The organism is uncultured Stenotrophomonas sp. (assembly GCF_913778665.1).
GTDB lineage: Bacteria > Pseudomonadota > Gammaproteobacteria > Xanthomonadales > Xanthomonadaceae > Stenotrophomonas.
On the sequence record NZ_CAJYVQ010000008.1, the window covers coordinates 454,431 to 511,104 of the forward strand.

Below are 56,674 nucleotides of genomic sequence, written 5' to 3' on the forward strand. Positions count from 1 at the left end.
GCGGTGTAGTGGCGCACCTGCATCAGCGCATGCAGTCCGGGGCTGCCCGGATCGATGTAACGCTGCTGCACCAGCGCCACGCGGCGCTCGGGATCGGGTTCGGCGCGGACCGCATCGTAGGTGGCCCAGAAGCGGGCGATGTCGTCGGTAACGACCTGGGATGGGGCGGCCAGGGCGGTGCAGGGCAGCAGGGCGGCAAGCAGGCTGACGATCAGGCGCATCCGTGGCTCCGGGAAAGGATCACAGATGGGATGCGCCGATGGCCCGAATGGTTTAGGCCCACAGCCCAGATCGGGCTAGTGCCGGCCGCTGGCCGGCAACCTCGGCACACCAGGGTTTCACGCGACCGGCCAAAGTAGGGTAGAATGCCCACCCCGCCGAAAGGCTGGGGCAGTGCAATGGGCCGTTAGCTCAGTCGGTAGAGCAGAAGACTTTTAATCTTTTGGTCGAAGGTTCGAATCCTTCACGGCCCACCATTGCGATCAATGACTTAAAGCGCCCTTGTGGCGCTTTTTTCGTCGGCTCCGCAATTGCGTCTGCAATACTCGTCTACAGCCTGCGGAAATTTGGCCACTCGTTAGGTATTCTTCGGCTGCTGATCGAGTAGGACGCTATCGGCTAGCGCGGTTGCGAGCCAGTGTCGAAATTGCCTTTGGAGGGGTAAAGGCACTCGTTGGCGGGGCTTCTAAGTCCCGCTCTGAAGATCAATCTTTGTCATCGCGGGATCTCGCTTGCCCTCTCTTGGAGCGACTGGGACGAGCTGTTGAAAGAAGCTCTCGAGCCAGGATGGCTCAGATAATCGTCGTATTGACGATCTAGAACGGCCGATGAGTCTCATCACGAAGACGATGGGGCTTGAAGATTTCTAGCTATCGCACGAGTAATGGGGTAAGGCATGGAATCCAAGTGGATCTCGCTCGCGGGTGTGGTAGGAACAGCAATCACTGTGATCCTTGCTGTTGCAGTACCGTTGTGGCAACGGGAGACCTCGGAGCTTTCAGTAACCGTTGTGTCAAAGGCAAATCTGAATCCAGCAGTGCCAGACGGGTTTGCTCCCCAGGTCAGTTTATCGATTGACGGTAAGCAGGTGCAGCAGCCTCATTACTCTGTGATAGAGGTGGAAAATTCGGGGTCGCGCGCGATATTGGCTGAGTCGGTCGAAGAACCCTTGCAGATCAGATTAAAAAAGGGCGTTATCGTGAGCGCAGAGGTGATTAGCGCTGAGCCCGATGCACTGAAGCCGCGGACGCGACTCCACTCCGACAGCATCGAAATTGTTCCGGCCCTTTTGAACTCCGGAGATAGATTTCAGGTCGGAGTAATCTCAGCAGGCGGATCGCCGTCTTTCATAGCCGAGGGGCGCATAGCGGACTTGCGATCGATCAGCGTTGCCGAAAAGTCGTCTTCAGATGCCAAGATTCCCGGTATGCGATATCTTCTTGGCATAGGGCTAATTCTCTGTTCAGGCATGCTGACGGCGCTGGGAGTTAACGGAACGTTTTTTCGCGATAGTGAGATGCGTGCAGCTCCTAGGCCGGCCGCCGCACTTGTGCTCTCCTTCGTTACAGCCATAGCGTTTGCGTTCCTGGTTCAAGAAGCATTCCTCGAAGCCATGGCGGCGTATCCAAGATGGCTCGTCGTTTCTCTTTTCGTGGGCGGGGCAACTGGCATGCAGGTTCTTGGTCAGGCCATATTTATCACGCGTGAAAGGCGGATTGCTACTTAGGGTCTTCAGTTCTTTGGTTGAATCAAGAGACGAAGGATTTACCTGCTGAAAGTTCTGTCATAAGTTTTCATCATGGCATTGCTAACCCCAAGTGCATCTTGGCGATCCGCTCGATTACCCGCTGTATCGGTAAGGCCCTTGCGTTTGAGGTCGTGCAGGCTGAAGCGCTCCTAGGCCGTAATGATCGCCGCGCTTATTGAAAGTTGGATGAATCGCTGCAAAGTGCTGTCCAAGCTGGTTTTCTGCGGAGGTTCGCCGTGCTAAGCAAGGAACGGGTGGCGCTCTTCGGCGCGCAGATGGACTGGCATGCTGTGGAGTTCAATGATGACCTCACGGCGCGCGATTGCAGCATCCCATTCGCTTCGTAGTCGCGAGAGCCACTCCACCAGATTGTCGCGGCTGCGTTTACGGCGGTTGGTGTGCAGCCCTTCAGTCGTGCCTTGCGCCTCGTTCAGCGTGAGCGTCTCAATTTCGCGCAGTCTGCAGAGAGCACCATGACCATCCAAAGATGGGGTGGTGCCGAGCCCTCAGTCCTCGCCGTTCGCATGGAGCGCTCCTAGGCGATGCATAGGCTGCATTGGTAAGAAGGCGCCGGCGCTTATGCACTTTTGCCTGTTCGAGTCCCTGGACGGGATCGTGATTAATGATTCCCCGGTCAAGCGTCAAACGGAACACCAAGCGCCAGTAGCGCAGCACCATACTCGCTTTCGTAGGCGTGCTTGCGGATTCGATCTTGTCGATCAGATCATGGAAATTGTAGTTGCGCAGCTTTGCCGCCTGAAGCTTGCCGAATGGCACGCCAAGGTTGGCGGGATAGTTGATCAGCACGCTCCGCGCTGACTCGTAATCGTCACGGGTGCCTGCGGCCATGCGTCCCTCCCGACGTTACCAAGGATTCTGCACCGCGCCCATTTTCCTTCTGTCTGGGTCCAGACGGATGAGCGCTGGTTGCTTCGGTACAACAGCCGGGAGACGACCAGCGTCACTCCTGACGGCGGCCCCCCTGGGGCGGCGCCTGAGGATGGAAGGCCGGAAGATGTGGCAGGTGAAGGAAGTGCGCGCTGCGAACGCCCGGCAGGCGAAGCGGTATGGCGAGTGGTCGTGCGCGGCCAGGCTCTATCCCCTTCTGCCTCTGCGTGAGGCTGTCGCCAAGCTGACATACAGCACCTCGATCCTGCCAGAACCGCCGTTGCCCGGCCTGTCGCCCACCCGGGAGCAGTAGCAACAAGCGCGTCGTCTGGCCGAAGCTGACAACGAGGACGAGGAGTGGATCAAGGCGGCGTTGGAGATTCGTAGGCTTCAGGTCGACTCGAAGCCCAGGGTGAAGAACCCGGTTAAGAGAGGATTAGGGCATGCGCAGTCGTTCTCGTTGAACGTCATTGAGTCTCGGGACAGGGCTAGCGGCTTCTCCGACGTCCCCCCGAGATTGAGTAGCGCGACGGTTTGGAGTCCAATCCTCAACGACAAGGAGATTGGACGTGAAGAAGCGCTTTTCCGAAGAACAGATCATCGGCTTCCTGCGCGAGGCCGAGGCGGGCATGCCGATCAAGGACCTATGCCGCCAGCATGGCTTCAGTGAGGCCTCGTACAACCTGTGGCGCAGCAAGTTCGGTGGGATGAGCGTGCCCGACGCCAAGCGGCTCAAGGACCTGGAAGCGGAGAACTTACGCCTGAAGAAGCTGCTGGCCGAGCAGGTTTTCGAGAACGACGTAATCAAGGATGCGTTGCGAAAAAAGTGGTGACCGCACCGGCACGCAGGTTGCTGGTGCGGAGCATGGTCGAGAAAGGGCTGAGCGAGCGGCGCGCGTTGGTGGTTGCACGCATGAGCGCCAGCGCGCTGCGTTACGAGCCCAGGCCGGACCACAACGTTGAACTGCGCGAGCAGATCGCTGCACTGGCACACAGGCATCGACGTTACGGCATGGGCATGATCCATCTGAAATTGCGACAGAAGGGGCATGTCGTGAATTACAAGCGCGTGGAGCGCCTTTATCAGCAAGCAGGTCTGCAGGTGCGTCGCAGGAAGCGCAAGAAGGTACCTGTCGGTGAGCGTCAGCCTTTGCTGCGCCCGTCCGCCGCCAATCAGGTGTGGTCGATAGATTTCGTGTTCGACCGCACCGCGGAAGGCCGAGTAATCAAGTGCCTGACCATCGTGGACGACGCCACCCACGAGGCCGTGGCCATCGAGGTGGAACGGGCTATTTCCGGGCAGGGCGTTGCCAGGGTGCTGGACAGATTGGCCGTTCAACGCGGTCTGCCGCAGGTGATCAGGACAGACAACGGCAAGGAGTTCTGTGGAAAAGCGATGGTGGGGTGGGCTCACGAGAAGAGAATTGCCCTGCGCCTGATCGAGCCGGGCAAGCCGAACCAAAACGCTTACGTTGAGTCCTTCAACGGGCGGCTACGCGATGAATGTCTGAACGAGCACTGGTTCCCGACGTTGCTCCATGCCAGAACCAGTATCGAAAGCTGGCGGCGCGACTACAACGAGGAAAGGCCTAAACGAGCACTTGGCGGACTGACGCCCGCCCAATACCCCGCGCAGTTGGCTGGCAAGAGGGATAAGATCAGCACCGGACTCTAAACCCGACCGCTACTGAGGACGGGGGGACGTCGGAGGATGCCCAAACAGGAGCGCATTCTGCCGGCGCGAAGCTGCTGCTGATCCCTCAGCACAACCTGGTGCTGGCCACTCGCGGTTCCACCCAGTTCTTCCTTCGCATCTACGAGCTGGCTCTGCAGGCCAGTTTCCGCGCGGACTTCACAATGGAGCAGCTGTCCGCTGAGCTGGGCTTGGTGGTGGACCAGCTCTGGCCAAACTACGAGAAGGCAGCGGCCGAAGCCGGCCTGCCGCTCGAACAGCTCGGGACCGAGCTGGTGCTGGGTGGTTGGTCGCCAAAGAACGGGCGAATGATGGCAACCGGATATGCCAAGAGCGACAGTCGGCGCCCGACCCGGGTTCAACCGATCGGGGGCCAGCTCGCGTCGCCAAGCGAACCGCTACAGGCGGTGACGCCGAGCATGGCTCAGGCTGATCTCATGGCCCACGCGCGTCTGCAGGCCAGCCACCTCAATGAGCAGATGGGCCGGCGGGTCGCCGGCGGCCGTCTACTGATCGGAGTCCTCCAGCAGGGGCAGGCGGTGGTGAAGGACCTTGGCACCATCTGAGTGCATTGGCCTATCAAGGTCGAGCTGTGCGCTGCGGCCTAGCCAAGGACCGCAGCGCACATCAGTCAATCTGTTACTTGGTTCTTACGGGCGTCCATCCGTAGTTCCATAGGAGTTCTGGCGCCATGGATTGACACGGGGAAGAGCCGATCAGGGTACATGCCTCTTGTCGTGTGAAGGGCGGGTTGCCTGCCAGGATGATGGATAGAGTGTTGTCTACGCCCACGTGACACTGATCGTCTTCAGGCGGGCAGAATTCGGTGGCTCCGCATCCCGTAGTGATCTTTAGGAAAATGGAAGACGTCGTGTTGCCTCCCGACCATTGCACACCATTGCAGTATGAGGCTGTCTGCCCTATTGGCGAGCCGTTGGCGTCAAAGTAGATGTAGTTGCTCGCTTTGTAGCGGGCAGCGCTTGCGCTGGTGCTGATGGCTGTGAGCGATAAAGCCAGTAGAAACAAATTCACTGCTTTCACTGATACACCTCCATATGTAGAAATTGCGCGCATCGCCTGGGCTGCATGTAAGGTTCACTCGCGCGTGTTTGGCACATCGTCCCCGTTCTGGAACTTCCAAGCCGGATTTGCCAGATGCGGTTAACCACTGTCAAATAGAGTTCTGTGACATTGTCCCAGCTCTGATGCAGCACTTCGTTGAGGAGCGCAGCGGCAAATGCGTCTGCGCATGCACGTCACTGGAACTCGATGACTTCGCGCATCGGTTGCGTCCAGGTGTCAGTTACTACGCACGCTCCTTCATGACAGAAGGTCTGAGTGCAGCGAGCCATGCCGCCGCCGGTGGGGACGCACGAAGTGTGGAAGGAAGCGGCATTGGCGACGGGCGCAATGCCTACAGTTCCGGCCGCTCCAGCGGCAGCAACGATCAAACCAAGCAAGACACTTTGGATCTTCATGATCACTCCATTGTCAAGTTGATGAATGCCCGGTGGGCAACCGGAAAGTCTCAACGGACTTGGAAGTTAGCAATAGGAAAATTGCTCATGCCTCTGTAGGGAATTACCGACGGAGCCGCTTGGAGGGGCATTTCGAGGGAGGTCTGAGCGGTTAAGGCGGACTATTGGGCGAATCGCAGCGATTGAGACGGCCAACCGTATCCCTCCGGCCATGCTTCACTCGCACGGCTACCAAGGTTTCCGCTCAGCACCGCCACCCTCTGGCTGGGTCCAGACGGGTGAGCGCTGGGCGCTCTGGTACAACGGCCGCGAGACGGCCAGCGTCACGCCCGACGGCGGCCCCGGGGTGCGCCTTTGGATGGAAGGCCAGAAGATGTGGCAGGTGAAGGAGGCGCGCGCCGCCAACGTCCGGCAGGCGAAGCGGTACGCTGAGCGCTGGTGCGCGGCCAAGCTCTATCCTGATCTGCCCCTGCGTCAGGCGGTCGCCCGGCTGACCGACAGCACCCCGATCCAGCCTCAGCCCGCGCTGCCTGGCTTGCCGCCAACCCGCGAGCAGCAGCAACAGGCTCGGCGCCTAGCCGAAGCCGGAGCGAAGGAGGTCGAGCGAATCAAGACGGCACTCGAACCGCGCAAGCCGCCAGCAGAGACGAAACCCCGAGCGAGGAACGCCCGCACTAAGGCGTGGGTGAGGGCAGGGCTGCAGCAGATGCGGCGGGGTGTTTAAGCGGACCAAGATCGTTCCGCAAAATTCCCTAACCCCTTGTGCCGCAAGACTTTGAAGTGCTCGTTTTGATCTTCTATGCGGAACAGATAGACGCGTAAGGCGTTGAAGGATCTATGGTTGTCCCGTGACTTTTAATCTTTTGGTCGAAGGTTCGAATCCTTCACGGCCCACCATTGCATCAATGATCCAAGTCATTCAAAAAGGCACCGCCAAGCGGTGCCTTTTTTGTTGCTTGTGCCAACTCCTACTTGGCCTTGGCACCCTGCGCTCGCGCCGTGTCGCGCTCCGCCGCTGCCTGTGCGGCAGAGGCTGCGGCGTTGGCGGCCCGCTCCGCCGCGGCACGATCCGCATCGAACCGCGCCTGCCGCTGGACGCTGTAGGTGCGCTCCAGTTCCAGCGACGCCAGGAAACTGTCGGGGTGCTTCGCGGCACAGGCCTGCTGTACGAGCTGCACAGCATGATCGGACAGCCCGGGCTGGATATTGCCCAGCAGGCAATCGGCATACGGTACGGATGCAGCGGGGCCGCCAGCCAGCGCGGCAACGATCACGACATTCAACATACAAACCTCCTTGTAGGTTTCGATGGGACCCGGTACCGGCCGGTCCGGCCCCAGTATGGCCCGGTTTGCGGTACAGGGTGATGCTACTCCGGCCGCACGTCCCGACACACCAGCTCGGCCAGACTGCGGCAGGCAAAGAACAGCCCTTCAACCACGCCGGCATCCAGATGCCGGTCCGGCGTGGCCATGGCCCGGCAGCGGTCGGCGGCGTGCAGCATTTCCGCTACGGTCAGCATGCCGATGGCGGCCCGTTCCACCCGCGACAGGGCAACCCCGCGCCCTGTGGAAACGTTCGTTTCAGGCCAGGGCAAGCCATCGGCGCCTTCGCCCGCGCGGATGCGTTTGAGGCAGCCCAGAAACGTGCTCAGTTCGGGCGAAGGGTTGTCGTCGTCATCGTTGATGCTGGCGGCGTATGAAGCATAGGGCGGACGGTCGGTCATCTCGGCTTCCTCGGCTCTGGAGTGGGCGTGCCACCGCGCAGGACGGGTGGCGGGCGATGCGTGGCTGCAAGCCGGAATGACATCACGCAGTAACCGGCGGGCCCGAAGACCCCCACGCACCGCCCGCCATGAAGGCCGACGGATCACCCGCCGGCACGGTCCAGAGACAGCGTCGGCGGGTGAGCGCAAACAACAGCGTGAATGTCATTGCGGGCTTGCAGGCCCGGTGCCACCCGTTGTCGGTGGCGCTGCATGGTGTTTACGCATGCGCTTGGATTTCAATGAGGATTCTCCGAAGAGAAATGCGGAACCAAGGCGCGCGGCGATGGTGGCGCAGACACATCTGATGCAGCAAGCGACAGCACGCGACGTGTTCGTTCTAGTGCTCAGTCAATCGCGTTGGAAAATGTCGAAATCTGCTGATGGCGGCGAGCAAGTCGTGAGCATTCGCATGGAACGTGGGCGTCACTTTTGCATGAGTTGGTTGCTTGGCCAGCGAATCATGCCCTCGAAAATGGGTGCATTTGCGACGACCATGGGGCTGACTTCCGCGCCTGGGTGAGGTGTTGTAGAGCCGAGCCATGCTCGGCTGCGGTTCGCGCCAATGCCTAGCCGAGCGTGGGCTCGGCTCTACAGTGGTCCATCCGCGCTTGGCGTGGATCTACGCATTTCGCAGGGGTGGTAAGCATGCCGAAGCCGCCAATGCCTGCGGCAGGGCGGTATCCTCGGTCTCTTTCCCAGGATGGGTTTTCCCCATGCGCCTCATCGTGCTGTCGCTGTTGTTGTCCGCTGTCTCCACCACGCCACTGATGGCCGCCGAACCGGCGCCGTCCGCGCAGACAACGCCGGCCACGCCGCTGGTCATCGGCGAAACCTTCACCATCGAATCGAAAACGCTGGGCGAGACCCGCCGCATCAATGTCTACCGCCCGCAGCCGTGGGGCCTGGACCCGAAGGCGCCGCTGCCGGTGCTCTACATGCCCGACGGTGGCATCGGCGAGGACTTCCTGCATGTGGCCGGGCTGGTGCAGGTACTGACCGGCAACGGCAGCATGCGCCCGTTCCTGCTGGTCGGCATCGAGAACACCGAGCGCCGCCGCGACATGACCAGCCCCAGCAAGGACCCGCAGGACCAGAAGATCGCGCCGCGCATCGGTGGTTCGGCGGCCTACCGCGCGTTCCTGCGCGATGAACTGATGCCACAGGTGCGCCAGCGTTACCCGACCACCGACGAGCGCGCGTTGATCGGCGAGTCGCTGGCCGGGCTGTTCGTGGTCGAAACGCTGCTGCAGGAACCGACGCTGTTCAACAGCTACATCGCGCTGGACCCCAGCCTGTGGTGGAACCGGGGCACCATGCTGGCGGGCGCGACCAAGCAGCTGCCGGCAGTGACGCGCGCACAGCCGCGCGTGTTCCTGGCCAGCAGTGGTCAGCCGGAGTTGGCGGCCTCTGCTGCGCAGCTGGCAACGCTGCTGGAGCAGGCGTCGCCGTCCCCGCTGGTGAAGTACCTTCCGCTGCCGGAGGAAACCCACGCCACGATCTATCATCCGGCCGCGTTGCAGGCGCTGCGCACGCTGTTCCCCGCGCCGCCGCCGGCCTCGCCCTGACCGCACTGGCAGCGGCTTGCGCACCATGCAAGGATGCGGCAGCGGCGCCATCGGGTGCGCCGTCCGCAACGGGAGCGTGTGGATGCAGCGTGTGCGTGGATGGAGTGTGGCGGCCTGCCTGGCCGTGAGTGGCTGTGCGATGTCGGTGGCGCCGCCGGCAGCGCAGAGTGAAGCGAAGGAAAGCGCGGCCGCCGCCGTGTCGGGCGTGGTACTGCCGGACACCGAAGCGCTGCGCGTGCACGATCCGGTCGGCCGCGATTACCCGGTCTGGGTGGCGTTGCCGGCCGACTACGCCGCACATCCGGAAAAGCGCTATCCGGTGCTGTACGTGACCGATGCGTTGTACAGCTTCCCGCTGGTGCGCAGCGTGCGCAACCTGGTGGGCCAGAAGGGTGTCAACCTGGAGGATTTCATCCTGGTCGGGCTGCCGCCGCAGGAGGGCCTGACGTCCAAGCAGAGCCGTTCGCGGGATTACACGCCCAGCGACCCGGCGCGTACCGATCCGCGTGACTACAGTGATGACGTCAGCTACGGCGGCGCAGCGCACTACCGCGATTTCCTCGCCGAGCAGGTGCTGCCGATGATCGATGCGCGTTACCGCACTGATCCGGCTCGGCGTGCCTATGCGGGGCATTCCTATGGCGGCCTGTTCGGCGCCTATGTGCTGACCACGCGCCCGGACATGTTCCGCACCTACATCCTGTCCAGTCCGTCGCTGTGGTTCGACGACCATCGGGTGCCGCGCATGCAGGCCGAGGCCAAGGCACCGGCGCAGCCGACCACGGTGGTGCTGTCAGTGGGCAGCTTCGAGACGGTCAAGCCTGAACCACGCTATTTCACCCGCAACGACATGCTGCGCCACAACGCCGACTTCGCCGAGCAGCTGCGCAGCAGCGGGCGATCGTTGAAGGTGGAGGACATGGTGATTGATGATGAGGATCACTTCACCGTCTACCCCGACATGATCACCCGCGCGCTGCTGAGGGTTTTCCCGGGTACCGGGCCCTACAGCAGCGGTTGATGGTGGACGCCATCCGCGGATGAATGCCTCACGCCGCCTGCGCATCCGGCCCGGTCAATACGCCGACATCGGCATGCCGGAAGCACAGCCGGATGGCATCCAGAAGCTCGCTCATGTTGTAGGGCTTGGGCAGGAAATGGATGCCGTCGCGCAGCTGCGGCAACACCTGGTGCTGGTCCATGCCCGAGGTCACCAGGATCGGCAGGTGCGGGTACAGTCCGCGTACCTGGTTGGCAGCTTCAATACCGCTGATCGCACCCAGGTTGACGTCAGTGAACAGCAGGTCGAAACGCTCTCCAGCGGCCAGCAGGCCCAATGCTGCTTCGGCGGAGCTCACGCCCACCACGTGGCAGGCCTGGCTTTCCAGCGCAAGACGGCTCAGCTCGCGGGTTTCCTCGGCGTCCTCGATCAGCAGGACGCGGGGTTCAACGTGGCGCTTGGACAGCAACATGACGCTACAGCTCCGGAAAGCAGCAATGAAAAGGCGCGCAAGTATGCGCAAGCCGGGGGTGATCCCGGCGTGCACGCCAGGCTAAGCGGGCGTTACAGCGGGCGTGGGCGTCGCCGGCGTACCTGCCAGGCCAGCACCGCCACGGCCAGCACCGCCACGGCCAGCAGCGCGGTGCCGATGCGCAGGTTGGTGGCCTGCCAGCCGAGCGCGACGGTGTCATCCAGGCTGAATACATTCCAGGCCAGGTTCATCGATACGTGCAGCACCAGGCCACACCACAGGGTGTCGCCGTCCAGGTGATCCAGCCAGGCGAAGATGAAGCCGCCCAGGGCAATCACCGCGCCGACGAACAGGGCGGTCCCGCCACCGTCGAAGCCGCCGAAGCCCAGCCAGTGCACCCAGCCGAACAGCAGCGCCTGCGGCAGTGCCAGCACGGCCCATGGGCCACGAATGAGCTTCACCAGCAGTACGAAACCGAGGCCGCGGAACAGCACTTCTTCGGCCAGTGGGAACAGCCCGGCGAGCATCGTTGCATCCAGGGCGGTCAGTGCGGTGTTGGGCGTGCCCAGTAGCGCCAAGCCCAGCCAGCACGGCAGGCTGGCCAGCAGCACCCACATCGGGCCACGCCAGCCGTTGCTGTGCAGCCCCAGGCTGGCCATCAGACCCATCCCGCGTGGACGCAGCAGCGCGGCCAGCAGCAGGGCCAGCAGCACGGCCAGTGCGTTGTCGAGCAGGCTGCCGCCATAGGCAATGGGCAAGGCGGGAATCGGCGTGCCTGCGGCCACCGCGATATCGCGCAGATTCAGGCCAACGCCGACGCCGAGCAGCGCCAGCACCCATCGCACGGCGTTGGCCAGACGGGAAAGAATGGTCATGCGCGCACTCCCTGCGGAACCAGCGTGCAGTGTGAAAGGTGGCGAGGGACGCCGGCACGCGCCGGAAGTCCCTGTGCCATCGGTCATGCGTTGCCGCACAGTCATCGCGGTGCAGGTACAGTCGATGCCAGACTGACAGGAGCAATGCCGATGCTGTGCCCCGTGTGCAAGACCCAGACCCTGCAGATGGCCGAGCGCCATGGCATCGAGATCGACTATTGCCCAAGCTGTCGCGGTGTGTGGCTGGATCGTGGCGAGCTGGACAAGATCATCGAGCGCGCCGGCGCGGGTGCAGCGGTACCGCCGCCCGCCGCGGTGCAGTCGCAGCCAGCTGCCGCGCCGCCGCCGGTGATGCACCGTGACACCCGCCATCTGGGCCAGCGCTACGAGGACAACCGTGGCCAGCAGTACGGTCACAGCTACAAGAAAAAGAAGAAGGACAGCTTCCTGTCAGAGCTGTTCGACTTCTAGCCGCTTCGCTCTTTGTAGCGTCGAGCCACGCTCGACGCTACGGGGGCCGCATGATCACGGCCGGCGCAGGATGAACTCGCGATCGCGGGTGTCGCCGACGATGAAGTCGTACTCGCCCACTTTGCTGCAGCCATAGCGTGCGTAGAAGCGCTGCGCGCCGAAGTTTTCTTCCCATACGCCCACCCACAGGGTGCGGCGCTGCGGTTGGTCCAGCCACTCCATGAACGCCTGCATCAGGCGCGCGCCGTGGCCGCCGTTCTGGTAGTCGGCCAGGATGTAGAAACGCTTCAGTTCAATGTCGCCCTCGCGGGCCTCGGCATGCGGCAGGGTGTTGGCACCGGCGGCCAGGTAGCCGACCACGGCGTCGCCGTCCATCAGCAGCCAGATGGCACTGCGTGGGTCGGACAGTTCGATGCGCTGCGGTTCGCTGCTGTAGTGCGCCTGCAGGAAATCGTGCAGTTCCTGCGGCGGATACGAGTCGCCCCAGGTTTCGTTGTAGGTGGCGATGGCGGTGGCCGACAACGCGTCGACGTCGGCAAGGGTGGCGCGGCGGATCTGCAGCGACATGGCGGGGCCTGCAATGGAACGAGGCGCAGTGTAGCCGGCCCCGGTGGTTGCCGGGGCTGGCGGTTGCTCACGATCCGCTGCTCAGAACCACATCCGCACGCCGGCCACCCAGCGCGTGTCGCGCGCGTGGTCAGCGCCGTAGTCGGCGGTGTCGCCGAAACTGCGTTCGTGGCTGATGCCGATGTACGGAGCAAAGCGGCGGCTGAACTCATAGCGCAGCCGCAATCCGGCTTCGACCTTGTTCAGGCCGCGGCCGATGCCGTACTCCGGTTCATCCTTGGCCGCGACGGTGGCTTCCAGCAGCGGCTGCAGGATCAGGCGGTTGGTCAGCAGCACGTCGTACTCGACTTCGGCCTTGGCCAGCACCTGGCCACCGGAGCCCATGTACAGCGTGGCCGAACTTTCGAACTTGTACGGCGCCAGGCCCTGGATGCCGATTGCCGCCCAGGTGCGCGAGTCGGCGGGGCGGAAGTCCTGGCGCACGCCGACCAGCACGTCCCACCACGGCGACACGCTACGGCCGTACAGGGCCTCCAGCGATGACGACTCGGTGCGGCCCTGGCTGCGTTCACCATCGGTGCGCAGCCACAGGCGGTTGATGTTGCCGCCGATCCAGCCGGTGGCTTCCCAGGCCTGGCCGTTGCTGCTCTTGCCATCCCAATGCTCAAGCCGGTCGATCAGCAGCAGGCTGTTGATCTCCGGCGCGTGCTCCATCGCGCCATGCGCGATCGGCGGGAAGGCGGCGGCGCGGTCGGCGTCGGTCGGGACCGGGATCGGCTCGCGTGGTTCGGTCGGCGCGGGCGCGCCGTGACCCATGGCGGCGTGGTCCATCGTTGAATGATCCATCGCGGAATGGTCCATCGCCGCCGGCTGCATCGCGCCGTGTTCCATCTTCGAGTGATCCATGGTCGAGTGGTCCATCTTCGAATGATCCATCTGCGAATGATCGACCGGTTCGATCGCGGACGTCGCAGTCTTCGCCGGCACGTCCATCGTGCCCATGTCATGCCCGGCATGCGATTGCGCGAACACCGGCAGTGCGGTGGCCAGGCCCAGCGCCAGCAGGCTGGGGGAAAACAGTGAGCGCCTCATTCTTCGATCCTCACTTCGCGCATCATGCCCGCTTCCATGTGGTACAGCAGATGGCAGTGGTAGGCCCAGCGGCCGAGGGCATCGGCGCGCACGCGGTAGCTGCGGCGGGTGCCGGGTGGCATGTCGATGGTGTGCTTGCGGACCTGGAATTCCTCCCGCGCGTTTTCCAGGTCGCTCCACACGCCGTGCAGGTGGATCGGGTGCTGCATCATGGTGTCGTTGACCAGCACGATGCGCATGCGCTCGCCGTAGTTCAGCCGAAGTGGCTCGGCGCTGGCGAAAGGGATCCCGTCGAACGACCAGGAGAATTTCTCCATGTGACCGGTCAGGTGCAACTCGACTTCGCGGCTGGGCTCGCGACCATCCGGGTCTTTGAAAAGGCTGCGCATCGCGCCGTAGGTCAGCACCTGGCGGCCGTTCTCGCGCAGGCCGATGCCGGGGTCGTCCAGCTTCGGCTCGGTGGCCGAGCTCTGCATGTCCACCAGCGGATTGTTGCGCTCGCTGGCCGGGTGCTTTGGCGCCTTGCTGGCGGCATCACCGCCGCCGTGCGCACCGTGTCCCATGCTGGCGCCGCAGCCGCCTTCCATGCCCTTCATCGCGGCCATGCCGTGGCCACCATGGCCACCCGCGCCCATGTCATGACCCATGTCGCTCATCGTCAGCAGCGGGCGCGGGTCGCGTGCAGGGATCGGCGCCTGCAGGCCGTGGCGTACCGCCAGCGTGCCGGCGGCAAAGCCGGTGCGGCCCATGTCCTGGCAGAAGATGGTGAACGCGTCCTGGCCGCTGGGTTCGACCAGCACGTCGTAGGTTTCGGCCGGGGCGATGCGGAACTCGTCGATGCTGACCGGATGGATGTACTGGCCGTCGGCGGCCACCACGGTCATCTTCAGGCCGGGGATGCGCACATCGAAGTAGGTCATCGAGGCGCCGTTGATGAAGCGCAGCAGCACCTTCTCGCCGCTGCGGAACAGCCCGGTCCAGTTGCCGGCCGGGGCGGTGCCGTTCATCAGGTAGGTGTAGGTGTGCGCATTGATGTCGGATATATCGGTGGGCGTCATCCGCATCCGGCCCCACATGCCGCGGTCGGACAGCGCGGCAGACCAGCCGTCGCGCTTCACGTCACGCAGGAAGTCCGGCAGGGTGCGCTTGTAGTAGTTGTCGTGCTCGGCGAGCTTCTTCATGCGCCGGAACAGCGCGCCCGGATCCATGTCGGTCCAGTCCGACAGCAGGATCACGTGTTCGCGGTCGTGGTGGTACGGCGCCGGTTCGGCCGGGTCGATGATCAGCGCGCCGTACAGGCCGGCCTGCTCCTGGAACATGGAGTGACTGTGATACCAGTAGGTGCCCGACTGCTTGAGGTCGAAGTGGTAGTGGTAGGTCTCGCCGGGGCCGATGCCGTTGAAACTCAGGCCGGGCACGCCGTCCATGTTGGCCGGCAGCAGGATGCCGTGCCAATGGATCGAGGTCGGGTGGCGATCGAGCGTGTTGCGCACGAACAGATCCACGGTCTGGCCTTCGCGCCAGCGCAGGATCGGTGCCGGCAGCGATCCGTTGACGGTGATCGCCGGGCGCGTGCGGCCGGTGAAGTTGGCCAGCGATTCGCCGATGGACAGTTCCAGGCGGGTATCGCTGAGTACGGCAGGGGCGCCGGCCAGGCGCGGGGTGGCGCGGGCGGCGGCCAGCGCGCGCTGCGGCACGCCGACGGCGGCGATGCCGGCAACCACGCCGCCGGCAGCCAGGCCTTGGACGAACAGGCGACGCGACGGCAGGGGCGGGGCGCCCGGGCCGGGGGGAATGCGGGTATTCATGAGGTGACTCCAGACACGGAAAAACGCCGGCAGGCCGCCGGCTCCGGTGCGCAGCGCGCACAGTGCATGGGGAATCAGCCGATGGGAGGGCGCGAAATCGGCGGCATCGGCGGCGCCGGGCGGCCAGTGGCCGGCATCGGCTGGGGGACCAGCGACAGGCCCGGGCCCGTCAGGTGCGGCAACGGCTGCACCACCAGCAGCGGGTGCTGCGCGCAGCTGCGCACGCAGTCCTTGATCTGGCAGTGGGCGTCGTGCGCGGGTGCCTTGGCCTGCGGGGCTTCATCGGCCTGCATGCCAGCGTGGTGATGGCAGTCGGCATCGCCGCCCTCAACGCTGGCCGCAACCGCGTGTGCCATCCGGCCCATGTCCTCGTGTCCGCTGGCCATGGCCGCGTTCAGCCCGTTGAGCAACAGGCTGAGCATGAGCACGACGCGGAGCAGGGTCGAGGCGAGGGACATGGCGTCAATTTAGCCGCAAGTGCGCGCGGATGCACTTCTTGCTGAATGGACGGTTCAAGATTGGAGCGGCACCCATGTGGAGCCGGGCCCACGCTCGGCTGCTTCTGCGCGAACAGCGGCCGAGCGTGGGCTCGTGGGTGCCCGCGCGCCGTTGGGGGCATGCCAGGCGGGCGCGCAGCGCGGCACCGCGTTACCGTCAGCCCTCTTCGCGCACGATCTCCACCAGGCGCGGGCCGTAGCGGCTCAGCTTGGTGCCGCCGATGCCGCCGACCCGTGCCAGTTCATCCAGGCTGGTCGGGCGCTGTTCGGCGATGTTGCGCAGGGTGCTGTCGTGGAAGATCACGAAGGCCGGCACGTTCTGCTCGCGCGCCAGTTCGGCGCGCAGGCCGCGCAGGGCGTTGAACAGGGCCAGATCCTGCGGCAGCACCGACAGGCCGGTGCGCTGGGTACTGCGCTCGCGCCCGCTGCTGCCGCTGGCCGGATCACGGCGCATGCTGATCTGGCGGCGGCCGGTCAGCACGTCGCGGCTGGCATCGGTCAGGCGCAGGCCACCGTGGCCCTCGCTGTCCACTTCCAGCAGGCTGGCGGCGACCAGCTGGCGGAACACGCTGCGCCAGGTGCGCGCATCGAGGTCGCGGCCGATCGCATAGGTGCTGAGCTTGTCGTGGCCCTGCTGCTTGATCTTCTCGTTCTCGCTGCCGCGCAGGATGTCGATCAGGTGGCCGACGCCGAAGCGCTGGCCGCTGCGGTAGACGCAGCTCAGCGCCTTCTGCGCGGGGATGGTGGCATCCCAGGCGGCGGGCGGGGTCAGGCAGTTGTCGCAGTTGCCGCAGGGCCGGGGATAGGTCTCGCCGAAGCCGGCCAGCAGCACCTGGCGGCGGCACTGCATGGATTCGCAGTAGCCCAGCAGGTGGTCGAGCTTGGACCGCTCCAGCTGCTTGCGCTCTTCGCTGGCTTCGGACTGCTCGATCATCTGCTTGAGCAGCACCACGTCGCCCAGCCCGTAGCACAGCCAGGCCTCGGCGGCTTCGCCATCGCGGCCGGCGCGGCCGGTTTCCTGGTAGTAGCCTTCCATCGACTTGGGCAGGTCGGTATGCGCGACGAAGCGCACGTCCGGCTTGTCGATGCCCATGCCGAAGGCGATGGTGGCGCACATGACGATGCCGTCCTCGCGCAGGAAGCGGCGCTGGTTGTTCGCGCGCACTTCCGGCGGCAGGCCGGCGTGGTAGGGCAGGGCATTGAAGCCCTGGCCGCAGAGGAATTCGGCGGTTTCCTCGACCTTGCGCCGCGACATGCAGTAGACGATGCCGGCCTCGCCACGGTGGCCGCGCAGGAAATCGGTCAGCTGCTTGCGGGCATTGTCCTTCTGCACCACGGTGTAGCGGATGTTGGGGCGGTCGAACGAGCTGACGAAGTGGCGGGCCTCGGCCAGGTCCAGGCGCTCGGCGATCTCGCGCTGGGTGGGCGGGTCGGCGGTGGCGGTGAGGGCGATGCGCGGAATGTCCGGCCAGCGCTCGTGCAGGACGGTCAGCTGGCGGTATTCGGGGCGGAAATCGTGGCCCCACTGCGACACGCAGTGCGCTTCGTCGATCGCGAACAGGGCGATGTGGCTGCGCGACAGCAGCGACAGGAAGCGGCCGGTCAGCAGGCGCTCGGGCGCGACATAGAGCATGTCCAGCTCGCCGGCGAGCAGTTCGCGCTCGACGCGGCCGGCGGTTTCGGCGTCCAGGGTCGAATTCAGGTACTCGGCGCGCACACCCAGCTGGCGCAGAGCCTCGACCTGGTCCTGCATCAGCGCGATCAGCGGCGAGATGACGATGCCGCAACCGTCACGGAGCAGGGCTGGCACCTGGTAGCACAGCGACTTGCCGCCGCCAGTGGGCATGAGGACGAGTGCGTCATGTCCGGCAGCCACGTGCTCCACGATGTCCTGCTGCGGACCACGGAAATCGTCGTAACCAAAGACGCGTTGGAGCAGGTCGTGCGCGGGACGGGAAGCCATCCGGCTAGTTTACCCCGGCGGGGGAGTCGGCAGGGCTGCGCCCTGCACCTGCTACGAGTCAGAGCAACGTCAACGTCAAAGGCGACAGCCTGCTCTGGGCTGTCTGCTGGCTGGGCACGGCGGTGTGGGCTTGCAGGACACGCCGTAAACCCATCCATGGGGGCTCGATGGCGCCATCCATGGCGCCAACCGTCCTGCAAGCCCACACCGCCCCACCCCCGACAGATCGCCAGTGACGGTGGGGCCATCCACGCGATGCGTGGATCAAAATCCATCGAAATCGAATATTTCGAGATCGAAACGAAAAGAGTCGAGCATGGCTCGGCTCTACAAGGGCAGGCAGGCCGCGGGAAACTGTCGAAGGCGGGGTGGGGCCGGTTGCGGGGGCGTGAGCGCCATGGATGGCGCGACCGAGCCTCCATGGACGGATTCACGGCGTCCCCCGCAACCGGACCCACCCCGCCAACCCCACAGGAAGCCAGCTTTTGCTTCGGCCGTCGCTGTGGCAGTTGCCGTTGCCTGGGCCTCTGCGGGTGCAGGGCGCAGCCCTGCCGCCCCCCCAAAAAACCCTTACTGGAGCAGGGAACGCAGCATCCAGGCGTACTTCTCGTGGGTCTGCAGGCGCTGGGTCATCAGATCCTCGGTCGGGGCGTCGTCACCCTTGGCGGCCACGTCCAGCACTTCACGTGCCGTACGGCAGACCGCTTCGTTGGCGACCACCAACTGGCGTACCATTTCACGCCAGTCCGCACTGTCGGTCAGGCCCGGTTCCTCGGCGATCGAGGTCAGCGCAGCGAATTCCCGGTAGGAGCCCGGGGCATTGAAGCCCAGCGCGCGGATGCGCTCGGCCACGTCGTCCAGTGCCGCCCACTGCTCGGTGTACTGCGTTTCGAACATGGTGTGCAGCGAGTTGAACATCGACCCGGTCACGTTCCAGTGGAAGTTGTGCGTCTTCAGGTAGAGCGTGAACGCATCAGCCTGGAAGCGCGACAGACCGTCGGCGATCTTCTTGCGGTCGCCCTGGGTGATCCCGATATCGATGTTCGGCGCCGACGGTGCCGCCGCTGCAAGCTTCTGCTTGCCGGTCTTGGCCTTGGTCGTGCTCTTGGTCTTCGCCATGGGGTTCCTCCTTGTGGAATCGTTGGCCTTCACAATAAACCGGTCGTGATGACTGGTCGCTTTCAAAGTCTTGAACGAACCGATTGATGAACTCTATCGATAAAAATCCATCGCCCCGCCTGCGCCAACAGCGCGCCGCCATCAACGGCGCCATGAGCCGCGACCGGGGCCGTTTGCTGGGAATGCTCTCGCGGTGCCAGGCCAAGCCACAGGATGCGGCACTGGCCGCCACCTTCGAGCAGGCCTTGCAGGCGTCGGTGCAGCGCCGGCAGGCGCGGGCGCAACAGCAGCCGTCCATTACTCTGGACCCGCAGCTGCCGATTGCGCGTGAAGCCGACGCGATCATCGAGCTGATCCGCGATCATCAGGTGGTGGTGATCGCCGGTGAAACCGGCTCGGGCAAGACCACCCAGCTGCCGAAACTGTGCCTGGCCGCAGGCCGTGGCCAGGCCGGCATGATCGGCTGCACCCAGCCGCGACGGATTGCCGCACGTGCGGTGGCCAGCCGCGTGGCGCAGGAACTGCAGAGCGAACTGGGCCAGCTGGTCGGCTACCAGGTGCGCTTCAACGACAAGGTCAGTGACGACAGCCGCATCAAGTTCATGACCGACGGCATCCTGCTGGCGGAGATCGCCAGCGACCGCTGGCTGTCGAACTACGACACGATCATCGTCGACGAAGCGCACGAACGCAGCCTCAACATCGACTTCCTGCTGGGCTACCTGAAGCAGCTGTTGCGCAAGCGTCCGGACCTGAAGCTGATCGTGACCTCGGCCACCATCGACACCGAGCGCTTCGCCCAGCATTTCGACAATGCGCCGGTGATCAGCGTTGAAGGCCGTACCTACCCGGTGGAAGTGCGCTACCGCGCGCTGGAAGGCGAGGGCGAAGACCAGGGCGAGCGCACGGTCAACGATGCCATCGTGTCGGCCATCGACGAGATCACCCGTCTTGATTCGCGCGGCGACGTGCTGATCTTCCTGCCGGGCGAACGCGAGATCCGCGATGCGCACCAGTCGCTGGAGCGCCGCAAGTACCGAAATACCGAGGTGCTGCCGCTGTACGCGCGCCTGTCCAACCAGGACCAGGACCGCGTGTTCAACCCCGGCCCGAACCGGCGCATCGTGCTGGCCACCAACGTGGCCGAAACCTCGCTGACGGTGCCGCGCATCCGCTACGTGGTCGATCCGGGCTTCGCCCGCGTCAAGCGCTACAGCCCGCGCAACAAGCTGGACCGCCTGCACATCGAGCCGATCTCGCAGGCCAGCGCCAACCAGCGCAAGGGTCGCTGTGGCCGTATTGCCGAGGGCATCTGCTACCGCCTGTACGCCGAGGCCGATTTCCAGGCGCGGCCGGAGTTCACCGATCCGGAAATCCGCCGCTCCAGCCTGGCCGGGGTGATCCTGCGAATGCTGCAGTTGGGCTTGGGCCGCATCGAGGAGTTTCCGTTCCTGGAAGCGCCGGACGAGCGTGCAGTGGCCGACGGCTGGCAGCAGCTGACCGAACTGGGTGCGATCGACGCCGAGCGGCGCATGACCACCATCGGCAAGCAGATGGCACGCCTGCCGGTGGACGTGAAGCTGGCGCGCATGCTGGTGGCCGCGCAGGCCGCCGGCTGCCTGCGGCCGATGCTGGTGATCGCCTCGTTCCTGGGCATCCAGGATCCGCGCGAACGCCCACCCGAAGCGCGCGGTGCGGCCGACAGCGCGCATGCGCAGTTTGCGGACAGCCGTTCCGAGTTCGTCGGCGTGCTGCGCCTGTGGGACGCCTACCGTCAGGCGCACGAAGACCTGACCCAATCCAAGCTGCGCGACTGGTGCGGCCGTCATTTCCTCGGTTTCCTGCGCATGCGCGAGTGGCGCGAGCTGCACCGCCAGCTGCGCCTGCTGTGCGAGGAGCTGGGCTGGAAGGAAGAAGCCAGTGATGCCTCGATGGCACCGCTGCTGGCTGGCAGCAGTGCACCGGTCCCGGCGCGTGATGATGCCGCCGCAGTGAAAGCCACCCGTGGCCAGCTGCACCGTGCCGCGCGCCTGGCCCGCGAGGGCAAGGCCGAAGCAGCGTCGGCGCCAGTGGCCGTGCGTGCACAGAAGGAACAGGCACCGGTGGGTGGCGGTTTCAGTGAGCGCGTGCGCGCGGCCGCCTACCAGACCCTGCATCGGGCGCTGGTGGCGGGCCTACCGACGCAGATCGGCCACCGCACCGAGAAGGGCGATTTCCAGGCGCCGCGCCAGCGTCGCTTCCTGCCATTCCCGGGTTCGGCGCTGTCAAAGCGGCCGCCGCCGTGGCTGCTGGTGGCCAACCTGCTGGATACGCAGAAGGTGTGGGGCATGACCCTGGCCGCGATCGAGCCGGACTGGGTGATCGCCGAGCTGCCGCACCTGCTGCTGCGCAAGCACTTCGACCCGCACTGGTCGCGCGCGCAGGGTCAGGTGCTGGCCTCCGAGCAGATCAGCCTGTTTGGCCTGGTGCTGGCACCGAAAAAGCCAGTGCACTACGGCCGCATCGAGCCGGGCGAAGCGCATGACATCTTCGTGCGCCAGGCGCTGGTGACTGGCGAGATCAACACCCGCGCCAGTTTCGTGGCCGACAACCAGAAGGTGCTGGAGATCGCCCGCGAGGAAGAAGCGAAGCTGCGTCGCGCCGGCATTGTTGCCGACGAGGACTGGCAGGCACGCTGGTACCTGGACCGGGTACCGCCGCAGATCCACTCGGCGGCGGGCCTGGATACCTGGTGGAAGGGCCTGGCACCGGAACAGCGCAAGACCCTGCACTGGTCGCTGGTCGATCTCTTGCCGGGTGAGGGCAGCGAGCAGGAACGCTACCCGAAGTATCTGCCCCTGGGCCAGGCGCGCCTGCCACTGCACTACCGCTTCGAGCCGGGTGCCGATGATGACGGCGTGACCCTGGACGTGCCGCTGCACCTGCTCAATGCGCTGGACCCGGTGCAGCTGGGCTGGCTGGCGCCGGGCTTCGTCGCCGACAAGGCCTCGGCACTGATCCGCAGCCTGCCCAAGGCGATGCGCCGCAACTACGTGCCGGCGCCCGACTTCGGTCGTGCGTTCTTCGAGGCATTCCCGCAGCCCAGTGCCGATGCCATCACCGGCGAGCTGGCGCGTTTCCTCTCGCGCGCGACTGGTGCAACGGTGACCGCGCTCGATTTCGAGCCCGGTGCGATCGAGCCGCACCTGCACATGAACCTGCGCCTGCGCGACGAGCACGGCAAGGTGCTGGCGACCTCGCGTGACCTCGATGCGCTGCGTGCGAAATTCGGCGGCCGTGCAGGTGATGCCTTCGCGGCGCGTGCCGGGCGCGAGATGGCGGCCGACGGCCTGCGCACCTTCCCGGCCACGCCGATTCCGCTGCAGGTGCCCGGCGAGGCCGGTGTGCCGGCCTACCCGGCGCTGCTGGATGAGGGCGACAGCGTGGCGCTGCGTATCTTCGCCGACCGCCAGCAGGCACAGGAGGCTCATCCGCTGGGTGTGCGCCGCTTGCTGGAAATTGCCCTGGCCGAGAAGGTCAAGCAGGCCCGCAAGCAGTTGCCGGTCGGTGCGAAGACCGGCCTGCTGTACGCGGCGATCGAATCGCAGGAGCGCCTGCGTGGCGATCTGGTCGACGCGGCAATGAATGCGGTGCTGGTCGAGGGCCTGGATGAGATCCGCGATGCGCAGGCGTTCGAACAGCGCCGCGAGCATGCGGCCAAGGCGCTGTTCGGTGAGGCGATGTCGCGGCTGAAGCTGGCCGAGAGCATCCTGGCGCTGGTAGCAGAGTTGAAGCCGCTGCTGGAAGCGCCGCTGATGGGCTGGGCGCGCGGCAACCTGGATGACATGGAAGCGCAGCTGGCCGGGCTGATCCACCCTGGTTTCCTGCGCGATACACCGGCTGATGCGCTGGCGCAGTATCCGCGCTACCTGAAGGCGATGATCCTGCGCACCGAACGCGCCAAGCGCGATCCGCCCCGCGACCAGGCGCGCATGCTGGAACTGCATCCGTTCCTGGAGGCACTGCAGGTGGGCGAGCAGCAGGGCCTGCGCGAGCGGCCGCAGTGGCAGGCCTTGCGCTGGGATCTGGAAGAGCTGCGGGTGTCGCTGTTCGCGCAGGAACTGGGCGCACGCACCGGCATTTCGGCGAAGAAGCTGGCGCAGCGGGTGAGTGCATTGCGCCAGGCGTGAATGTGATGCGGTAGAGCCGGGCATGGGCTCGGCTCTACAGGTAAAGCCGCGGCGCTACTTGGAGCGGCGCACCTTTGGCTGCGCGTTGACGCCTTCCACCTTCATGTACCACACGCCCATCACGCCGGGCTTGATGCTGACCTTGGGCGACTGCTTGCGCACACCGACCACGCTGGTGCTGTCGGTCTGCTCCCACTCCTGGCCGTTGTCCAGCACGTAGACACGACCCTTGCCGAAGCCGCGGAACTCGCCCTGCAGCGCGCCGGTGATCGGCTCGCTGCTGCCGAAGTCGAAGAAGCCGCGGTTCTTCACGATCACTTCCTGACGTCCCTGCTCGCGGGCTTCCTCGCGCACTGCGGCCACGGCCTGGGTGGTGGCCGCCTCGACCTTGCCCTGCAGCCAGTGGTTGAGCGTGGCCAGTTCCTGCGCGCTCAGCTTGTCCAGGCCGGCCGCCTTGAACTCGGCCGGCGACATCTGCTGCTGCAGGTCGCCATCGACCACGCGCTGGGCCAGCGCAGGCGCGGACAGGGACAGCAGCAGCGCGGCGCAGGCCAGCAGCCGTGGGCGGAAACGTGGGGTGATCGAGGGCATGGCGGAACTCTCCTGGGTTTGCCCGCGAGTGTAGCGGCATGTGCTGATGCCCGGCGATGCACTCACAGCGATTGTCCCTGAACGGTGCCGGCGCTAGTGTAGGGGCCTCTGTCTTGCCTGCTCGATGCTGTGAACCGCGCTTCCGTCCCCGGCCTGGATGCCTTGTTGAACCGTCCCTCGGCAGCGGTGCTGCCTGCTCCGCTGCGCCAGGCCCTGCGCGAGCACTGGGAAGCGCCGGAATGCGATCACCAGATGCGCGCCAGCTGGTCGGTGCTGGGCGACACCCTCGATGCGCTGTCGATGCTTTCGGCCGACGAAGGCGCGGTGGTCGCGGCCCTGCTGTTCGACCTGCCCGGGTTGCGTGCCAACCTCGACCAGTTGCCGCTGGGCAACCACAAGACGGCGGTGATCGGCCTGCTCGACGGCCAGGACGCCGCCGACCCGGTCTGGGCGCTGCACGCCGGCCGCGAGGCCGGGCGCAACAGTGAGGGCCTGCGCCGGCTGCTGCTGGCGATCATCCGCGATTTGCGCGTGGTGCCGATCCTGCTGGCACGGCAGCTGGCGCGGATGCGCGCGGCCGACAAGCTGGACGACGAACAGCGCCGTGCGCTGGCCCAGCTGACCCGCGACATCCACGCGCCGCTGGCCAACCGCCTGGGCATCTGGCAGCTGAAGTGGGAGCTGGAGGATCTGGCCTTCCGCCACCTGGAACCGGAAACCTACCGGCGCATCGCCCGTGAGGTGGACGAGACCCGCATTGCCCGCGAGCGTTACGTCGAGAACGTCAAGAAGGTGCTGTCGCGCGAACTGATCGCGCAGGGCATCAAGGCAGAGGTCAGTGGCCGCCCGAAGCACATCTACAGCATCTGGCGGAAGATGCAGAAGAAGCGGCTGGCGTTCGACCAGCTGTACGACATCCGCGCGGTGCGGGTGATGGTCGACGACGTCGCCGCCTGCTACGCCTCGCTGGGCGTGGTGCATGCACTGTGGGCACCGGTGCCGAGCGAGTTCGACGACTACATCGCCCGTCCCAAGGCCAACGACTACCGCTCGCTGCACACTGCCGTGGTCGGCCCTGAAGGGCGCACCATTGAAGTGCAGATCCGGACCCACGAGATGCACTCGCAGGCAGAGCTGGGCGTGGCCGCGCACTGGAAGTACAAGGAAGGCGGCAAGGGCGCGGAGAAATCCTTCGATCGCAAGATCACCTGGATGCGGCAGCTGCTGGAGCAGGCCCAGGACGGGCAGGGCAACGAACTGGCCGGCGCGCTCGATGCCGAGCTGACCGAGGACCGGGTCTACGCGCTGAGCCCGAAGGACGAGGTGCTGGACCTGCCGCAGGGCGCCACCCCGCTCGATTTCGCCTACCAGGTGCACACCATGGTCGGCCACCGTTGCCGTGGCGCCAAGGTCAATGGCCGCATCGTGCCGCTGACCTACCGCCTGCGCAGCGGTGACCGCGTCGAGATCCTGACCGGCAAGGAGGCCGATCCGCGCCGCGACTGGCTGATGCCGGCCCACGGCTTCCTGGCCAGCAACCGCTCCCGCGAAAAGGTGCGCAGCTGGTTCCACAAGCTGGATCGCGCGCGCAACGTGCAGGCCGGCCGCGAACTGCTCGAGCGCGAGCTGAAGCGGCTGGGGCTGCAGCATTCTGACCTGTCAGTGGCGGCGAAGAAGTTCCACGCTGACGGCATTGATGACCTGTACATCCAGGTGGCGCTGGGCGATACCGGCCCCAACCAGGTCAGCCGGGCGCTGCTGGAGGCCGAGCGTGCCGCAAGCCAGCCGGCACCTGCGCCGAGCCTGCCGCGCCCGACCGCACGCCGCGAGAACCTGGGCAAATCCAAGTTCACCGTGCAGGGCGTGGGCAACCTGCTGGTGCAGTTGGCACGCTGCTGCCAGCCGGTGGCCGGCGAGCCGATCGTCGGCTACCTGACCCGTAGCCGGGGTGTCACCGTGCACCGTGCAGACTGTGCTGCGCTGGCCCGGCTGGCCGCCACCAGCCCGCAGCGCATCCTGCCGGTGGAGTGGGGCCAGGCCGGCGGCGGTTATGAAGTGGACGTGGTGGTCGATGCGGTCGACCGTCGCTGGCTGCTGAAGGACATCACCAACCTGATCGCCCAGGAAGACGCCTATGTGCTCGACATCCACAGTGACAACGTGCGCAACAGTGGCCGCGCCCACCTGCGTCTGCGGCTGAAGGTCAGCGATTACGGCCAGCTGTCGACCCTGCTGGGCAAGCTGGACGCGCTTCCGGGCGTGAGCGAGGCCCGTCGCCTGGGCTGAGCTTCACGCTGCCCCGGCTATCCTGCACGCATGGAACGCGAGCCTCTGCATCGCCCGCACGGTGCTGGACATCCGGCGCTGGACCGCGTCCGCCGCGAAGGCCGTTGGTGGTGGCTGCAGGCACGCCATGCGCGCCGGGTCTGGCGCTGGGCGCTGCTCGCGGCGCTGGCGGTGTTCGTGCTGCTGGTGCTGCTGCGCAAGCCGCTGGCTGACTGGTTCTGGGATGAGCCGCAGATCGAGCAGTTGTTGACCGAGGGTGATCGCGCACTGGCCGCCGGCCGTCTGAGCGCAGCCGATGGCAGTGGCGCACGCGAGCGCTACCAGGCAGTGCTGGCCCTGGATGGTGATCGCCTGCAGGCGCGACAGGGCCTGGCACGCACGGGGGCGGCAGCGCTGCAACAGGCGCGCGACAAGCTGCAAGGTGGCGACCTGGACGGTAGCGCGCAGGCACTCGCACTTGCCCGCGAACTACAGGTGCCACAGGGTGAAGCGGATGCCGTCGCGCGCCAGTTGCAGGCCCGGCGCAATGCCGGGGCCGGGATCGGTGCGCTGCTGGCGCAGGCCCGTAATGCCTTCGCGGCCGGGCGCCTGGATGATAGCGAAAGCAGTGCACTGCCGCTGTTCCAGCGCATCCTGGTGCTGCAGCCGGACAGCCTGCCCGCGCTGGAAGGGCGTGAGGATGCACTGAGCGATCTGTTGCAACACGCTCGCACGCTGGCCGGACGCGGGGAACTGGCCGAGGCCAACGCGATACTGCTGCGCGCGCGCCAGTTCGATGCCGGCCACGCCGATCTGCCAGCCAGCCAGGAGGCGCTGGCGCAGGGGGTCGATCAGCGCTTGCGGCTGGCGCAGCGGGCGTTGCAGCGGCACCAGCTGGAAACGGCAGCGAAAGGGTTCCTGGCAGTGCTGGCGGTGGCGCCGGACGATCCGAGGGCGCAGCGCGGCCGCGAGCAGACGCTGCAGGCCGTGCTGGCGCGCAGCCAGACCCAGGCCGACGATTTCCAGTTCGAGGCCGCGCAGCGCGATGCGGTGCTGGCCGAGCAGTTGGGCGCTTCGCTGGCGGCGCGACAGCAGCTGGCGCAGCGTCTGCAACGCGCGCAGCAGGCCCAGCAGGCGCTGCAGCAGCCTGCGCTGGGCCGCCCCCAGCGCGAGCGGCAACTGCGCGACTACCTGCGCAGGATCGAACGTGCCGAGAACGCCGGCCAGTGGATCAGCCCGCCCGGGCACAGTGCGTTTGATGCGCTGCGCGAGGTGCAGGCATTGGCGCCGCGCGATCCGCGGGTCAAGGCTGCCGCCGCGCGCCTGCTGCCTGCCAGCCGTCGTTGCTTCGACGACAACCTGCGGCAGAACCGCGTGCAGGCGGCGGGTGCCTGCCTGCAGGCCTGGCAGACCCTCTCACCTACCGCGAGCGGCCTGCCCGCGGCGCGCCAGCGGCTGGCACAGCGCTGGCTGGCGATCGGCAGCGAGCGCCTGGGCAATGGCGATGTGGCATTCGCCGAACGCGCGCTGCAGCAGGCCGGCGAACTGGGCGTCAGCGCCTCCAGCAGCGAGTACCAGCAGCTGCGGCAGCGCCTGCGCGATATCGGGGTGTCGTCGCCATGAGCGATCTGATGCTGCAGTGCTCGTTATAGTGGGCAGCCCCGCCGCGATGTCCCACGGAGTGCCGATGACCGTCCTTGTTTCCGGAGCCACCAGCCAGATCGGCCGCTTCCTGCTGCCGCGGCTGATGCAGGCGGGCATGCAGGTGCAGGCGGTGAGCCGGCAACCGCAACCGGCGCAGGACGGCGTGCAATGGCTGTGCGGGGATCTGGCTGGCGCGCTGGACAGCGTGCCGTCTCCCCACTGGCAGGCCATCGCCAGCTTCGGGCCGCTGGAAGGCCTGGCCGCCTGGCTCGGCCGGCAGGCCACCGCGCCGGCGCGGCACGTCATCGCCACCAGTTCGATGAGCGTGCTGAGCAAGCAGGACTCCGCACAGGCTGACGAGCAGGACGTGGTGGCGATGCTGCAGCGGGGCGAAGCAGGCCTGATCGCGCAGGCCGAGCGGCTGGGCATGGCGTGGACGATCCTGCGCCCGACCCTGATCTATGGGGCCGGCATCGACCGCAGCATCACCCCGATCGTGCAGCGTGCACTGCGCCTGCGCGTGTTCCCGATTCCGCTGGCCAGTGGCCTGCGCCAACCGGTGCACGCCGATGACATCGCGCGGGCGGTGCTGGCCTGCATCACCACCGGTGCGGGCGCGGCGCGCGTGCTGGAAATCGGTGGTGGCGAGCGCCTGCCGTACCATGCGATGTTCCGTCGCGTGCATGCCAGCCTGTCGCAATCGACGCTGGCGCTGCCCCTGCCGGGAGGCACACTTCGCGGACTGGCGGCGTTGCTGCCGCGTGCGCGCGGCCCAGTGTCGCGCCTGCAGCAGGACCTGATCGCCGACAACGGCCCGCTGCAGGCATTGCTTGGCGTGCAGCCCCGGCCGTTCCGGCCGGAGGCGCAGACGTGGCAACCGATGAGCGCCGCGCAGGCGCTGCAACGGATCGCCGCGGTGCCCGGCAATCACTAGTCAGCAGCGGTATCCGTGCATCGCCGGGGGCTCTGCTACCATCGCCCGGCCTTGTTCCCTGCGAGTACGCTAGATGCCTGACGCGCCATACCGATCGGCCCCCGTCGAGCGCATTGGCGTTGCGCTGTGCACCTACAACGGTGCGCGCTACCTGCAGGCGCAGCTGGACAGCATCCTCGACCAGGATCTGCCGGTGCACGAGATCGTGATCGGCGACGACGGCTCCAGCGACCAGACGCTGCCCTTGCTGCGGGCCTTCGTGCCGCGTGCCGAAGCACTGGGCATCCGGGTCGAGCTGGTGCAGCACACGCGCAACCTGGGCTATGTGCGCAACTTCACCGACGCGCTGCAGCGCTGCGGGGCCGATATCCTGTTCCTGTGCGACCAGGATGATGTCTGGCATCCGGGACGTGTGCGCACCTTCGTGCAGCGCTTCCAGGCCGATGCCGGACTGTTGCTGCTGCACAGCGATGCGCGGCTGGTGGATGCGCAGGGCGCGCCGCTGGGCCAGCGCTTGCTGGACGTACTGAAGGTGCACCCGGCCGAGGTGGAGCTGGAGCGGTCAGGCCAGGCGGTCGAGGTGATCCTGCAGCGCAACTTTGTCACTGGCGCGACCTGTGCCCTGCGCCGGACGCTGCTGGCCGGATCGCTGCCGGTACCTGCAGGTTGGAGCCATGACGAATGGCTGGCGATCCATGCATCGCTGCAGGGTGGGCTGGACATGCTGGCCGAGCCGACCATCGACTACCGGCAGCACGGCAACAACCAGATCGGCGCCAGCCGCCGCAGTTTCGTGCAGCGGTTGCGTCGTCTCGACCTGTTCGATGCGCAGGCGCGCCAGCGCACGGGGGGGCGCCTGCTGGGCCTGGATGCCCTGCTGCGGCAGCGTGGCGTCACCCTCGCACCGGCGCGTTTGAAGGGCCTTCATGCGCTGGCCTGGCGCATGGCCTGGTCGCGCGTGCAGCTGTATCGGCGTGCGGATGTTTCCGTGCGCTGGATCGCCCATGACACCCCGCGACTGCTGGCCCGGCTGGCTAATGTGTGCCTGGCCGGCGCCGGCTGGAAGGGCGTGCGCGCCGCGCTGGCGGGGGCCACGGCCGGCTGGCGGGCACCGCGCGCAGCTTGAACTGCAGTGAAACCGCGGTCCAGCGGCTGCCAGCCACCACTGCGCCTGCGTTAGACTCGCCAGACCCTACCTGCCCGCATCCCCGTGCCCCGACGCTACGATTCCGACGACATCGACGATATCGACGACGACCCGCAGGACGATAGTCCGCTGTGGCGGCGTCGCCTGATCACCTGGAGCATGGCTGCGGTCGCGTTGGGATTGGGTTTCCTGATTCCGTATACGCTCTACCTGAACCAGCAGGTGACCCAGCGCTTCGGTGAACTGCGCTGGCAGATCCCCACCCGTGTCTACGCGCGTCCGCTGGTGCTGGCGCCGGGCAAGGCGATGGACGCGGCGACCCTGAAAACCGAATTGGCCGCTTCGGCCTACCGCGATGACGGGCAGGGCAAGGAGCCGGCCACCTATGCGGTGAACGGCGGCCGCTTCGTCATTTCCAGCCGAGGCTACAACGATGTCGACGGCCGTGTCGCCGCGCGCCGGCTCGAACTGTCGCTGGCCGACGGTGGCGTCGCCTCGCTGCGCGACGCCGACACCCGCAAGGCGCTGAAGGCGGCGCGTCTGGACCCGGCGCGCATCGCCACCCTGTACGGGCAGAAGCAGGAAGAGCGTCGCCTGATCCGCATGGACGAAGCGCCGGATCTGCTGGTGACCGGCCTGCAGGCGGTGGAGGACAAGGACTTCAACCGCCATCACGGCATCGACCTGTCCGGCATCGCGCGCGCGGTGTGGGTGACAATCCGTTCCGGTGGCCAGAGCCGCCAGGGTGCGTCCACGCTGACCCAGCAGCTGGCCCGCAGCGGCCTGCTCGGCATCGGCAAGGAGCAGACGATCACCCGCAAATTCAATGAAGTGCTGTATGCGCTGATCATGGAGGCGCGCTATGACAAGCGCACCATCTTCGAGGCCTATCTCAACCAGGTGTACCTCGGCCAGCGCGGCAGCCAGGCGATCCATGGCATGTCGTCCGGTGCGGAGTTCTGGTTCGGGCGTGACCTGTCTTCGCTGGAGACCGAGCAGATCGCATTGCTGATCGGCCTGGTCAAGGGGCCGTCGTTCTACGACCCGCGGCGCAACCCGGAACGCGCGCTGGATCGGCGCAACTTCGTGCTGGGCAAGCTGCACGAGGCCACGCTGATCGACGATGCCGAGTACCAGCGTGCGCTGAAGGCACCGCTGGGCGTACCGAAGACCCCGGGCCTGGTCGCAGCCAACCGCTTCCCGGCTTATGTGGACCTCGTCCGACGCCAGCTTGGCCATGACTATCCGGAATCGGCGCTGCAGGGCGCGGGCCTGAGCGTGATGACCGGCATGTCGCCCTCCGCGCAGGCCTATGCCGAAGGCGCGGTGACCCGCACCCTCAAGTCGCTGGAAAGCAAGCGTCGCCCGGAACTGCAGGCCGGCATGGTGCTGACCGACGTGCACAACGGTGACGTGCTGGCGGTGATCGGTAGCCGTGAAGTGTCCGAAGTGGGCTTCAACCGAGCGATCGAGGCACAGCGCCCGGTGGGCTCGCTGCTGAAGCCGTTCGTGTACCTGCTGGCGCTGGCGCAGCCGGATCGCTACTCGTTGGCCAGCTGGGTCGACGATTCTCCAGTGACCGTGCAGCTCGGCCGCGGCCGCAACTGGAGTCCGGGCAATGCGGACAACCGCAGCCATGGCACGGTGCGCCTGATCGACGCGCTGGCCCATTCCTACAACCAGGCCACCGTGCGCGTGGGCATGCAGGTCGGCCCCGAGCGGGTGACCCAGCTGATCCATGTGCTGGCGGGCATCAAGGCCGATCCAAACCCGGCGGTGATCCTCGGCTCGACCGATCAGAGCCCGTACGCGATGGCACAGCTGTACCAGTTCCTGGCATCCGGTGGCGAGATCCAGCCGCTGCATGCCGTGCGTGGCGTGCTCGATCCGCAGGGCAAGCTGCTCAAGCGCTATGACAAGACCCCGGCGCCGGCACAGGAAGGCGACTCGATCGCCGCCAACCTGATCAGCGTGGGCCTGCAGCAGGTGGTCGCCAGCGGCACTGCGCAGCGCCTCAACGCCGACGGCCTCAGCCGCCTGCAGCCAGCGGGCAAGACTGGTACCACCAACGACGGCCGCGACAGCTGGTATGCCGGTTACACCGGCGACCACCTGGCGGTGATCTGGATCGGCAACGACCAGAACGAACAGGCTGGCCTGTACGGCGCCACCGGCGCGATGCGGGTGTGGTCGGGCATTTTCCAGCGCTTGCCGAGTGCCCCGCTGCGGGTCAGCAACAAGGGCCTGGACTGGCAGTCGGTGGCCGCCACCGGCATCAACAGCACCGATGAAGGCTGCCCGGGCGCGCGCCGCTTCCCGTTTGTGGTGGGCTACGCACCGGCCTATGCGCCGTGCGCGCCGGCCGTTTCGCCGGAGGCCCAGGAGGGCGCCGAGGGCGAAGGTGGTGGCTGGCGCAGCTGGTTCGGCCTGGACCGCAAGCCGGAGCCGCCCGCAGAACCTGCCGCAGCCCCGGCTGCGGCCACTCCCCCTCCGAGCCGATGAAACCGATGAGCATCCGAATCCTTCTGCGTCCCTTGGCCGTGACCGGCCTTAGCGTGGCCCTGGCCGCCTGTGTCAGCAGCGCGCCGCCGGTGAGCAAGCCGGTCGATGTCACCACGCCGGCGCAGCGCCTGGCGGCGGTCGATGCCGCGGCGGGGCCGGACGACAAGGAACTGTCGGTGCAGCCGCTGCGTGATTCGCAGGTGGAAGACCTGCGCATGACGGCGCAGGCACAGCGCCAGGCCAACGACCTGGCCGGCGCGGCCATCAGCCTGGACCACGCCTTGCAGATCGTGGCCGGTGACCCGGCGGTGCTGCAGGAGCGTGCCGAACTGGCGTTGCTGCAGGGCCAGTGGGCACAGGCGGAAACGTTCGCACGCAAGGCGGTCGATCTGGGTTCGAAGACCGGGCCGTTGTGCCGCCGGCATTGGGCGACGATCGAACAGTCGCGCCTGGCGCGGGGCGAGAAGGAGAATGCGGTGTCGGCGCACGCGCAGATTGAAGGCTGCACGGTGCCGGGGATCAAGCGGTACTGAGGTATTCCACTCCATCGGGCGCTGCCCCCTCTGCGGCGCGCACGTACTGATGGATGCGGGTGGTGGGCACGCAGCAACCCAGAACCATGAACACCGCTGTTGCTGTTGCACCTGCCCTGGCTTGAAACGGGTGCCGGGCAGCGCCCGGCCGGGTATCCTTTCCCTCTGATGTCCGACCTTGTCCATGCCAGCCGCGAAGCCCTCAGCGATGGCGGCGCGCTCGCTTCGCAGCTGGATGCGTTCGTCCCGCGTCCGGCCCAGCTGCGCCTGACCGAGGCCATCGCCGATGCATTGCAGCAGCGCGACCTGCTGCTGGCCGAGGCCGGTACCGGCACCGGCAAGACCTTCGCCTACCTGGTACCGGTGCTGCTGTCCGGGCTGCGCACGATCATTTCCACCGGCACCCGCGCGCTGCAGGACCAGCTCTACCACCGCGACCTGCCGCGTGTGCGGCAGGCACTTGGGGTCGGCCTGCGCAGCGCGCTGCTGAAAGGGCGCGCGAACTACCTGTGCCGCTATCGTCTGCAACAGGTGCGTGGCGAGCCGCGCTTTTCCAGCCCCGAACAGGCCGCACAGTTCCAGCGCATCCTGGCCTGGTCCGGTCGCTCGCAGTTCGGCGACATCGCTGAACTGGACGGTCTGGCCGATGATTCGCCGCTGCTGCCGATGGTCACCTCCACCGTCGACAACTGCCTGGGCACCGACTGCCCGTTCTGGGACGACTGCTTCGTGGTGCGTGCGCGGCAGCGCGCGCAGGCTGCAGACGTGGTGGTGGTCAACCATCACCTGCTGCTGGCCGACCTGGCACTGAAGCAGGACGGCTTTGGCGAGTTGTTGCCTGGGGCGCAGGCCTTCGTCATCGACGAAGCGCATCAGCTGCCCGAGTTGGCCGCGCAGTTCTTCGGCGAAGGTTTCGGCATGCGCCCGTGGCAGGAACTGGGCCGCGACTGCTTGGCCGAAGCGCGTGGCGTGGGCGGCGCGCAGTCGGCGCTGCAGGACCCCGTCGACCAGTTGCAGCAGTCGCTGTTGGCGCTGCGCTCGGCGATGGAGGGACTGCCGTCGCGTGGCACGCAATGGCGCGCGCTGGCGATGCCACAGGTGCGCGACGGATTCGATACGGTGATGGCAGGGTTGGTGACCCTGGAGCAGGCACTGCAGCCGCTGCGCGAAGCGGCTGCGGGCCTGGATGCTTGCCATGCTCGGGCGCGCGAGGCGGTCTCGCGACTCAGCCGATGGCTGGGTGATGATGAGCCAGCCCTCCATTTCGATACCGACCCGACGCAGGTGGCGAATGCCGCAGACGTGCTCTGGTACGAACTGACGCCACGCGGTTTCCGCTGCCAGCGCACGCCGATGGATGTATCCGGCCCGTTGCGCGAGCATCGCGAACGCAGCCGCGCGGCGTGGATCTTCACTTCGGCCACGCTGACCGTGGGCAGTCGTTTCGATCACATCGCCACGCGGCTTGGCCTGGAGGATCCGCAGACGCTGGTCCAGCCCAGCCCGTTCAATTGGCCGGAGCAGGCGTTGTGTTACCTGCCGGAGGGCCTGCCCGATCCGGCCGCACGCGGCTTCGGCACCGCGCTGATCCAGTCGTTGCGGCCGGTCCTGCAGGCCTCGCAGGGCAGGGCGTTCCTGCTGTTCGCCTCGCACCGTGCGCTGCGCGAAGCGGCCGAGGCGCTGCGCGACGGGCCGTGGCCGCTGTTCGTGCAGGGCGAGGCGCCGCGTGCGACCCTGCTGCAGCGCTTCCGCGAATCGGGTAATGGCGTGCTGCTGGGCTCGGCCAGTTTCCGTGAAGGCGTCGACGTGGTCGGTGAGGCGCTGAGCGTGGTGATGATCGACAAGCTGCCGTTTGCTGCCCCGGATGACCCGGTGTACGAGGCGCGGCTGGAGGCGATCCGCAGCCAGGGCGGCAACCCGTTCCGCGACGAGCAGCTGCCGCAGGCGGTGATCGCGCTGAAGCAGGGTGTCGGCCGGCTGATCCGCAGCGAGAGCGATCGTGGCGTGCTGGTGCTGTGCGACCCGCGACTGCTCAATCGCGGCTACGGCCGGGTCTTCCTCGATTCGCTGCCGCCGTTCCGCCGCACCCGCAGCCTGGCCGATGTGCAGGCCTTCTTTACGCCACAATGGGCGCCCGTGGCCAATGATGCCGTGCCGGATGCTGCCCCCGTGGCGGGCCCGGAGCCGGCGCCCGGTGCCACGTTCCCCCTGTTCTGACCTGATCCGATGAAACTGCTCGCCTTTGAAACCGCCACCGAAGCCTGTTCCGTTGCCCTGCATGTCGATGGGCAGGTGCTCGAACGTTTCGAGATCGCCCCGCGCCGGCATGCCGAACTGAGCCTGCCGTGGGCCGAGGCGCTGCTGGCCGAAGCCGGCATCAGCCGCCGCCAGCTGGACGGCATCGCCCTCAGCCGTGGTCCTGGTGCTTTCACCGGCGTGCGCCTGGCGATCGCCATCGCGCAGGGCATCGCACTGGCGCTGGATCGTCCGTTGCTGCCGGTCTCGACGCTGCAGGTGCTGGCGCTGCGGGCACCAGCGGAGGAAACGCAGATCCTGTCGGCGATCGACGCACGGATGGGAGAGTTGTACGTTGCGCGCTTCGAGCGTGTTGACGGCCTGCCGCTCGCACGCGATGGCGAGCGTGTATGTGCACCGGCAGCAGTGGCGCTGCCGGACGGGCTGTCGGCCTATGGCGTCGGCACCGGCTTCGGCGCAGCCGACGGCGCGCTGGTGGCGCAGTTGGGCAGTGGCCTTCGCGGATTCGATGCGACAGCACTGCCGCGGGCATCGGACGTGCTCGCACTGGCGGTGCCGGCGTTCGCGCGTGGCGAGGCGATTGCGCCGGAGCAGGTCGAGCCCGCGTACCTGCGTGACAACGTGGCACTCACCCTGGTCGAGCAGCAGGCCGCGCGTGAGGCGAAGGCGAAGGCCAACGGCTGAGCCTCTCGTGGCGGGGTTGGCCGCGTGAATCAAAAGCCGTGGCTTGGCCGGGCGGGTGGGCTGCGCAGGGGCGCTGCAAGTACGTCCATGTAAGCTCGATCGCCGCCTCCATGCGGCTCACGCCCCTGCGCAGCCCACACCGCCCAGCCAAGCTTCAGTACACCGACCGCCGCTGTTGCTGTTGCCTTTGCTCCAGCCTTGCAGCGGGTCCCGGGCCGCAGGCCCGGGCAACAAACCCCTACCGGTCGTCGCGCAGTTGGCCGCCGGGCAGGAACACCCACGTGCGGGTCACCTGCAGGATGTCGATCGCGTCCTCGGTCTTCGGCAACGGCGGAAACGGCTGCGCCAGCTTCACCACGCGCAGCGCCGCCTCATCCAGCAACGGCGTCCCGCTTGAACGCAGGATCCGGCTGCTCTCCACGCTGCCGTCGCGGCGCACGCCCACGCTGATCACCACTTGGCCGCCGAGACGGCGCTGCCTTGCCTCGTCCGGGTAATTCAGGTTGCCGACCTGCTCGGCGCGGTCGACCCAGGCGCGCAGGTAATTGGCATAGGCATATTCACGCGTGCTGGCCGACACGAACTTGCGGTTCGGGCGCTTGGCATACTGCGCCGAACGCAGGTGTACTTCCGCCGCCAGTCGCGCCATCTCCATATCGCGCTGCTCGCGCGCGGTCAGTGGCGCGTCCGGCTCGGGGCGTTCCGGGGTTGGCCGGGCCTGCGCCTGCGCCACCGTGTCCTGGCCATTGCGGCTGCTGACCACGCGCGCCTGCGGCGGCGGAACGGGCGCGGCCGTTTGTTGCTGCTGTGGTACCGGGCTCAACCCGGACTGGGCCTGCGGCACGACGCCGGCCTGGTTGTCTCGCGGACGTTGCGCGCGGTCGTGCTCGCCGCCGCCTTCCTGGTTCGCGGCAGCAAGGAAGTCGGCCTGCTTCGGCGTCAGCGCGGTGCGGGTCTGGCTGAAGATTACTTCCAGCGTTGGCACCAGCGGCGCGTCGCCCTTCACCGCGAAGCCCACGCCCAGGATCAGCAGGGCGTGGACCACGACCGACAGCGCGATGGTCGCCCCCAGCCGCTGCGCTTCGCGCGGCGGCGGTGGCAGCACGGCGGGTGCGGCGGCCATCAGCGCAGGCCGGCCTCGATCGCGTCGAACAGGGTGCCGGCGATGTTCAGGCCGTACTGGGCGTCCAGCTCGCGCACGCAGGTCGGGCTGGTCACGTTCACCTCGGTCAGGTAATCGCCGATCACGTCCAGGCCGACGAAACGCATGCCGCGGCGCTTCATTTCCGGGCCGACCTGGGCAGCGATCCAGCGGTCGCGCTCGCTCAGCGGGCGGCCTTCGCCGCGGCCACCAGCGGCGAGGTTGCCGCGGAACTCGTCGCCCTGCGGAATGCGCGCCAGACAGTAGTCCACCGGTTCGCCGTCGACCAGCAGGATGCGTTTGTCGCCGGCGCTGATGTCGGGAATGAACTTCTGGGCCAGCGCCAGCTTGCGGCCGCCGTCGGTCAGGGTTTCCAGGATCACGTTCAGGTTCGGGTCGCCCTGGCCGCTGCGGAAGATCGAGCGGCCGCCCATCCCGTCCAGCGGCTTCAGCACGGCCTGGCCATGTTCCAGGGCGAACGCCTTCAGCGCCTTGGCGTCGCGGCTGACCAGGGTCGGCGGGCAGCACTGCGGGAACAGCAGGGCGGCCAGCTTCTCGTTGTAGTCGCGCAGGCCCTGCGGGTTGTTGACCACGCAGGCGCCGGCAGCGGCGGCCACGTCCAGCACCTGGGTGTCGTAGACGTATTCGGCGTCGACCGGCGGGTCCTTGCGCATCAGCACGATCTGGCCCGGGCCGAATTCGGTACGGCTGAACGCGCCCAGTTCATACCAGCCGGCTGGGTCGTCGCGGACCTGCAGCGGGGCGGTCTGGGCCACCGCGACGCCGCCTTCCAGAGCCAGCCCGCCCGGCCGCACGTAGTGCAGGGCATGGCCGCGGCGCTGGGCTTCCAGCAGCATGGCGAAGGTGGTGTCCTTGGCGATCTTGATGTGGGCGATGGGGTCCATCACCACGATGAGGTTCAACGGCATGGGCGCACCTGTCAGGCAAGGCGTTGATGGTAGCGGCAACGCTGGCCGCGCGCCTCCCCGTTGTATTGCAACGCTGCGTCCGCCCGGCACCCGCGCAGTCATTGCGAAACCGGTCACGTTCAGCAGGGCGCCGCGCCCCGTGCCGTGGGGCGGCCTTGAAGCGGGCGCGGAAAGTGCGATATAGATACGCTTTCGTAGCGGCCTCCGCCACAGATCGGGCCGTTCGCTTGGGGATAGGCAATGACTGAAAACACGACTGCGGGCGGGGAACTCGCAGGACTCCGGGTGATGGTCATCGATGATTCGAAGACCATCCGCAGGACTGCGGAAACGCTGCTCAAGCGCGAAGGCTGCGAGGTGGTCACCGCCACCGACGGCTTCGAAGCGCTTGCGAAGATTGCAGACCAGCAACCGCAGATCATCTTCGTCGACATCATGATGCCGCGCCTGGACGGGTACCAGACCTGTGCGCTGATCAAGGGCAACCAGCTGTTCAAGGCGACCCCGGTCATCATGCTCTCGTCCAAGGATGGCCTGTTCGACAAGGCGCGGGGACGCATCGTCGGCTCGGAGCAATACCTGACGAAGCCTTTCACGCGTGAAGAACTGCTGGGTGCCATCCGCACATACGTCAACGCCTGACCAGGGGGGAAAGGCACAATGGCTCGTATCGTTCTGATCGAGGATTCACCGACTGACCGCGCTGTGTTCACCCAGTGGCTCCGCCGTGCCGGCCATGAGGTGCTGGAAGCGGACAACGCCGAGGATGGACTGCAGCTGGTCCGCGACCAGGTGCCGCAGCTGGTGCTGATGGACGTGGTCCTGCCCGGCATGAGCGGCTTCCAGGCGACCCGGGCCATGGCCCGCGACGCAGCGATCAAGCACATCCCGGTGATCATCGTCAGTACCAAGGCGATGGAAACCGACAAGGCCTGGGGCCTGCGCCAGGGTGCGGCCGATTACATCGTCAAGCCGCCGCGCGAGGATGAACTGATCGCGCGGATCAACGAACTGGTGGCCTGATGCGCTCGCCTTTCGACATCCTCGAAGCCTACGAACGGCGCAGCCTGGCCCATGCGGTGCAGCTGCCCGAGCGGCAGTTCGCCCAGGACCTCTGGCGTGGCGTGGGGTACCGCGTCGGCCAGCGCCGGCTGGTGTCCGATTTCCGCGAAGTGGTGGAAATCGTGCCGATGCCGCCGGTCACCCCGGTGCCGTGCGCGCAGCCGTGGCTGCTGGGCGTGGGCAACCTGCGCGGCAACCTGTTCCCGGTGGTCGACCTGAAGTACTTCCTGGAAGGCACGCGCACCGTGCAGCAGGAAGGCCAGCGCGTGCTGATCATGCGCCAGGCGGGCGGCGACGTCGCGCTGACCATCGATGAGCTGTTCGGCCAGCGCAGCTTCGAACTGGACCAGCAGATCGCAGCCGGCACGCTGGCCGAGGGGCGCTACGGCCATTTCGTCGACCGCGCCTTCCATGCCGACGGCCATGACTGGGGCGTGTTCTCGCTCTCGCTGCTGTCGCGCACCCCTGAATTCCGGCAAGCCGCGGCCTGAGGCCGGGCATCGCCCCCTGCATTGAAGATCGAGGTTGAACGATGAGTACTGCTTCGGACGCCACCAAATCCGGCAAGCTGCGGCTGGGCGGCAGCAACCTCTGGCTGTTCCTGCTGCTGGCATCGATGATCCTGTTCGGCGTCAACACCGGCGTTGCCACCTGGCAGGGCAGCCGCCTGGCCGACGCCGGCTCCAAGGCCGCCGACCTGCAGGTGCTGTCGCAGCAGCTGGCCAACCAGGGCCGTGACGCGGTGGGCGGCAACGCACAGGCGTTCACTGCCTTCAAGGCGACCCGCAACGCGATCGAGCAGAACGTGTCGACCCTGCAGGGCCGCTACGGCAAGGAGCCGGGCGTGTCCGGCGCGATCACCACGCTGGGTGAAACCTGGGCGCCGCTGGGCAAGCAGGCCGGGCAGCTGGTCGCCAGCGAGCCGGCGGTGCTGGCGCTGGCCGGCAACGCCAACAACTTCACCGGCGCAGTGCCGGGCCTGCAGGCCCAGCTGAACGAGCTGGTGCGTGCGATGTCCGCCTCCGGCGCACCGTCGGCGCAGGTGTACAGCGCGCTGCAGCAGGTGGTGGTGGCCGGCTCGATGGCCCGCCGCGTGACCGAAATGCGCGCCGGCGGCAGTGCTGCGGCGACTGCCGGCGATGCGCTGGCACGCGACATCACCGTGTTCTCGCAGGTGCTTGACGGCCTGCGCAATGGCAACGAAGAACTGGGCATCACCGCCGTGCGCGGTGCCGCCGCCGTGGCCGCGCTGGAGCAGTCGCAGCAGAAGTGGCAGGCGATGAAGCAGGACGCTGACGCGATCCTGGCCAGCTCGCGCCAGCTGTTCGCCGCGCAGTCGGCCGCCACCGCGCTGGGCCAGGGCTCGGCGCACATGCTGGACGACAGCCGCAAGCTGTTCGAAGCGTTCTCCTCGTTCGGCTCGGTGTCCGATACCCGCCTGTTCCCGAACTTCTGGATCGGCGTGGTGTCCGGTGCGCTGTCGCTGATCGCGATCATCGGCTTCGTTTCCACCAACGTGCGCAGCCGCTCGCGCGAGCAGGAGCTTCGCTACCAGACCCAGGTGGAATTCAACAGCCGTAACCAGCAGGCGATCATGCGGTTGCTGGATGAAATCTCCTCCCTCGGTGAGGGTGACCTGACGGTGAAAGCCTCGGTGACCGAGGACATGACCGGCGCGATCGCCGACGCAATCAATTACGCGGTTGACGAGCTGCGCCACCTGGTGACCACCATCAACGACACCTCGGCCAAGGTTGCGGTGTCCACCCAGGAAACCCAGGCCACCGCCATGCAGCTGGCAGAGGCGGCCGGCCACCAGGCCAACCAGATCACCTCGGCCTCCGACCGCATCGGCGAAATCGCGGCGAGCATCGAGCAGGTGTCGCGCAACTCGGCCGAGTCGGCCGACGTGGCACAGCGCTCGGTGGTGATCGCCGCCGAGGGTGCCGGCGTGGTGCGCGAGACCATCCAGGGCATGGACCAGATCCGCGACCAGATCCAGGAAACCTCCAAGCGCATCAAGCGCCTGGGCGAGTCGTCGCAGGAAATCGGCTCGATCGTGGAACTGATCAACGACATTTCCGAGCAGACCAACATTCTGGCGTTGAACGCCGCCGTGCAGGCGGCCTCGGCCGGTGAGGCCGGCCGCGGTTTCGCGGTCGTGGCCGACGAAGTGCAGCGCCTGGCGGAACGTACTTCGGGTGCGACGCGACGCATCGAAAACCTGGTGCAGGCCATTCAGGCCGATACCAATGAAGCGGTGACGTCGATGGAACAGACCACCGCTGAAGTGGTGTCCGGTGCACGCCTGGCCGAGGACGCCGGCACCGCGCTGACCGAGATCGAGCGCGTGTCCAATGCACTGAACACCCTTATCAAGAACATCTCCATTGCCGCCCAGCAGCAGTCGGCCGCGGCCTCGGACATCACCCGCACGATGGGCGTGATCCGGCAGATCACCGGCCAGACCTCGCAGGGCGCTGGGCAGACCGCCGAATCGATCGGCCACCTCGCGCAGCTGGCGGCGGACCTGCGTCGTTCGGTCGCCGACTTCAAGCTGCCGGCGTGACGCGGGCAGGGCGGCGAGCAAGGAACCAGTCGATGAAGCATTTCCATTCCCCACGCCAGAACTCGCGCGGCCTCCGCGCGGCGGCGAACGGAGCGCGTCAATGAGCAGTCTGCGCGATGCGATGAGCCACGCAGCACTGGGCTGGGTCAAGCCCGAGCTGGACGAGACCCTGCGCCAGGTACGCAACGAGGTCGAGTACTACGCGGAAGACCCTGCCGATGCCAGCCGCATGCGCATCTGCGCCGGCTACCTGCACCAGGTACAGGGCACCCTGCGCATGGTCGAGCTGTACGCCCCGGCGATGGTGGCCGAGGAGCTGGAGCAGCTGTCCAACGCCATCGGCGCCGGTCAGGTTTCCGACCGCGACGAGGCTTGCGCAACGCTGATGCGCGGCAGCGTGCTGCTGCCCGACTACCTGGAGCGCCTGCAGAACGGTCACCGCGACATTCCGATCGTGCTGATGCCGCTGCTCAACGAGATCCGCGCCGCGCGCGGCGAAGAGGGCGTGCATGACAGCGTGCTGCTGGCCTTCGCGCCGGACAGCATCACCGCCACCGAAGCCGAGCTGGACCATGCCCGTGGCAGCCTGAGCGGGCGCAACCGCGAGCTGCTGGATACCGTCGGCAGCGCGGTGAAGGAAGAACTGCTGCGCATCAAGGATGCGCTGGACCTGCACCTGCGCACCGGCGGCGCACCTGAACAGCTGCAGACCCAAGCCAATGAGCTGGGCGCGGTGGCCGATACGCTGGGCATGATGGGGCTGGGCGTGGCCCGTGGCGTGGTCGTGCAGCAGCGTGACGCGCTGCGTGGCGTGGTCGAGGGCCGCCAGCAGATCGACGAGAACCTGCTGCTGGACATCGCCGGTGCGCTGCTCTATGTCGACGCCTCGCTGGACGACCAGGTCGCCCATCTGGGTGCCGGTGGCAGCGGCGAGGACGACCCGAGCGCGGTGGAGAACCGGCGCACGGTGGAGGTGCTGGCACACGAAGCCATCGCCAATTTCGCCGCGGCGCGCGAACACTTCGTCGCTTTCATCGAAACCAGCTGGAACCATGCCGAACTGCAGGACGTGCCGCGCCTGCTCGGCGATGTCGCCGGTGCATTGCGCATGCTTGATCTGGGCACCGCCGCTGACTACCTGCGCGGCGTGCAGCAGTACATAGACGCCGAGCTGATCGGACGCCAGCGCGTGCCCAGTGGCCGCCAACTGGACACCCTGGCCGATGCGATGGCCAGCCTGGAGTATTACCTGGAAGCCCTGCGCGACCGCCGTCCGGGCCGCGAGGACATCCTCGACATCACCCGCAGCAGTCTCGAGGCGCTGCGCTACTGGCCGCTGCCCGAGCGCAATGCGCCCGAGCCGCCGGCAGCGACGGTTCAGCCGATCGAGCGTGAAGCGATCGCCGTGCAGGCCGCGCCGCTGCAGCCCGAACACATCGAGATTGCAGTGCAGTCGGCCGCGCCTGCGGCGGGCACGATGCCGGTACCACTGCCGGACTTCACCTTTGATCCGCCGCCGGCCGCTCCGGCCCGGCCGGTGGCCGACAACAGCCTGCTGTTCGGTGCGCTGGGCAGCGCCGCGGTCGGTACGGATGCCGGTGCCGCCTCCGCGCCGTTGTCGCTGCAGGACGGTGCAGGCGCATCGCTGGTCTTTGCCGCCTCCAGCGCGCCTGCACCGGCCGTTCCGCAGTGGGATCTCGCACCATTCGATCCGGAGGCCGAGCCGCTCGCGCCGGCCGGTGACGAGCGCAGCCCGACCTTCGCCAGCCTCGACCCGGTCAGTTTCGAGCAGGCCGATGCGGAGCCGGCTGCTGCGACGCAGTGGAGCCTGGCCGAGCCCCTGCCGCCGGTTCCGGCCGATGCAGCGGCGTCGGATATCGAAGACGCGACCGATCCGGTGATCTCCATCAATGCCGATGCGCCTGCCGCAACGGCGTTCGATCCGGTGGCCGCCGAGCATGATGCGGTTGCCGCAGGCGACGACGTGGTGTTCCGTTTCGACGCCGATGCGCTGGACAACGCCGACGACGTGCTCTCGCTGCACGCGATGGAAACGCTGTCGCTGGACGGCGATGTCGTGCTGCTGCCGTCGCTCGAGAGCGATGATGATGCCTTGCCCGCGTCGGCCGATGCAGCGGCCGACACTGCGGACGAGGTGGCGATGCCACCGGGCGAATCGGCGACGGTGGTGTCGGTGATCGACATAGACACCATCGCGCCGATCGATTTCAGTGAAGCCGACGCACAGTTCTTTGCCGAGCTGAGTGCCGCTGCTGCGGACTTCGATCCGCAGGCAAAGGCCGCGCCTGCCAGCGCGGGAGCGGCTGCCGTGGCCGATGCCGATGCCGGTTTCGAAGCGGGCTTCGATGACGACGCCGAGAACATCGATGAGGACATCCGCGAGGTGTTCCTGGAAGAGTTCGATGACGAGCTGGGCAACCTCGGCGACCTGCTGCCTGCGTGGCGCATGCAGCCGGACAACATGGACCGGCTGCGGCCGATCCGACGCATTTTCCATACCCTCAAGGGCAGTGGTCGTCTGGTGGGTGCGCGCACCCTGGGCGATTTCGCCTGGAAGATCGAGGGCATGCTCAACCGCGTGCTCGACGGCAGCCGCCCGGCGTCGCCCGCCGTGCTGGCGATGGTCGACAATGCGCACGCCGCGCTGCCGCAGCTGAACGCCGCGCTGCGCCATGGTCAGCGCATCAGCGTCGACCTGCAGGCGATGCAGTCCATCGCCGACCGCGTCGGTGCCGGTGAGGAAACCTTCTACGTGCCGCTGCCGGGCCCCGCCGCACCGGCCGCTCCTGTGGCTGATGCCGAAGGCCAGGACGGGATCACCCGCATCCTCGAGGCCGAGGCCATGGCATCGGTGCAGGCCGAAGCCGATGCCGAAGTTGCGCCAGTGGCCGAAGCGCCGGGTACGCCCGCCAACATCGACAGCGTGCTGCGCGAGATCCTCGAAGCCGAAGTGGAAGTCCATCAGGCGACCCTGCTGGACTGGCTGCGTTCGGCGCAGCAGGCACCGCAGCCGGTCAGCGATGCGCTGCTGCGCGCAGTGCACACCATGAACGGCGCCTTCGCGATGACCGAAGTGCCGGAGATCACCGCGGTCACCGGCGGGGCCGAGTCCTATATCAAGCGCGCGCTGGCCGCCGAAGTGGTGCCGGGTGAGGACGGCGTGGCCGCGCTGGACGCGACCGCGCAGGCGATCACCGCGACCATGCAGGCGCTGCAGGCCGAACAGCCGCGCGTCGTGCCGCAGGAGGCGCTGGTGCAGCGCCTGCAGGCGCTGGCCGGCGAACTGCCGGAAGCGCGCTGGCCGATGGCCGGCCTGGACGACCATGACGATGATCTGGCGTTCGATGCCGAGACTGGCACCGATGCCAGTGCGCTGGCCGAGATTGCAATCGAGGATGTGCCGCAGCTGCGTGCCCAACCGGAACCGTCGCCTGCGCCCGCGCTGGAAGCGATTGCAGACGACGAGCCGCTGACCGAGCGCGACGGACTGATCGGCGCTGACCTGCAGGTCGCCGAGCTGACCGGGAGCGACGATCTTTCGCGCTACTTCGACGCCGGATGGCCTTCGGTACCGGGCGAAGGCGAGACCACTGCCGATGCCGCCGGATCGATTGAATCGATCCAGACCGACACGACGGACATCACCGCGCCCGCAGCCGACGAACCGCAGGCACTGACCGTCTTGTCGCCTGAGGACGAGCCCGGCCTGACCGGTGTCGGCGACCTGTCGCCGTATCTGGATGCCAGCGCGTTGCCGGTCGACGACCGCGATGCGGACGACACCGTCGTGGCCGTCGAGCTTGGCGCCAGGGACCTGAATGCGCAGCCGTCGACGCACATCGGCGGTGCGGACGAAGACGTCCTTGAAGACGCTGCTGCATTGCCACTCGACAGCGAGCTGTCGAGCCTGCAGGATGAAATGGCTGCGCCGGGTTTTGCAGAACCGGTCACGCTGGCAGCCGCGCTCGAGGCCGGCCTGCACGTGATCGACGAAGAGCAGACCGTGGCCGACGACGGGCGATGCCCCGTGCTCGGTCTGCAGGCCAGCGAACTCGCGCCGGGCGAGGCGGAAGCCTTCGCCGAGGATGCGGACGTCGGCGGGGAGGCGGCGGTCGGTGAAGGAGAGAGCGCCGACCAGCCGTCCCCGGCGACGGTGAATGAGCCCGTCGCGCAGGTTGCCGCGCCGGTGCGCTTGTTCGAACTGGAAGACGCGCCGGGCCAGGCCCCGGTGCAGGTCGAGCCGGTGGAAGCCGAAACCGGATCCGGAAACGAGCGTCCGGCGGCCGAGCCGATTGCGCTGGACGTCGCTGCTGTAGCGGAAGCCGATGAGGCCGCCGACGCGCTCGATTTCAGCGTGTACGACCGCGAGCTGGTCGATATCTTTGTTGAGGAGGGCAAGGACCTGCTCGACCACTGCGATGGCCTGATCAGCGAGCTGCGCGCCGCGCCGCAGGACCGCGAGGCGCTGGCCGGCCTGCAGCGTGACCTGCATACCCTGAAGGGTGGCGCACGCATGGCCGGCATCAATGCCATCGGCGACCTCGGCCACAGCATCGAATCGCTGCTTGAGGCGGTGGCCGCCGGTCGTACCGAAATCGAACGCCGCGATGTGCAGCTGCTGGAGCGCGGTTTCGATCGTTTGCACCAGCTGTTGACACGCACCGGCGCGCATCGCGTGGTCGAGCCGGCGCAGGATCTGGTCGAGGCGTTCGAGGTCCGCACCAGCATCAATACCGCCGCTGCGGCCGCGCCTGCGGTCAGCCAGATCGATGCCGCGCCCGCGCCGGTCGCCAGCCCGTCGCTCAGTGCGGTCGATGCACCGCTGTCAGCGCCGTTGCCGGCCGAAGGCACGACCGACGAAGACCCGCTGGCGCGTCCGCAGCAGGAACAGGTGCGCGTGCGCGCCGATCTGCTCGATCGCCTTGTCAACCATGCCGGCGAAGTGGCGATCTACCGCTCGCGCCTGGAACAGCAGCTCGGTGCCTTCCGTGGCGCGATGGGCGAACTGGAGCGCACCAATGCGCGACTGCGCGACCAGCTGCGCCGCCTCGATCTGGAAACCGAAGCGCAGATCGTCGCCCGCTACCAGCGTGAGCAGGACCAGGCCGACCAGAAGTTCGATCCACTGGAGCTGGACCGCTTCTCCACCCTGCAGCAGCTCAGCCGCGCGCTGAACGAATCGGCCGCCGACCTTGGCGGCCTGCAGGGCGTGCTGGACGATCTGTCGCGCCAGTACGACGCGCTGCTGCAGCAGCAGTCGCGTGTCAGCTCGGAGCTGCAGGATGGCCTGATGCGCGCGCGCATGGTGCCGTTCGACGGCCTGGTGCCGCGCCTGCGCCGCGTAGTCCGCCAGTCCGGCATGGACACCGGCAAGCAGGTGCACCTCACCCTGGAAGGGACCCACGGCGAACTGGATCGCAACGTGCTTGACCGCATGGTCGCGCCGCTGGAGCACATGCTGCGCAATTCCGTGGCCCATGGCCTGGAAGCGCCGGAACAGCGCCGCGCCGCCGGCAAGCCGGAAGAAGGCGAGATCGCCATCCGCCTGCACCGCGAAGGTTCGGAAATCGTGCTGGAGGTGGCCGACGACGGCGCCGGCCTGGACCGCGAGGCGATTCGCCGACGCGCCATCGACCGTGGCCTGCTGGCCGCCGATGCGCAGCCGGGCGAGCAGGAACTGGACAACCTGATCTTCGCCTCCGGGTTCTCCACCGCCGACCAGGTCAGCCAGCTGGCGGGCCGTGGCGTCGGCATGGACGTGGTGCGCAACGAAGTACGCCAGCTCGGTGGCACGGTCGACATCCAGTCGGTACGTGGTCAGGGCGTGCGCTTCACCCTGCGCCTACCGCAGACGCTGGCGGTCACCCAGGCGGTGTTCGTGCAGATCGGCGAAACCACCTTCGCCGTGCCGGTGGCTTCGGTCAGCGGTATCGGCCGCCTGTCGCGCGAGCGTTTCGAAGCCGCCGACAGCAGCTACCGCTACAGCGGCGAAGACTACCCGCTGTACGACCTCGGCAGTCTGGTCGGGCAGGCCCCGGCGCGCGCCGATGGCCAGCACCAGGTGCCGCTGCTGCTGGTCCGCGCCGGCGACCTGCGGGCCGCGGTGGCGATCGACCAGGTGCTCGGCAACCGCGAAATCGTGGTCAAGCCTGTCGGCCTGCAGATCGCCTCGGTGCCGGGCATCTACGGCGCCACCATCACCGGCGATGGCCGCGTGGTGGTGATCCTGGACGTGGCTCCGTTGGTGCGCCGCTTCCTCGCCAACCCGACGTTGCCGGTGCTGGCCAGTACGCCGCGCCAGGAGCGCCAGGTGCCGCTGGTGATGGTGGTCGACGACTCGCTGACCATGCGCAAGGTGACCGGCCGCATCCTGGAACGACACAACTTCGAGGTCGCCGTTGCCCGTGACGGCGTGGAAGCGTTGGAGCGGCTGGAAGAGCGCGTGCCCGACCTGATGCTGCTGGACATCGAAATGCCGCGCATGGACGGCTACGAGCTGGCCACCGCGATGCGCGCCGATCCACGCTACAAGGATGTGCCGATCGTGATGATCACCTCGCGCAGCGGCGACAAGCACCGCCAGCGCGCTTTCGAGATCGGTGTCCAGCGTTACCTGGGCAAGCCGTACCAGGAGCTGGACCTGATGCGTAACGTGTACGACCTGCTGGGGATCGCCCGTGTCCGTGAGTGAAACCCATCCGGCCCCGGCCGTTGCCCTGCTGGCCCGCGCCGGTGCGGCACGTGAGCGCCTGCGCGAGGCACTGTCGCACGCCGACGTGCAGTTGGTGCTGGAAGACGATCCCAACGATCTGGAGCCGCAGCTGCTGCAGGACGCTCGCCCACAGATCGTGGTGATCGCGCTGGAGGCAGGCATCGAAGATGCGCTGGAGCGCCTGGAAGCCGTGCTTTCCGCGCCCGAGCTGACCCTGGTGTTCGACGAGGCCGAACTGGCCGCGCGCCGGGACGGTTGGGAAGCGCAGCGCTGGGGCCGCCACTTGGCCGCCAAGCTGCACGGCCACCAGCAGGTGCTGCCACCCGGTGCGGAAGAAGAGCCGGGCCTGCAGCTGGAGCCGGGCCATCCGGCCCCGGCGCCGGCGCCGCAGGAAGATGCGTTGCAGCGCCACCTGGAGCAGGCGCTGAGCTGGGCTGACGAGGTGCCGGCCGATGGCCTGTACGCACCGCCGGCACAGCTGCAGGAGCCGGTTGCATTGGAACAGGCACTGGCGGCGCTGCAGCCGGTCGTGCCCGAACCGCTGGAGGCGCCGCCACTGCCATCGCCACCGCCGGCTGAGCCGGCAGCGCCGAAGGCACCACCGGTCTCCTTCGACCATACCGCGTGGTCGCTGGTCGATGACGTGGCCGATGTGCCCGCACCCGCCGCCGAGATCGTCGCGGTGGACGTCGCGCCTCCGTCATTCGACACCGACCACCTGAGCCTGGTGGATCTGGATGCCGCAGCGCCGTCGGGCGCGCGTGCTGGATCGCTGCTGGTGCTGGCCGGCATTGGTGGTCCGGATGCACTGCGTCGCCTGCTCGGTGCGCTGCCGTCCGCGCTGGCCGTGCCGGTGCTGGTGCACATGCGCCTGGATGGTGGCCGCTACGGCAACCTGGTCAAGCAGATGTCGCGCGTGTCGCCGCTGCCGGTGCAACTGGCCGAAGCAGGCCAGCGCGCGGTCGCGGGCGAAGTGCATGTGCTGGCCGATGACATCGGCGTGCGTGCGGCCAGCGATGGCCTGCATTTCCTCAGTGACGCCAGCGGCATTTCGCTTGCCGCGCTGCCGGCCGAACACACCGCGCTGGTGCTGCTCAGTGGTGCCGACCTTGCCCATGTCGGCCCCGCGCTGGACCTGGCCGCGGCCGGAGCCTGGGTGGCAGGACAGGTGGGCGAGGGCTGTTATGACCCGGCGGCGGCCACAGCGGTGGTAGCCGCGGGCATGGTGGCCGGCGAACCGCAGGAACTGGCGCAGGCGATTGCCGCGCGCTGGGGTGAGCAGGACGACAACGGAGAGGCACCATGAGCTACGCCAGCAATGACGAAATCCGCGGCGTCCTGATTCAGGCCGGCCACGAGCGCGTGCTGCTCCCCAACGCCACCGTGGCCGAAATGATGTCGCGCGTGCCGGTGCAGCCGGTCGCCGATGCGCCGCGCTGGCTGGTCGGCGAGATCGGCTGGCATGGTTGGCAGGTGCCGTTGGTGTCGTTCGCGCGCCTGTCCGGACTGGGCGAGGAAGGGGTGGGCGGGCACAACAAGGTGGTGGTGCTGAAAGCACTGAGCGGCAACACGCAGCGCCCGTACTACGCGCTGCTGACGCAGAACTTCCCGCAGCTGATCTCGGTGCCGCGAGACGGCCTGCTGGCCGATGCCTCCGAGGAAACCCTGCCGCAGACCGTGCACATGCGCGTGCTGCTGGGTGAGCAGAGCGCGCTGCTGCCGAACCTGGACGCGCTTGAAGCCGCGCTGGATTCGCTCGCCGCCTGATCGGGAATCCGCCGGGCATGGCCCGGCGCCACCGCAGGCGTTCCGGATTCCCGGTAGTGCCTGCCGCTGTGCGAGGCCTACCCCAGATCCCCCAGCCGCGCCTGCAATGCCGCGATCGCGGCCAAGCCTGCAGTTTCCGTGCGCAGGATCCGCGGGCCCAGCTGCAGCCCTTGGAAACCCGCCGCCGCCAGCTGGTCACGGTCGCGCGGTGACCAGCCGCCTTCCGGGCCAATCGCGATCACGATGCCACCGGCCGGCGCTGCATCCAGCGTCGACAGGCGATGCGCGCCCTGCGGGTCCAGGGTCAGCCGCAGGGTCTGGGCCGGCAGCGCTGCGGCCGCCTGCGCCAGCGACAGCGGCGAACCGACCTGCGGGATACGGGCGCGCCCGGACTGGCCGCAGGCCGAAGTCACCACACTGTTCCAGTGCGCCACGCGCTTCTCGGCACGCGCCGCATCGAGCTTCACCTCGGTGCGCTCGGCGTTGACCGGAATGATCGCGGCCACGCCCAGTTCGGTCGCCTTCTGCAGGATCAGGTCCATCTTCTCGCCACGGGCGATGCCCTGCAGCAGGGTGATCGCCAGCGGCGATTCGTTGTCCACCGCCTGCAGCGCATCGATGCGTGCTTGCACTTCGCGCTTGCCGACCACGGTCAGGGTCGCGCTGTAGTCGTGGCCGTCCCCGTTGAACAGCACGCAGGCATCGCCTTCGCGCATGCGCATCACGCGCACCAGGTGGTTGGCCGTTTCTTCCGGCAGGGTCACGGTCTGGCCGCTGTGCAGCGCCAGGTCGATGGGGCAGCGGGTCACGCGCATGCAATCGCCTCGTCAATCGCCGCCAGCGTGGCATGTGCCAGCAGCTCCAGTTGTTGGTCATCCACGCAGTACGGGGGCATCCAGTACAGCACGTCTCCCAGCGGGCGCAGCACCACGCCACGCTTCAGGGCGGCCTTGTAGGCGTGCAGGCCCAGCCGCAGCGCCGGGTCGAACGGCGTGCGCCTGTTGCCGTCGCGCGACAGCTCGAAGGCCACCACCATGCCGGCCTGGCGCACATCGGCCACGTGCGGGTGATCGTTGAAGGGCGCGGCCAGCGTACCCATCACCGAGGCGATGCCGCGGTTGCGGACGATCACATCGTCATCGTGGAAGATGTCCAGGGTGGCCAACGCCGCAGCGCAGGCCAGCGGGTTGCCGGTGTAGCTGTGCGAATGCAGGAAGGCGCGCTCGCGCGAGTCGTCGAGGAAGGCGTCGTACAGCGCCTGCGTGGCCAGCACCGCGGCCAGCGGCAGGAAGCCGCCGGTCAGGCCCTTGGACAGGCACATCAGGTCAGGTATCACACCGGCCTGTTCGCAGGCGAACAAGGTGCCGGTGCGGCCGAAACCGGTGGCGATCTCGTCGGCGATCATGAACGCGCCGTGCGCGTCGCACAGTTGGCGCACGCGCTGCAGGTACACCGGGTCGTGCATGCGCATGCCACCAGCGCATTGCAGGCGTGGTTCCAGGATCACCGCGCAGATCTCGCCCGGATGCTGGTCAAACAGGGTCGCCAGGCTATCGGCGGCCTGCCGGGCGCGGTCGGCGGGACTCTGGCCCGGCTCGGCCAGGTACGCGTCGGGCGACGGCGCAAACAGGCCCTCGGCCAGCAATGGTGCATAGACCCGTCGATACAATGGGATATCGGCCATCGCCAGCGCACCCAGGGTCTCGCCGTGGTAGCCGTTTTCCAGCGCGATGAAGCGCGTGCGTCTCGGCTCGCCGCGGTTCTGGAAATACTGGAAGGCCATCTTCAGCGCCACTTCCACGCCGGCCGATCCGTTGTCGGCATAGAACACCTTGGCCAACGGCTCGCGGCCGGGCTGGCGGGGCGCCAGCGCCAGCAGGCGCTCGGCCAGGGTGATCGCCGGCTCGTGACCGAAGCCGGCCAGCATCACCTGTTCCAGTTGCCCGGCCTGCGCCGCGATGGCGCTGCCGATACGCGGCTCGGCATGGCCGAACAGATTGGTCCACCAGCTGCTGACCGCGTCCAGGTAGCGGTTGCCATCGTGGTCGATCAGCCATGCGCCTTCACCGCGGGCGATCGGTACCAGCGGCAGGGTATGCGGGTGCTCGCGCATCTGCGTGCACGGGTGCCACAGCACCTGCAGGTCGCGTTGCCGCCAGTGCTGGGCCAGCGGGGAGGGGGTTGGGTCTGCTAGCATTTCGGGCTCATGAACATGTTGCTGCCTGCACATTCTATCGGCCCCGGCGCTGGCGCCGGCCGCCGCGGAGATTCCGCATGAACGATGACCGTGCCGGCCGTCGCTTGCCGATCATCCATCGGATCACTGATGAGGAAAACGGCCCCTTCCAGCGCCAGCACCTGGACCTGGAGTTCTCCAACGGCGAACGCCGCCGCTTCGAGCGCCTGGTCAGCCGTGGCCACGGCGCGGTGGTGGTCGTGCCGATGCTCGATGACGAGACGGTGCTGCTGGTACGTGAATACGCCGCCGGCATGCACCGCTACGAGCTGGGCCTGGTCAAGGGCCGGATCGATGCCGGCGAGACCCCGGAGCAGGCCGCCGACCGCGAGCTGAAGGAAGAAGCCGGTTACGGTGCGCGCCGGGTCGACGTGCTGCGCGCGATGACCCTGGCCCCGACCTACATGAGCCACCAGTCGTGGCTGGTGGTGGCACGCGATCTGTACCCGGAAAAGCTGGCCGGCGACGAGCCGGAGGAACTGGAAGTGGTGCCGTGGAAGCTGGCCGAGCTGGACCAGTTGATGCTGCGCGAGGATTTCTCCGAGGGGCGCTCGCTGGCGGCGCTGTTCATCGCCCGCCAGTGGCTGCAGGGCACGCGATGATCAAGCTGACCACGGACCTGCGCGAGACCGTCATCGCCATAGCCCAGGACGCCGGACGGGCCATCATGCAGGTGTACGCCGATGGCTTCGAGGTGCAGATCAAGGGTGACAACAGCCCGGTCACGGCCGCCGACCTGGCTGCCAACCAGGTCATTGAACAGGGCCTGCAGCAGCTGACCCCGGACCTGCCGATCCTGTCGGAGGAATCGGTGCAGGTGCCGTGGGAGCAGCGCCGCCACTGGGGCGCCTACTGGCTGGTCGACCCGCTCGACGGTACCCGCGAGTTCGTCAAGCGCAATGGCGAGTTCAGCGTCAACATCGCGCTGATCTACCAGGGTGCGCCGGCGTTCGGCGTAGTGCTGGCGCCGGTTACCGGCATCCTCTGGCATGCCATGCGCGGCGAACTGGCGTACCGGCGGCAGGGGGTGCACGACAGCGTGCTGCGCACCCGCACGCCGGCCACCACGCCGCTGCGGGTCGCCGCCAGCCGCTCCCACCGCTCACCGGAAACCGAGGCGCTGCTGGCGCGCATGGGCCGCATCGAGACCGTCGCCCAAGGCTCATCGCTGAAATTCTGCCGGATCTCCGAGGGCGGCCTGGATGTCTACCCACGGCTCGGCCCGACCTCCGAATGGGATACCGCGGCCGGCCAGTGCGTGCTGCACGCCGCCGGTGGCGCGGTGCTGTCGGCAGCGACCGGCAAGCCGTTCCGCTACAACCGCCGCGAAACCCTGTTGAACGGCGATTTCATTGCCCTTGGTGACACCAGCCTGCCGTGGCGGGACTGGCTGTCCGACTGATCCTGGAGGCCGCATGAGCGCTCACGACACCCCCGCCACCAGCAGCGCCGCCACCCACGAACTGGAGCGCCTGCTGGCGATCATGGCGCGCTTGCGCGACCCGCAGGGGGGCTGCCCGTGGGACCTTGAGCAGAACTTCGCGACCATTGCCCCGTACACCATCGAGGAAGCCTACGAGGTGGCCGATGCGATCGACCGTGGCGACCTTGATGATCTCTGCGACGAGCTGGGCGACCTGCTGCTGCAGGTGGTGTTCCATGCGCGCATGGCCGAGGAGCAGGGGGCGTTCGCTTTCGCCGAGGTGGCGCGCGCGATCAGCGACAAGATGCAGCGCCGCCACCCGCACGTGTTCGGCGACGTCAGCGTCGACGATGCCGACGGGGTGACGCGCAACTGGGAAGCGATAAAGCGCGCCGAACGTGCCGCCAAGGGCGAGCAGGACACCTCCGCGCTGGCCGGCATCTCGCGTGGCCTGCCGGAATGGCTGCGTGCAGTGAAGCTGCAGTCGCGCGCGGCCAAGGTCGGTTTCGACTGGCCAGGGCCGCTGCCGGTGCTGGACAAGGCGGCCGAGGAACTGCAGGAGCTGCGCGAGGAATTCGAGCGCGGTGACATCGCCGGCAACAAGGCGCGCCTGCAGGAAGAGCTGGGTGACCTCCTGTTCGTCTGCGCCAACCTGGCCCGGCATGCCGACATCGATCTGGGCGCTGCGCTGCGCGGGGCCAACCACAAGTTCGAGCGTCGCTTCCGGGCCATGGAAGCGCAGGCCGCAGCGCAGGGCGGAACGTTGGCCGCACTGGACCTGGATGCGCAGGAAGCACTGTGGCAGCACGCCAAGGCTGGTGAAAAGGCGTGAAGACGCTCGGCCTGTTCCTGCTGACCGCAGTGGCCGAGATCGTCGGCTGCTATCTGCCGTGGCTGTGGCTGCGCAAGGATGGCAGCATCTGGTTGCTGCTGCCGGCGGCGGCCAGCCTGGCCTTGTTTGCTTGGTTGCTGACCCTGCATCCCACCGCCAGTGGCCGCGTCTATGCCGCCTACGGTGGCGTCTACATCGGCACCGCGCTGTTCTGGTTGTGGGTGGTCGATGGCATCCGTCCCAGCCGCTGGGACCTGTTCGGCGCCGCCCTGTGCCTGGCCGGTATGGCGGTGATCATGTTCGGGCCGCGCACCTCATCGGTGTAGGGCCGGGCATGGCCGGCCTCTCCAGCCTTCTGTAGAGCCGAGCCCACGCTCGGCTGCTCTTCCTTCCGACCGCGCGGGCACGCGCAAGCCGAGCGTAGCTCGGCTCAACAACGCAGCCCGGAAGGCGCATGATGGTGGCGACCCTGGTCCCCGGAGCACGCGCATGTCCCGCTTCGCCAGCTTCCGCGAGTTCTATCCGTTCTACCTCAGCGAGCATCGTCATCCGGTGTCGCGCCGGCTGCACTTCATCGGCAGCTGCGGGGTGCTGCTGCTGGTTGCTGCGGCGATCCTGCGCGGTCAACCGATCCTCCTGCTTGCCGCCCTGTTCTGCGGTTACGGCTTCGCCTGGCTCGGTCATTTCTTTTTCGAGAAGAACCGTCCGGCTACCTTCCAACATCCCCTGTACTCGTTCATGGGCGACTGGGTGATGTTCGTCGACATCCTGCGCCGGCGCGTGCCTTGGTAGCGACCGCTGTGGAGACCGCGTTCACGCGCTATGCTTGGCCTGGACGTCATAGATAAGGAAAGCGCGATGTTCCCGACCATGTTCTTTACCGTGGTACTGGCCTTCGTCACCGTGGTGATCCTGTTCAAGGCGGTGCGGATGGTGCCGCAGGGCTATGAATGGACCGTCGAGCGCTTCGGGCGCTATACGCACACCATGACGCCCGGCCTGCATTTCCTGATTCCGATCGTCTACGGCGTCGGCCGCAAGGTGAACATGATGGAGCAGGTGCTGGACGTGCCCAGCCAGGAAGTGATCACCAAGGACAACGCCGCCGTACGCGTGGATGGCGTGGTGTTCTTCCAGGTGCTGGACGCGGCCAAGGCGGCCTATGAAGTGGCCAATCTGGAAGTGGCGATGATCGCCCTCGTGCAGACCAACATCCGCACTGTGATCGGTTCAATGGACCTGGACGAATCACTGAGCCAGCGCGAGGTGATCAACGCCCAGCTGCTGAGCGTGGTCGACCATGCCACCAACCCGTGGGGCGTGAAGGTCAACCGCATTGAGATCCGCGACATCCAGCCACCGCGCGACCTGCTGGATGCGATGGCGCGGCAGATGAAGGCCGAGCGCGAGAAGCGCGCGCAGATCCTCGAAGCCGAAGGCTCGCGGCAGTCGGAAATCCTGCGTGCCGATGGCGAGAAGCAGGCCACCGTGCTCGAGGCCGAAGGCCGCCGCGAGGCTGCGTTCCGCGATGCCGAGGCGCGTGAGCGCCTGGCCGAGGCGGAGGCCAAGGCGACCCAGATGGTGTCGGCGGCGATCGCCGAAGGCGACGTGCAGGCGATCAACTACTTCGTTGCCCAGAAATACGTGGAAGCGTTCAAGGAGCTGGCGAGCTCGCCGAACCAGAAGCTGGTGCTGATGCCGATGGAGGCCAGCGGAGTGATCGGTTCGATCGCCGGCGTGGCCGAACTGGCCAAGCAGGCACTGGGCGACCAGAACACCAAGGCCGCGGGCAAGCGACCGCCGCCGATCGGAGGCTGACATGCGCTGGGAAGTCGTGGGCTGGGGCGCGTTGGCATTGCTGCTGTTTGCCGCCGAGGCGCTGGCGCCGGGCGCGTTCATGCTGTGGATCGGCATTGGCGCGGCCGCCGTGTTCGTGCTGGTGGCCGTGTTCAGCGGCATTCCGTTGTTGTGGCAGGTGGTGGCCTTCGTGCTGCTGAGCGTTGTGTCGATCCAGTGCTACCGGCGCTGGGGCAGGGCGAGGGCGCGGCCCAGCGATGCGCCGTTGCTCAACCGTCGCGCCGAACAGCTGGTCGGGCGCGTGGTGCCGTTGCAGCAGGGCATTGTTGGCGGGCAGGGCCGGGTCAGCATCGACGACGCGTACTGGCAGGTCAGCGGTCCGGAACTGCAGGCCGGCAGCCTGGTGCGGGTGGTGGCGGTGGAGGGCACCACGCTGGTGGTCGAAGCGGTGGCCTAG

The 56,674-nt window shown here is 67.2% G+C and carries 49 protein-coding genes and 1 tRNA gene (1 of these 50 running past the window's edge); 32 read left to right on the forward strand and 18 right to left on the reverse strand.

Translation table 11 applies throughout. From position 1 onward, the window contains the following. Nucleotides 1-221: the beginning of a DUF2268 domain-containing putative Zn-dependent protease gene (locus tag QZ853_RS10745; protein WP_295572880.1), read on the reverse strand. Its footprint begins 733 nt before the window's first position; the window shows 221 of its 954 coding nt (coding positions 1-221); it begins with the start codon at nt 219-221; its stop codon lies beyond the left edge, outside the window. 179 nt (nt 222-400) lie between these two features. Between QZ853_RS10745 and QZ853_RS10750 the strand changes: the two genes are divergently transcribed. Continuing rightward, a tRNA-Lys gene (locus QZ853_RS10750) sits at nt 401-476 on the forward strand. Nucleotides 477-895: 419 nt separating this feature from the next. Further along, a complete protein-coding gene (locus QZ853_RS10755; RefSeq protein ID WP_295572883.1) occupies nt 896-1,726 on the forward strand; it encodes a hypothetical protein in 831 nt (276 codons plus the stop codon). Nucleotides 1,727-2,191: 465 nt separating this feature from the next. On the opposite strand, the gene QZ853_RS10760 is transcribed toward QZ853_RS10755, so the two are convergent. Next, nucleotides 2,192-2,596: a hypothetical protein gene (locus QZ853_RS10760; RefSeq protein WP_295572886.1), complete on the reverse strand. Its 405-nt coding sequence runs from the start codon at nt 2,594-2,596 to the stop codon at nt 2,192-2,194. A 668-nt stretch (nt 2,597-3,264) separates the two neighbouring features. On the opposite strand from QZ853_RS10760, the gene QZ853_RS10770 reads away from it, so the two are divergent. Both QZ853_RS10770 and QZ853_RS10775 read left to right on the forward strand, forming a co-directional pair. Continuing rightward, a protein-coding gene (locus QZ853_RS10770; protein ID WP_295573478.1) for an IS3 family transposase occupies nt 3,265-4,310 on the forward strand; the annotation gives its coding sequence in 2 pieces (ribosomal slippage) (nt 3,265-3,463 and nt 3,463-4,310; 1,047 coding nt in all). Nucleotides 4,311-4,408: 98 nt separating this feature from the next. Next, nucleotides 4,409-4,894 carry a hypothetical protein gene (locus QZ853_RS10775; RefSeq protein ID WP_295572888.1) on the forward strand — a complete coding sequence of 162 codons (486 nt, stop codon included), beginning with the start codon at nt 4,409-4,411 and terminating at the stop codon, nt 4,892-4,894. Between the two features lie 690 nt (nt 4,895-5,584). Here the strand turns inward: QZ853_RS10775 and QZ853_RS10780 are convergent. After that, the gene (locus QZ853_RS10780) at nt 5,585-5,806 is read right to left on the reverse strand and encodes a hypothetical protein (protein ID WP_295572891.1); all 222 of its coding nucleotides are present in this window, start codon (nt 5,804-5,806) and stop codon (nt 5,585-5,587) included. Nucleotides 5,807-6,017: 211 nt separating this feature from the next. Here QZ853_RS10780 and QZ853_RS10785 point away from each other — a divergent pair, with 211 nt between their 5' ends. Further along, nucleotides 6,018-6,530, forward strand: a complete 513-nt coding sequence (locus QZ853_RS10785) for a hypothetical protein (protein WP_295572894.1) — start codon at nt 6,018-6,020, stop codon at nt 6,528-6,530. A 244-nt stretch (nt 6,531-6,774) separates the two neighbouring features. Here QZ853_RS10785 and QZ853_RS10790 read toward each other — a convergent pair whose 3' ends face one another. Both QZ853_RS10790 and QZ853_RS10795 read right to left on the reverse strand, forming a co-directional pair. Then, nucleotides 6,775-7,092: a hypothetical protein gene (locus QZ853_RS10790; protein ID WP_295572897.1), complete on the reverse strand. Its 318-nt coding sequence runs from the start codon at nt 7,090-7,092 to the stop codon at nt 6,775-6,777. 83 nt (nt 7,093-7,175) lie between these two features. Beyond that, entirely contained in the window at nt 7,176-7,532 is a 357-nt protein-coding gene (locus QZ853_RS10795) for a hypothetical protein (protein WP_295572900.1), read from the reverse strand. Between the two features lie 265 nt (nt 7,533-7,797). On the opposite strand from QZ853_RS10795, the gene QZ853_RS10800 reads away from it, so the two are divergent. The 3 genes from QZ853_RS10800 to QZ853_RS10810 all read left to right on the forward strand — a co-directional run bounded on the left by QZ853_RS10800 (nt 7,798) and on the right by QZ853_RS10810 (nt 10,160). Continuing rightward, a complete protein-coding gene (locus QZ853_RS10800; protein ID WP_295572902.1) occupies nt 7,798-8,094 on the forward strand; it encodes a hypothetical protein in 297 nt (98 codons plus the stop codon). A 193-nt stretch (nt 8,095-8,287) separates the two neighbouring features. Next, nucleotides 8,288-9,139: an alpha/beta hydrolase-fold protein gene (locus QZ853_RS10805; RefSeq protein ID WP_295572905.1), complete on the forward strand. Its 852-nt coding sequence runs from the start codon at nt 8,288-8,290 to the stop codon at nt 9,137-9,139. An 82-nt stretch (nt 9,140-9,221) separates the two neighbouring features. Next, nucleotides 9,222-10,160 carry an alpha/beta hydrolase-fold protein gene (locus QZ853_RS10810; RefSeq protein WP_295572908.1) on the forward strand — a complete coding sequence of 313 codons (939 nt, stop codon included), beginning with the start codon at nt 9,222-9,224 and terminating at the stop codon, nt 10,158-10,160. Nucleotides 10,161-10,188: 28 nt separating this feature from the next. Here the strand turns inward: QZ853_RS10810 and QZ853_RS10815 are convergent, their stop codons facing one another. Both QZ853_RS10815 and QZ853_RS10820 read right to left on the reverse strand, forming a co-directional pair. Next, nucleotides 10,189-10,611, reverse strand: coding sequence for a response regulator (locus QZ853_RS10815; protein WP_057496965.1), 423 nt, complete (start codon nt 10,609-10,611; stop codon nt 10,189-10,191). Nucleotides 10,612-10,703: 92 nt separating this feature from the next. After that, nucleotides 10,704-11,486 (reverse strand): CPBP family glutamic-type intramembrane protease, encoded by a 783-nt coding sequence (locus QZ853_RS10820; protein ID WP_295572910.1) that lies wholly within the window; start codon nt 11,484-11,486, stop codon nt 10,704-10,706. 150 nt (nt 11,487-11,636) lie between these two features. Here QZ853_RS10820 and QZ853_RS10825 point away from each other — a divergent pair, with 150 nt between their 5' ends. Beyond that, a complete protein-coding gene (locus QZ853_RS10825; RefSeq protein ID WP_295572912.1) occupies nt 11,637-11,957 on the forward strand; it encodes a zf-TFIIB domain-containing protein in 321 nt (106 codons plus the stop codon). A 54-nt stretch (nt 11,958-12,011) separates the two neighbouring features. Here the strand turns inward: QZ853_RS10825 and QZ853_RS10830 are convergent, their stop codons facing one another. The 6 genes from QZ853_RS10830 to QZ853_RS10855 form a co-directional block, all read right to left on the reverse strand. Then, nucleotides 12,012-12,524 carry a GNAT family N-acetyltransferase gene (locus QZ853_RS10830; RefSeq protein ID WP_295572915.1) on the reverse strand — a complete coding sequence of 171 codons (513 nt, stop codon included), beginning with the start codon at nt 12,522-12,524 and terminating at the stop codon, nt 12,012-12,014. 81 nt (nt 12,525-12,605) lie between these two features. Beyond that, nucleotides 12,606-13,616, reverse strand: coding sequence for a copper resistance protein B (locus tag QZ853_RS10835; protein WP_295572917.1), 1,011 nt, complete (start codon nt 13,614-13,616; stop codon nt 12,606-12,608). Then, nucleotides 13,613-15,424 carry a copper resistance system multicopper oxidase gene (locus QZ853_RS10840; RefSeq protein WP_295572919.1) on the reverse strand — a complete coding sequence of 604 codons (1,812 nt, stop codon included), beginning with the start codon at nt 15,422-15,424 and terminating at the stop codon, nt 13,613-13,615. Before QZ853_RS10840 ends, QZ853_RS10835 begins: the two co-directional genes overlap by 4 nt. A gap of 74 nt (nt 15,425-15,498) precedes the next feature. Next, nucleotides 15,499-15,882 (reverse strand): CopL family metal-binding regulatory protein, encoded by a 384-nt coding sequence (locus tag QZ853_RS10845; RefSeq protein ID WP_295572922.1) that lies wholly within the window; start codon nt 15,880-15,882, stop codon nt 15,499-15,501. Nucleotides 15,883-16,078: 196 nt separating this feature from the next. Then, the gene (recQ, locus tag QZ853_RS10850) at nt 16,079-17,884 is read right to left on the reverse strand and encodes a DNA helicase RecQ (protein ID WP_295572925.1); all 1,806 of its coding nucleotides are present in this window, start codon (nt 17,882-17,884) and stop codon (nt 16,079-16,081) included. Between the two features lie 570 nt (nt 17,885-18,454). After that, nucleotides 18,455-19,003 (reverse strand): Dps family protein, encoded by a 549-nt coding sequence (locus QZ853_RS10855; protein ID WP_006439098.1) that lies wholly within the window; start codon nt 19,001-19,003, stop codon nt 18,455-18,457. Nucleotides 19,004-19,089: 86 nt separating this feature from the next. On the opposite strand from QZ853_RS10855, the gene hrpA reads away from it, so the two are divergent. Beyond that, nucleotides 19,090-23,172 carry an ATP-dependent RNA helicase HrpA gene (gene hrpA, locus QZ853_RS10860; RefSeq protein ID WP_295572927.1) on the forward strand — a complete coding sequence of 1,361 codons (4,083 nt, stop codon included), beginning with the start codon at nt 19,090-19,092 and terminating at the stop codon, nt 23,170-23,172. Nucleotides 23,173-23,226: 54 nt separating this feature from the next. Here hrpA and QZ853_RS10865 read toward each other — a convergent pair whose 3' ends face one another. Further along, nucleotides 23,227-23,763: a hypothetical protein gene (locus tag QZ853_RS10865; protein ID WP_295572930.1), complete on the reverse strand. Its 537-nt coding sequence runs from the start codon at nt 23,761-23,763 to the stop codon at nt 23,227-23,229. Nucleotides 23,764-23,892: 129 nt separating this feature from the next. Here QZ853_RS10865 and QZ853_RS10870 point away from each other — a divergent pair, with 129 nt between their 5' ends. From QZ853_RS10870 to tsaB, 8 genes are all read left to right on the forward strand, one after another. Then, on the forward strand, nt 23,893-26,049 hold the full coding sequence (locus QZ853_RS10870; RefSeq protein WP_295572933.1) for a bifunctional (p)ppGpp synthetase/guanosine-3',5'-bis(diphosphate) 3'-pyrophosphohydrolase: 2,157 nt from the start codon (nt 23,893-23,895) through the stop codon (nt 26,047-26,049). Between the two features lie 30 nt (nt 26,050-26,079). After that, nucleotides 26,080-27,651, forward strand: a complete 1,572-nt coding sequence (locus QZ853_RS10875; protein WP_295572935.1) for a hypothetical protein — start codon at nt 26,080-26,082, stop codon at nt 27,649-27,651. Nucleotides 27,652-27,715: 64 nt separating this feature from the next. Then, nucleotides 27,716-28,606, forward strand: coding sequence for a hypothetical protein (locus tag QZ853_RS10880; protein ID WP_295572938.1), 891 nt, complete (start codon nt 27,716-27,718; stop codon nt 28,604-28,606). A gap of 73 nt (nt 28,607-28,679) precedes the next feature. Next, nucleotides 28,680-29,732, forward strand: a complete 1,053-nt coding sequence (locus QZ853_RS10885; RefSeq protein WP_295572941.1) for a glycosyltransferase family 2 protein — start codon at nt 28,680-28,682, stop codon at nt 29,730-29,732. Between the two features lie 84 nt (nt 29,733-29,816). Then, nucleotides 29,817-32,255 carry a penicillin-binding protein 1B gene (gene mrcB / locus QZ853_RS10890; protein WP_295572943.1) on the forward strand — a complete coding sequence of 813 codons (2,439 nt, stop codon included), beginning with the start codon at nt 29,817-29,819 and terminating at the stop codon, nt 32,253-32,255. Continuing rightward, nucleotides 32,252-32,788 carry a hypothetical protein gene (locus QZ853_RS10895; RefSeq protein ID WP_295572946.1) on the forward strand — a complete coding sequence of 179 codons (537 nt, stop codon included), beginning with the start codon at nt 32,252-32,254 and terminating at the stop codon, nt 32,786-32,788. Before mrcB ends, QZ853_RS10895 begins: the two co-directional genes overlap by 4 nt. A 168-nt stretch (nt 32,789-32,956) precedes the next feature. Continuing rightward, nucleotides 32,957-35,005 carry an ATP-dependent DNA helicase gene (locus tag QZ853_RS10900; protein ID WP_295572950.1) on the forward strand — a complete coding sequence of 683 codons (2,049 nt, stop codon included), beginning with the start codon at nt 32,957-32,959 and terminating at the stop codon, nt 35,003-35,005. A 9-nt stretch (nt 35,006-35,014) separates the two neighbouring features. Further along, entirely contained in the window at nt 35,015-35,728 is a 714-nt protein-coding gene (gene tsaB, locus QZ853_RS10905) for a tRNA (adenosine(37)-N6)-threonylcarbamoyltransferase complex dimerization subunit type 1 TsaB (RefSeq protein ID WP_295572953.1), read from the forward strand. Between the two features lie 238 nt (nt 35,729-35,966). On the opposite strand, the gene QZ853_RS10910 is transcribed toward tsaB, so the two are convergent. Then, nucleotides 35,967-36,851 carry an energy transducer TonB gene (locus QZ853_RS10910; RefSeq protein WP_295572956.1) on the reverse strand — a complete coding sequence of 295 codons (885 nt, stop codon included), beginning with the start codon at nt 36,849-36,851 and terminating at the stop codon, nt 35,967-35,969. Then, on the reverse strand, nt 36,851-37,798 hold the full coding sequence (gene gshB, locus QZ853_RS10915; protein WP_295572958.1) for a glutathione synthase: 948 nt from the start codon (nt 37,796-37,798) through the stop codon (nt 36,851-36,853). Before gshB ends, QZ853_RS10910 begins: the two co-directional genes overlap by 1 nt. Nucleotides 37,799-38,038: 240 nt before the next feature. Here gshB and pilG point away from each other — a divergent pair, with 240 nt between their 5' ends. The 7 genes from pilG (at nt 38,039) to QZ853_RS10950 (ending at nt 49,929) form a co-directional block, all read left to right on the forward strand. Further along, entirely contained in the window at nt 38,039-38,440 is a 402-nt protein-coding gene (gene pilG, locus QZ853_RS10920; protein ID WP_005418455.1) for a twitching motility response regulator PilG, read from the forward strand. 18 nt (nt 38,441-38,458) lie between these two features. Beyond that, on the forward strand, nt 38,459-38,821 hold the full coding sequence (locus QZ853_RS10925) for a response regulator (protein ID WP_005410717.1): 363 nt from the start codon (nt 38,459-38,461) through the stop codon (nt 38,819-38,821). Continuing rightward, complete coding sequence (locus QZ853_RS10930) at nt 38,821-39,351, forward strand: chemotaxis protein CheW (RefSeq protein WP_005410716.1); 531 nt, start codon at nt 38,821-38,823, stop codon at nt 39,349-39,351. Before QZ853_RS10925 ends, QZ853_RS10930 begins: the two co-directional genes overlap by 1 nt. A 41-nt stretch (nt 39,352-39,392) precedes the next feature. Then, nucleotides 39,393-41,429: a methyl-accepting chemotaxis protein gene (locus QZ853_RS10935; protein WP_295572962.1), complete on the forward strand. Its 2,037-nt coding sequence runs from the start codon at nt 39,393-39,395 to the stop codon at nt 41,427-41,429. Between the two features lie 100 nt (nt 41,430-41,529). Then, nucleotides 41,530-48,141 carry an Hpt domain-containing protein gene (locus QZ853_RS10940; RefSeq protein ID WP_295572964.1) on the forward strand — a complete coding sequence of 2,204 codons (6,612 nt, stop codon included), beginning with the start codon at nt 41,530-41,532 and terminating at the stop codon, nt 48,139-48,141. After that, nucleotides 48,128-49,468, forward strand: coding sequence for a chemotaxis protein CheB (locus QZ853_RS10945; RefSeq protein ID WP_295572966.1), 1,341 nt, complete (start codon nt 48,128-48,130; stop codon nt 49,466-49,468). Before QZ853_RS10940 ends, QZ853_RS10945 begins: the two co-directional genes overlap by 14 nt. Continuing rightward, nucleotides 49,465-49,929, forward strand: a complete 465-nt coding sequence (locus tag QZ853_RS10950) for a chemotaxis protein CheW (protein ID WP_295572968.1) — start codon at nt 49,465-49,467, stop codon at nt 49,927-49,929. The genes QZ853_RS10945 and QZ853_RS10950 overlap by 4 nt, the downstream gene beginning before the upstream one ends. 77 nt (nt 49,930-50,006) lie before the next feature. Here the strand turns inward: QZ853_RS10950 and QZ853_RS10955 are convergent, their stop codons facing one another. Together QZ853_RS10955 and bioA are read right to left on the reverse strand one after the other, a co-directional pair. After that, nucleotides 50,007-50,744 carry a 16S rRNA (uracil(1498)-N(3))-methyltransferase gene (locus QZ853_RS10955; RefSeq protein ID WP_295572971.1) on the reverse strand — a complete coding sequence of 246 codons (738 nt, stop codon included), beginning with the start codon at nt 50,742-50,744 and terminating at the stop codon, nt 50,007-50,009. Continuing rightward, nucleotides 50,735-52,126 (reverse strand): adenosylmethionine--8-amino-7-oxononanoate transaminase, encoded by a 1,392-nt coding sequence (gene bioA / locus QZ853_RS10960; RefSeq protein ID WP_295572973.1) that lies wholly within the window; start codon nt 52,124-52,126, stop codon nt 50,735-50,737. The genes QZ853_RS10955 and bioA overlap by 10 nt, the downstream gene beginning before the upstream one ends. Before the next feature lie 77 nt (nt 52,127-52,203). On the opposite strand from bioA, the gene nudE reads away from it, so the two are divergent. The 7 genes from nudE (at nt 52,204) to QZ853_RS10995 (ending at nt 56,674) form a co-directional block, all read left to right on the forward strand. Then, nucleotides 52,204-52,767 (forward strand): ADP compounds hydrolase NudE, encoded by a 564-nt coding sequence (gene nudE / locus QZ853_RS10965; protein ID WP_005418435.1) that lies wholly within the window; start codon nt 52,204-52,206, stop codon nt 52,765-52,767. After that, entirely contained in the window at nt 52,764-53,567 is an 804-nt protein-coding gene (cysQ, locus tag QZ853_RS10970) for a 3'(2'),5'-bisphosphate nucleotidase CysQ (protein ID WP_295572974.1), read from the forward strand. The genes nudE and cysQ overlap by 4 nt, the downstream gene beginning before the upstream one ends. Before the next feature lie 13 nt (nt 53,568-53,580). Beyond that, complete coding sequence (mazG, locus tag QZ853_RS10975) at nt 53,581-54,420, forward strand: nucleoside triphosphate pyrophosphohydrolase (RefSeq protein WP_295572975.1); 840 nt, start codon at nt 53,581-53,583, stop codon at nt 54,418-54,420. Continuing rightward, nucleotides 54,417-54,746: a YnfA family protein gene (locus tag QZ853_RS10980; protein WP_295572977.1), complete on the forward strand. Its 330-nt coding sequence runs from the start codon at nt 54,417-54,419 to the stop codon at nt 54,744-54,746. The genes mazG and QZ853_RS10980 overlap by 4 nt, the downstream gene beginning before the upstream one ends. A 163-nt stretch (nt 54,747-54,909) precedes the next feature. Then, entirely contained in the window at nt 54,910-55,212 is a 303-nt protein-coding gene (locus QZ853_RS10985) for a DUF962 domain-containing protein (RefSeq protein WP_295572979.1), read from the forward strand. Nucleotides 55,213-55,278: 66 nt separating this feature from the next. Continuing rightward, the gene (locus QZ853_RS10990; RefSeq protein ID WP_295572982.1) at nt 55,279-56,238 is read left to right on the forward strand and encodes an SPFH domain-containing protein; all 960 of its coding nucleotides are present in this window, start codon (nt 55,279-55,281) and stop codon (nt 56,236-56,238) included. 1 nt (nt 56,239) lies between these two features. Next, a complete protein-coding gene (locus tag QZ853_RS10995) occupies nt 56,240-56,674 on the forward strand; it encodes an NfeD family protein (RefSeq protein ID WP_295572984.1) in 435 nt (144 codons plus the stop codon).

Bases quoted from the DNA above. Each gene is read 5' to 3' on its own strand.
- QZ853_RS10755 (WP_295572883.1), top strand. From the start codon at position 896: ATGGAATCCAAGTGGATCTCGCTCGCGGGTGTGGTAGGAACAGCAATC.
- QZ853_RS10760 (WP_295572886.1), bottom strand. From the start codon at position 2,596: ATGGCCGCAGGCACCCGTGACGATTACGAGTCAGCGCGGAGCGTGCTG.
- QZ853_RS10780 (WP_295572891.1), bottom strand. From the start codon at position 5,806: ATGAAGATCCAAAGTGTCTTGCTTGGTTTGATCGTTGCTGCCGCTGGA.
- QZ853_RS10785 (WP_295572894.1), top strand. From the start codon at position 6,018: ATGCTTCACTCGCACGGCTACCAAGGTTTCCGCTCAGCACCGCCACCC.
- QZ853_RS10790 (WP_295572897.1), bottom strand. From the start codon at position 7,092: ATGTTGAATGTCGTGATCGTTGCCGCGCTGGCTGGCGGCCCCGCTGCA.
- QZ853_RS10795 (WP_295572900.1), bottom strand. From the start codon at position 7,532: ATGACCGACCGTCCGCCCTATGCTTCATACGCCGCCAGCATCAACGAT.
- QZ853_RS10800 (WP_295572902.1), top strand. From the start codon at position 7,798: ATGCGCTTGGATTTCAATGAGGATTCTCCGAAGAGAAATGCGGAACCA.
- QZ853_RS10805 (WP_295572905.1), top strand. From the start codon at position 8,288: ATGCGCCTCATCGTGCTGTCGCTGTTGTTGTCCGCTGTCTCCACCACG.
- QZ853_RS10810 (WP_295572908.1), top strand. From the start codon at position 9,222: ATGCAGCGTGTGCGTGGATGGAGTGTGGCGGCCTGCCTGGCCGTGAGT.
- QZ853_RS10815 (WP_057496965.1), bottom strand. From the start codon at position 10,611: ATGTTGCTGTCCAAGCGCCACGTTGAACCCCGCGTCCTGCTGATCGAG.
- QZ853_RS10820 (WP_295572910.1), bottom strand. From the start codon at position 11,486: ATGACCATTCTTTCCCGTCTGGCCAACGCCGTGCGATGGGTGCTGGCG.
- QZ853_RS10825 (WP_295572912.1), top strand. From the start codon at position 11,637: ATGCTGTGCCCCGTGTGCAAGACCCAGACCCTGCAGATGGCCGAGCGC.
- QZ853_RS10830 (WP_295572915.1), bottom strand. From the start codon at position 12,524: ATGTCGCTGCAGATCCGCCGCGCCACCCTTGCCGACGTCGACGCGTTG.
- QZ853_RS10835 (WP_295572917.1), bottom strand. From the start codon at position 13,616: ATGAGGCGCTCACTGTTTTCCCCCAGCCTGCTGGCGCTGGGCCTGGCC.
- QZ853_RS10840 (WP_295572919.1), bottom strand. From the start codon at position 15,424: ATGAATACCCGCATTCCCCCCGGCCCGGGCGCCCCGCCCCTGCCGTCG.
- QZ853_RS10845 (WP_295572922.1), bottom strand. From the start codon at position 15,882: ATGTCCCTCGCCTCGACCCTGCTCCGCGTCGTGCTCATGCTCAGCCTG.
- recQ (WP_295572925.1), bottom strand. From the start codon at position 17,884: ATGGCTTCCCGTCCCGCGCACGACCTGCTCCAACGCGTCTTTGGTTAC.
- QZ853_RS10855 (WP_006439098.1), bottom strand. From the start codon at position 19,003: ATGGCGAAGACCAAGAGCACGACCAAGGCCAAGACCGGCAAGCAGAAG.
- hrpA (WP_295572927.1), top strand. From the start codon at position 19,090: ATGAACTCTATCGATAAAAATCCATCGCCCCGCCTGCGCCAACAGCGC.
- QZ853_RS10865 (WP_295572930.1), bottom strand. From the start codon at position 23,763: ATGCCCTCGATCACCCCACGTTTCCGCCCACGGCTGCTGGCCTGCGCC.
- QZ853_RS10875 (WP_295572935.1), top strand. From the start codon at position 26,080: ATGGAACGCGAGCCTCTGCATCGCCCGCACGGTGCTGGACATCCGGCG.
- QZ853_RS10880 (WP_295572938.1), top strand. From the start codon at position 27,716: ATGACCGTCCTTGTTTCCGGAGCCACCAGCCAGATCGGCCGCTTCCTG.
- QZ853_RS10885 (WP_295572941.1), top strand. From the start codon at position 28,680: ATGCCTGACGCGCCATACCGATCGGCCCCCGTCGAGCGCATTGGCGTT.
- QZ853_RS10895 (WP_295572946.1), top strand. From the start codon at position 32,252: ATGAAACCGATGAGCATCCGAATCCTTCTGCGTCCCTTGGCCGTGACC.
- QZ853_RS10900 (WP_295572950.1), top strand. From the start codon at position 32,957: ATGTCCGACCTTGTCCATGCCAGCCGCGAAGCCCTCAGCGATGGCGGC.
- tsaB (WP_295572953.1), top strand. From the start codon at position 35,015: ATGAAACTGCTCGCCTTTGAAACCGCCACCGAAGCCTGTTCCGTTGCC.
- QZ853_RS10910 (WP_295572956.1), bottom strand. From the start codon at position 36,851: ATGGCCGCCGCACCCGCCGTGCTGCCACCGCCGCCGCGCGAAGCGCAG.
- gshB (WP_295572958.1), bottom strand. From the start codon at position 37,798: ATGCCGTTGAACCTCATCGTGGTGATGGACCCCATCGCCCACATCAAG.
- pilG (WP_005418455.1), top strand. From the start codon at position 38,039: ATGACTGAAAACACGACTGCGGGCGGGGAACTCGCAGGACTCCGGGTG.
- QZ853_RS10925 (WP_005410717.1), top strand. From the start codon at position 38,459: ATGGCTCGTATCGTTCTGATCGAGGATTCACCGACTGACCGCGCTGTG.
- QZ853_RS10930 (WP_005410716.1), top strand. From the start codon at position 38,821: ATGCGCTCGCCTTTCGACATCCTCGAAGCCTACGAACGGCGCAGCCTG.
- QZ853_RS10935 (WP_295572962.1), top strand. From the start codon at position 39,393: ATGAGTACTGCTTCGGACGCCACCAAATCCGGCAAGCTGCGGCTGGGC.
- QZ853_RS10940 (WP_295572964.1), top strand. From the start codon at position 41,530: ATGAGCAGTCTGCGCGATGCGATGAGCCACGCAGCACTGGGCTGGGTC.
- QZ853_RS10950 (WP_295572968.1), top strand. From the start codon at position 49,465: ATGAGCTACGCCAGCAATGACGAAATCCGCGGCGTCCTGATTCAGGCC.
- QZ853_RS10955 (WP_295572971.1), bottom strand. From the start codon at position 50,744: ATGCGCGTGACCCGCTGCCCCATCGACCTGGCGCTGCACAGCGGCCAG.
- bioA (WP_295572973.1), bottom strand. From the start codon at position 52,126: ATGCTAGCAGACCCAACCCCCTCCCCGCTGGCCCAGCACTGGCGGCAA.
- nudE (WP_005418435.1), top strand. From the start codon at position 52,204: ATGAACGATGACCGTGCCGGCCGTCGCTTGCCGATCATCCATCGGATC.
- cysQ (WP_295572974.1), top strand. From the start codon at position 52,764: ATGATCAAGCTGACCACGGACCTGCGCGAGACCGTCATCGCCATAGCC.
- mazG (WP_295572975.1), top strand. From the start codon at position 53,581: ATGAGCGCTCACGACACCCCCGCCACCAGCAGCGCCGCCACCCACGAA.
- QZ853_RS10985 (WP_295572979.1), top strand. From the start codon at position 54,910: ATGTCCCGCTTCGCCAGCTTCCGCGAGTTCTATCCGTTCTACCTCAGC.
- QZ853_RS10990 (WP_295572982.1), top strand. From the start codon at position 55,279: ATGTTCCCGACCATGTTCTTTACCGTGGTACTGGCCTTCGTCACCGTG.
- QZ853_RS10995 (WP_295572984.1), top strand. From the start codon at position 56,240: ATGCGCTGGGAAGTCGTGGGCTGGGGCGCGTTGGCATTGCTGCTGTTT.